The sequence below is a fragment of the Thermococcus thermotolerans genome (assembly GCF_024707485.1).
Classification (GTDB): domain Archaea; phylum Methanobacteriota_B; class Thermococci; order Thermococcales; family Thermococcaceae; genus Thermococcus; species Thermococcus thermotolerans.
The window spans coordinates 1264896-1319030 of record NZ_CP102602.1 but is presented as its reverse complement, the minus strand read 5'-3'; the positions used below and the strand labels follow the sequence as shown (position 1 = coordinate 1319030).

Genomic DNA, 54135 nt, shown 5'->3' with positions numbered 1-54135 from the left:
TAAATTCAAAGAAGTGTGTGAGCCATGTGCTGGCAGAATATATTCATTGTACAAAAACTTCAAGAATCCAGATTTGTTGTACTGTATGTTGCTTGGGAAAGAAAAAGTATTCCACGACGTACACATTAGTAGGTTAGTGTGGGGCCGTATGGAATGATATAGATCCCTTTACTACGAGGTGATTTAGTTGCTAGGGCAGATAAAGAAGAAAACAATCAAAGGGCTGGTTTTAGATATTGATGGACTAGAAGTTGAAGTGAATACAAAATGCAACGGAGGTGGGTGTGACGAGGACATCGACGAATGGATATAAATCTTTATCTTTTTCCTCTTTGTCTCTGGGCAGGATATCAAGAAATGGGGGGAGAACCAGTGAAAAAGATTTCACCAGAAAAGGGATACATACTCGTATCCTCCTTAGGGGCGTGGATGACTCACTTAATGGGCCCGTACCTCACAATCTGGCTTAGGAGTTTGGGAATCTCATTTGCTCAAATCGGCTTTTTTCAGTCGGTTTCATCTCTCCTTACATTCATAACGGACTTCCCGACGGGAGGTCTGGCTGACAGGTACGGGCGAAGGCTTAACTACGCGGTTGGTATCTTGCTATTTGGAGTCTCTCTTATCATAATCGCCTGTTCGAGCAGCTTTTTTATAATAGCCCTGGCATTTGCTCTGGCTGGTATTGGAAGTGCCTTTATGAGCGGAACGCTCACTCCCTGGCTCTATGATGCCATTAAAGGCGATAAAAAGAGGGCTCACATGGTCTTCAGCCGCATGAGGATTATAAACGGTATTTTAGGGACAGTAGCTGGCTTTGTTGCTGGAACCATCTCACGCTATGCCCTTAACCTTCCCATACTCTTGGCCGGCATCTGTGGGATAAGCGCTTCCCTGTTGGCACTCCTCTTCCTTGAGGAAAACTATGGCCACGGAAAGGCAAAACCTTACGGAGAAATCCTTAAGGATGGATTGAAACATATAGCCCGGGAAAGGACCCTCCACTATCTTCTCGTTGCGAGTTTCTTCCTGTCGTTCGCAGGTCGCTCGTTCTTCATGTTCTGGATGGTTCTTGCAAAGGAAGCCGGACTCAGGGAAAGCAGTATAGGTTACGTTTATCCCCTGCTGATACTTTCAACGTCTTTCGGGGGATTCGTATCTCTCAGGCTCTCTAGGTTCATGGACCACAGGAAAATTTTAGCAATCACAACGCCGTTGATGGGTCTTCTGATAATCGCAATGGGCATTGTTAAGGGCCTCTTATCCCTCCTCGCACTCATAACTCTCTTTGAGATAATAATAGCCATTAGAGCACCCGCCATGATAACGTTCAGAAATGAGCTTATACCCTCTCCAATCCGCTCTACCGTTACATCCGCACTTAGCACGATAGGAGGTATGTTCTCAATGCTTGCCAACATTGCAGTTGGGCTCATTGCTGATATCTTTGGCCTTGGAGGCGCTTATGTTGTATCTGGAATCCTTGCGCTCTTTGCGAGCTTATTCTTAATGATGGCGATCAAACATTCCTAAAAAATAAGTACTCCTTCTCATCTTTGCTTTTTTGTTCAGATGTATCAAGCTTTCTCTTCTTTATCTTCTATGAGACCGAGAGGAAGTTGGGTCTTCATGAAGACGCTTCATACAGATGTCGTTCTCCTCATGGGGGACAAGGGGGTAATGAGAGTCGTCTCGGAGGATTCCGTAAGGCTCGCGCTGGAGCTGACGTATTCTTGACAAATTTATGTTAAAATAAACCTTAAAAACTCCAAATTTTTACATATTTTTGATAAGGTGATGCCCATGAGGTGGAAGGTTACCATCATCGTTCGCTTAAAAGAGGGACTCAACGACCCCGAAGGAAGGGTCATAGGAAACGCCCTCAGGAACCTCGGCTACGCGGTGGAGAGCTTGCACGTTCCCAAGTACTTCGAGTTCGAGCTGGAGAGCGAAAAGCCAGAGCGGGAAGTGGAGGAGATGTGCAAAAGGCTCCTTGCCAACCCGCTCATCCACGACTACGAGTACAGCATCGAGCCGGTGAGCTGAGATGGTTCGCTTCGCCGTGGTCGTATTCCCCGGAACGAATTGCGACTTCGAGACGGAGAGGGCGATAAGAAAGGCCGGCGCCGAGGTCGAGCGCGTCTGGTACAAAACGAGCCTCAAGGACTTCGACGGCGTGGTTTTGCCCGGTGGCTTCAGCTACGCCGATTACCTCCGCGCCGGGGCGATAGCGGCAAGGCAGGAGATAATGGAAGAAGTGAAGGAGTTCGCCCGCGAGGGGAGACCCGTCCTCGGGATATGCAACGGCTTTCAGGTTCTGACGGAGGCGGGGCTCCTTCCGGGGGCACTGAGGCCGAACAAGAAGCCAAGATTCCTCTGCAGGTGGGTGCACCTTCACGTTAACGACGTTGAAACGCCGTTCACTTCCCTCTACGAGCCGGGAGAGGTCATAAGGATGCCTATAGCCCATGCAGAGGGGAACTACTACGTGGACGACCCATCGAAGGTTAGAATCGTCTTCCAGTACAGCGACGAGAGAGGAAACATGAGCGAGGAAGCTAACCCCAACGGCTCGATTCTGAACATAGCGGCGATAGCCAACGAGAGAGGCAACGTCCTTGGAACCATGCCCCATCCGGAGCGCGCGAGCGACCGCTTTTTGGGCAGTGAAGACGGTCTGAGGCTCTTTAGAAGCATGGTGGAGTGGGTGAGGAGGTGATTCCGTGTTTCCGCACGAGGAGAAGCTCATCCGTGAACGCTTGAAGAGAGAGCCGAGCGAACTTGAGTGGGCGATGCTCGAAGTCATGTGGAGCGAGCACGCCTCGTATAAGTCGAGCAGGCTCTGGCTGAAGCTCCTGCCGACCGAGAACGAGCACGTCATTTTGGGCCCCGGTGAGGACGCGGGAATAGTGAGGTTCGACGAGAACACTTGGATAGTCGTTGGCATAGAGAGCCACAACCACCCGAGCGCGGTCGAGCCCTACGGGGGAGCGGCCACGGGAGTCGGCGGAATAGTGAGGGACATACTATGCATGGGTGCAAGGCCGATTGCTTTGCTTGACCCGATCCGTTTCGGCCCGCTGGAGAGGGAGAGAAACCGCTATCTCTTCGAGTACGTTGTTAAGGGCATAGCCGACTACGGCAACAGGATAGGCGTTCCTACCGTTGGGGGCGAGACGGAGTTCGATGAGAGCCTCGACAACTACACGCTGGTGAACGTGGCCTGTATCGGGATAATGAAGCCCGAGCACCTCGTTCACAGCTACGTAACTGAGCCGGGTCTCAAGCTTATACTCGTCGGCAACAGGACCGGCAGGGACGGCATCCACGGAGTCACCTTCGCGAGCGAGGAACTCGGAGAGAACGCGGAGGAGGAAGACCGCTCCGCCGTCCAGATCCCCGATCCCTTCACGGAAAAGCTGCTGATTGAAGCCACGCTTGAGGCCGTTTACACCGGAAAGGTCAGGGCGCTCAAGGACCTTGGAGGGGGCGGTCTAACCTGCGCCGCTTCCGAGATGGCCGGCAAGAAGGACTTCGGGGCTGTAATCTACGCCGACAGGGTTCCGCTCCGCGAGCCGGGAATGAGCCCGACAGAGGTCATGATTTCAGAGAGCCAGGAGAGGATGCTCTTCGCGGTTAGCGAAGCCGACGTTGACGTCCTCGGAAAGATTTTCGAGAAGTACGGCCTCGAATGGACGGTTGTGGGGGAGGTCATCGAGGAGCCGCGCTTTGTGATACACTGGAATGGGGAGAAAGTTGCAGACCTTCCGGTTGAACTCTTAGCGGACGTTCCCACGATGGAGTGGGAGCAGAGGCCCTACAGCGCAGAGAGATCGGTTGAAACTCCCGACGTTTCATTCGGCGAGGCCTTCGACCTCGTCTGGGGCAGTCCGAACATCGTAAGCAAGCGCTGGATATGGGAGCAGTATGACCACGAGGTCCAGGGGAGGACGGTCCTCAAGCCCGGAAGGGATTCGGCGGTGCTCAAGCTCAACGACGAGTATGGCTTGGCATTCACCGCCGACGGGAACCCAAGCCACAGCCACCTCAACCCCTACCACGGTGCGATGGGGGCGGTTGCCGAGGTTGTCAGAAACCTCGTGAGCGTTGGGGCCGAGCCATTAGCGTTGGTGGACAACCTCAACTTCGCCTCGCCCGAGAGGCCCGAGGTCTACTGGAGCTTCACCGAGACCGTCAGGGGATTGGCCGATGCGGCCAAAGCCTTTGGTTTGGCGTACGTCAGCGGGAACGTCAGCTTCTACAACGAGGTTGCAGGAAAACCGATAAAGCCGACACCGGTCGTTGCCGGCCTCGGAAAGGTAAAGCTTGAGGAAATCCCGGAGATGGGGCTGGACAATGGACTGCTCATAGGCGTCGTTGGGGTAACGAAGGCCGAACTCGGCGGCTCGGAGCTGTTCTCAAGGCTCGGCGTTGAAGGCGGTCTTGCCCCGCGCGTGAACCTCGACGAGGAGAAGGTCAACTCCGAGGGAATTCTGAAGGCTATACGGAAAGGCCTCGTCAGAGCGGTTCACGACGTTAGCAGGGGTGGACTCGCCGTTGCCCTCGTGGAGATGGCCATCCCAGGAAAGGTAGGCTTCACGGTTGACCTCTCAAGGGTTCCAGCCGAAACATTGAACCCGGTGGAGGTAGCTTTCAGCGAGAGTCACGGGCGCTACATAGTTGCCTTCCCCGAGGAGAACCTTGACGAGCTTAAAGCACTCTTCAAACACTTTGCAGTCATCGGAGAGGCGAAGGGAAGTGACGTGATCTTCAACTGGAGCGGAAAGGAACTCCTGAGAAGGCTGGTTTCCGAGCTGAGGGCAGTCCACGAGTCCCTGCCAAAGCTTCTGGGTGAGGGGGAATGAGGGTCTCGACGTATGCATCCCACTCTGCCCTTCAGATTTTGAAGGGGGCAAAGGGGGAGGGCTTTGAGACGGTTGCCTTTGGGAACCTCCGCGTTAGGCCCCTCTACACGCGCTACTTTCCGGTGGCGGACTACTTCATTGAGGGGAGCTATCCAGAGGAAGAGCTGCTCAGCTTGGATGCCGTCGTCATTCCAACCGGCTCCTTCGTGGCCCATCTCGGAATCGAGCTGGTCGAGAAGATGCGCGTTCCATACTACGGCAACAAAGAAGTCTTGAAGTGGGAGAGCGACCGCTCACTGGAAAGGAAGTGGCTTGAGAAGGCTAAACTCCGCCTTCCGAGGGTTTACGACGACCCAGACGACATAGACGGGCCGGTCATAGTCAAGCCCCACGGTGCCAAGGGCGGGAAGGGCTACTTTTTGGCCAAGAGCTCTGAGGACTTCTGGAAGAAAGCTGAAAGGCTCGGGGTTCAGAACAAGGAAGAGCTGAGCGGAATCCAGATTCAGGAGTACGTTCTCGGCGTTCCGGTTTATCCGCACTACTTCTACTCGAAGCTCAACCGAGAGCTGGAGCTGATGAGCATAGACAGGCGTTACGAGTCCAACGTCGATGCGATAGGCAGGATTCCGGCCAGAGAGCAGCTCGACCTTGAACTGAACACCAACTATACGGTGATAGGCAACATTCCGCTAGTTCTCCGCGAAAGCCTGCTGATGGACGTCATCGAGGCCGGGGAGAGGGTCGTTGAGGCTGCCGAGGAGCTGATGGGTGGCCTCTGGGGCCCCTTCTGTCTGGAGGGGGTCTTCACAGAGGAGCTTGAGTTCGTCGTCTTCGAGATTTCCGCCAGGATAGTCGCTGGGACGAACCCCTTCATTTATGGTTCCCCATACAGCTGGCTCCGCTATGACTATCCGGTCAGCACCGGAAGAAGGATAGCGATGGAGCTGAGGCAGGCCGAGAACGAGGGAAGGCTCGACGAAATTTTGACGTGAACCTGTTTAATTCCCGCTCGGATAGGTTTATAAATTGACGTCCGAATGGTTGGGAAAAGGTGGTGCTCATGTGGGGGAGGTTCATCGAGGAGAAGGTTGAGGAGATAAGGAAGACGGTCGGCGATGGTAGGGCCATAATAGCGCTCTCCGGCGGCGTTGACAGCTCGGTCGCTGCGGTGCTTGCTCACAAGGCCATAGGCGATAAGCTCCACGCGGTCTTCGTCAACACCGGCTTCATGAGGAAGGGCGAACCTGAATTCGTCGTCAGGACCTTCAGGGACGAGTTTGGTCTCAACCTGCACTACGTCGATGCCGGCGAAAGGTTCTTCAGCGAGCTCAAGGGCGTCACCGACCCCGAGGAAAAGAGAAAGATAATCGGCAGGGTCTTCATCGAGGCCTTTGAAGAGGTCGCGAGGGAGATCGACGCCGGGTTCCTAATCCAGGGAACGATAGCCCCGGACTGGATCGAGAGCAAGGGGAAAATCAAGAGCCACCACAACGTTGGTGGACTCCCGGAGAGGCTCAACCTCAAGCTGATAGAGCCGCTCCGCGACCTCTACAAGGACGAGGTCAGGGAGCTGGGCAAAGAACTCGGCCTCCCGGAGAAGATATACAACCGCATGCCCTTCCCGGGGCCGGGGTTGGCGGTTAGGGTTCTCGGTGAGGTTACCCCGGAGAAGGTCGCCATTGTAAGGGAGGCAAACGCCATAGTGGAGGAGGAGATCGAGAAGGCCGGTCTAAAGCCCTGGCAGGCATTCGCTGTTCTGCTGGGGGTGAAGACCGTCGGTGTTCAGGGCGACATAAGGGCCTACAAGGAAACGATAGCGGTTCGTGTGGTTGAGAGCCTCGACGGCATGACAGCAAATGCCATGAACGTTCCCTTCGAGGTCCTGCAGAGGATAGCCTTCAGGATAACCAGCGAGATTCCCGAGGTTGGAAGGGTGCTTTACGACATCACCAACAAGCCCCCGGCAACGATTGAGTTTGAGTGACTCGATACCCTTATTTACATCTTGAGCGTAAAAGGATACGGTGGGAGAATGGGGGAGATCATTGAGGTCATCTATGAGAACGGCGTGCTGAAGCCGCTGAAGCCCCTTAAGCTCAAGGAAGGGCAGAGGCTTAGGGTTAGGGTTTACAGCGATGACTTCCTTGAGCTGACGAGGGAGATGAGGAAGAAAGTAACACCTGCGAAGTTCAAGGAGGATCCCACTGACTACCTCCTTCGCCTAAGGGAGGAGGAAACATGAGGGTCGTTGTGGACACATCGGTGATTTTTCATCTGTTTTCAAGTTTCTATCCTGAACGAACAGAGATTTCCGAAGAGGTCATTGAGAACGCCCAGCTCGGCAGAATTGAGCTCTATGCCCCGCGACTCGGCGAGGTTGAGTTTATAGCCGTTCTGTCGAGGTACTTTGAGAGGGAATCCGTGGAGAGAGCGCTGGACCACTACTCAGAAATCGTCATATGGGTTCCGGAGGAACTGATAATGGAGGATTTGAGGGAAGTGGCCTTTCAGACGCACCACAAGGCATCTGACATATACTTCATTGCGACTGCCCGTTACCTTGACGCTGTTTTGATAACCAACGACAAAAGAATGGCCGAGCTGGCCAAATCACTCGATTTGAGGGCTTTTTACCTCGCTGAAGAATCCAATGCCTTCTTCAACCTCCTGGAGGTGAGAGAATGATAGTCATAATGGACAACGGCGGGCAGTACGTCCACAGGATATGGAGGACTTTAAGATACCTCGGCGTTGAGGCCAAGATAATCCCCAACACGACGCCGCTTGAGGAGATAAAGGCAATGAAGCCGAAAGGCATCATTTTCTCTGGTGGCCCGGACATAGAGAAAACCGGCAACTGCTCCGCCATCTTGGAGCACTACGACGAGTTCAACGTCCCAATCCTTGGCATCTGCCTCGGCCACCAGCTGATAGCGAAGCACTTCGGCGGGAAGGTCGGAAGGGGCGAAAAGGCTGAATACAGCCTCGTTGAGGTGGAGATACTGGAGGAGAACGACATCTTCCGCGGGCTTCCAAAGAGGCTCAAGGTGTGGGAGAGCCACATGGACGAGGTAAAGGAGTTGCCTGGAGGCTTCAAGCTCTTGGCCAGGAGTGAGACCTGCCCTGTTGAGGCCATGAAGCACGAGAGCCTTCCCATCTACGGCGTCCAGTTCCATCCCGAGGTTGCCCACACGGAGAGGGGGGCGGATATTTACCGTAACTTCGCACAACTCTGCGGGGAGCTCAGCTAGTCGGTCCTCTCCCCATCTTTTATCGGTAACGGGTTCTCTCATCATCGCTCCCCCATCATTTTGAGACCCCACCTGAAAAGCCTTGCTGGTTACGACTATAGATTGCAAATTAGAAAACTTTTTAAAGTTTAACTCTTACTATTTTTGGTGATAGCTTGGGGCACACGGTCTACTATCTCACTAAAATTGATAGATGGCAGGAGTTCAGGGTTTTCCTTGAGAGGGTCTGTGGGGGACTCGGCTTCCGTCTTGTAGAGGGAGAAGACACCGTTATAATCTTTCCAGAATGCCGCGGAGTCGAGCCCCTGGAGATAAAGAAGAGAGGTAGGGGATTCGTCAAGACGAACCTTGTTGAGCCCTGTCACTCGATATATCTCCTCATTCTTCATTCGGTTTCTTCCTTCGGCTCTGTCGAGCTCTGGGAGGACTGATCCGTGAGATAGACCTCTATTATCCTTACCGGAACCGCCCCCTTGAGCTTCCTGTCCTCCACGATGAGCTTCACCACCCTGCCAACTTCCAGGTCTTCCACGGCATCGACCCAGTAGTGGCCGGGCTTGACGTTCGCCGCTATGTCGTCGTGAACAAAGACCCTGACGGCATCGCCCTTGATCTCCTCAACGATGCCGTAGGTATAGTCCCTTCCGTATCTCTGCTTGAAGTACCATCTGAATGCCATCACGATGGCAAAGGCCACCAGCAGGTATGCGTAGTAATAGTAGATGCTCGTGGCTATCTTCCGTATCACGAGGTATCCCAGGAAAACAGCGAGGGAAATAAGAGATATTGCGTAGTAAAAGAACCTGTAGGGTTCATACTCCACAAAGAACTCCCGGTTCCTAACCAATGTGTAGCGGAGATAGAGGAAGTAAACCACCGCCACGCCCACGAGCCACAGTGGGCTGGCCTTGATGAAGAGCAGGATTAGATTGAGAATAAGATAGCTGAGAAAGGCCAGCTGGAGCTTGAGGCTGAGGTATTCATGGGCAGTGAACCTCTTCTTCACGAGTCTGCTGAGATATCTAAAGCTTGGCGGCTCCTCTGAGGGGGAGGGATTTATGAAATCCATGAGTTCTCTGATCCCTGAATCCACGGACTCACCGATTCTGTAGAGGATGTCTTCCACCGACATGATTTCACCTCTTCAGCAGGTCTTCTGCTCCGGTTGGTCCAAGTATGGCCGCTGCCGTTTGATTGTCGAGGAAGAATGGCACAACGCTCAAATCCCCTGTGAGAGCGCTCGTACCGTAGGATATGCCCCAGACACGATAGGCTGGCGTCTTGTCCATCCTTCCGAAGTAATAGTTGAGGAAGTAGTAATCCACGCTACTTTGTCCGTCTTCTACTGTTATTCCAAAGTTGTTGAATATATCAAAGAGCTTACGGTCGTAGTCAGCATTGGGCACCATAAAGCTGACGAGCCCGATGGGATAGTATTCGCCTCCATATTTCATTCCCAGCTCGTCCTGCATCTCCTTTGCCAGCTGGAAGTATTTAGCATGGTTGGTCACACTGTTTTCAAGGCGCTCAAAGAACGATATTCCATTATACGTCCCAAAGTACTTCTGATCTACTATACATGATATCAGCGGTTGCAGGTCGTAGGCACGGGCATTGTATGCACTGCTTGTCTGGGGTGCCGATTCAACGGTGGTGGAGCTTATGGAGTCGGTTGTATAGTAGGGCATCCTGCCTATAACTATCCAATCGAAGTATGCGGTATTAATGAGGGTGCCCTGGGGCTGGCTGTCTATCACGATGCCCACTTTTGTAGGTGATACGGGCTCTTTGTTTATTCTCACGGTGGTGCTTCTTAGCGGGTTGTCAACGTCCGTGAACTCAAGATCTACTCCTCCGGAAACAGGCGTAAATACAATCTGGTACCTGCGGTAGTCAGACAGTGTCGTGGGGTTGTCTGACACCAAGCTGTTTTCCCAGTTTTCGAGTATGGCCAGCGTGTCCCCATTGTGGTCGCTGAATCCTGGATTGTCGTCGATGAACTGTACTCTCTCCGTCTCTGTCGTTGTTTGGGTGCCTCCGGCTTGCGTTATGGTGTAGCTCAGGTACTCGTCCTCCAGGTACTTGCGGACGAATATCCAGTCGTATTCGCTGGGGCCTCCATTCCACTGCTCCAAACCTATGGCACGGTTGCTACTAGCCCCAGCGTTGTACGAGCTCCTTAGAACCTTGTTGGTCCAGTCTGAGAACTGGTATATGTCGGTCCAGAATGGTGTTACTCTCAGTTCTATGTTCTGGAATGAGTTTAGTGTGTACTCCGTCGTACTAGAGTCATACCATCCAATCCAGTTGCTCGTCAGGACGTTGAACCACCACAGATACCCCCTTCCATCGCCGTAGTAGTTGATGTCCTCAATGCGACCCCATCCCGTGCTCCTGCGGATGTTCCACATTATTCCGGGGTTGTCGACAAGCTTTCCTCTAATGTCCATTATGTATGTGCTCGGGAAAGTTGCCTTTGACCATATCCAGCTCCTGCTCGGAAGCAGGAGATAGCCGTTGTTTACGGCTGGATTTCCATGGGTGTCCCACTTCCCTGTATCCAAAGTTGTACCTGTGAAGTCATCGAAGAACTCGAAGACCTGGTTCCCGTCTCCCCTGGTGAGTGTGCCCGTGTTGTATTTAATGTAAACTGTGGCGTTATAATGGTACACCCATCCGTTGCTCCAGGTTCTTCCGATGTACGTGAGGTTAGTCTTTACCCATATCTGAGCGCCGTTCGTGTCCCAGTATTCTATCCAGAAGGGTATCCTGTTCTGGAGGAGCGGGTCGGAGTATGTAAGTATCTCCGCTCTGTTCGTTGCGGGGTCGGAGTTTATGCCGCTTATATTTGCGGCGCTGAGACGTATTGGCACCTGGACGTTTGTCGGGTCTATGAGCTCCGGTCCATCGTAGCTTATGATGACCTTGAGATAATTTCCTAAAGCCTGGGTTTCCGTATAGTTAAACTCCGTCTCAACGCCTCCATCAAAGTCCAGAGCGGTGCTGTCCGGCTTCATCCTGAACCTCACAAAAAATGGACCGTCTATTGCATTGACCGTCTGGAGGGCGAGTTTTTCAGTTCCGCCTGGAACGACGAGATGGCCGCTCCCGTCAAGATACGCGTCGGCTAGGTTGTTCCACAGGACGGGATTTATTGATGTGCCGTCGAACGTGTCGATGAGCCAGAATAGGTATTCCTTGTTATATCCATCGGTGGCATAGGACGGGTTGTCTGTAAAGTAAATCGAGTAGTCAGTACCGCTGGCCCTTATCCATATCCAGACGTAGGAGGTTCCCCAGTACTCTATCCAGAAGGGCACCGGAGTGCACGCGATGCTGGACTTTTCATAGATCATCATTGAGGCAGTTCCATCGGTGTGATATATGCCGGGGAATATTGAGGCCGGTATTTTTAGGAGCACAAGGCTTCCGTCGGCGTAGCTGGGTATCGTAATGTTGACCCTCCACTTGTAGTTGGATCCGCACCAGTGGTTAGTCGCACTAACATTGCCGAACACGAGGACTCCCACGTCATCGTCGCTGAAGATCTCAAGCGGGGAGATGGGGACGCCGTTTATTGTGGTATTGACGATTATCGGGGCGGTAACGCCGGCTATGTCCCCGCTGCGGAGCACGTATCCATCAGCACCATCTCCTGGGTAGGAGTTGCCGTAGAATATGTGTCCGGTGTCCCAGGCTGTGGAGGAATACTTGCCGAGTACATGGTCACTGGTGCTGGTGCCGTTCCCGTAGAGTGTTCTAACGGGCCTATCCATGAGTTCGGGGAAAGTGTACTCACAGGGTTCAATTGAGCGGTAGTACCTGCCGTAGGTGAGTGCCGAGAATATGGGGTCCTCAAGGTTTTCGATTGAGATTATTGAGTAAACGTAGTTCTCCCTCGGTATTGGGCCGGTATAGACAACCTTGCCCGAGACGTCTGAAATCGTCACGTCCTTTATTCTGGCGCGTATAACGATCCTGAACGCGTCAAGGGGGGCAACGGTTAGTTCTATGTTGCTTCTGAGAAAACTGCTCCTCTGGGATACGCTCATAGCCTCGATTTCGGCAATGGTTCTGTTCGCTATCTTCAGCTCATAGCCCTGTCTTCTAAGTTCGGTGGACATGTTTCCGAGCCAGCCTAAGACGGTTTGATCTCTCATCAGCCTTTCGGAATAGTTACTCGCGACTTGGGGTGACTGGCCGAACAAAACCAGGTCGCGTATAGTGGCGTTCGCCATACCGTCCGGGTCGTTTGGATCCAGAAAGTCCCGAGTGTTTGCAATGTAGTCTACAACGGTAACTATCGCCCTCTTTCCGGATATCTCAAGGGTTCTCTGGAAGTCCATCTCAACGTACGATACCACCCTGTACGTTCTCTCAACCTGGGTTCTCTCGCTCTGACTCATTATTATCTGGGATGAAACGTCCTCATACGTGGCTAGGAGAAGCATGAGGGGTATCAGCAGGAGTATGGCCGTTGAGTTCATTAGAAATGCCCGCCGTTTCTTCATCCGTTCTCCCTCCAGACTCTGAGTGTTATTGTAATGGGCTGGAACAGGCCGGGGATGTTGCCCATGGATACGAAGACTATGTTTACCGTTGGCGGTAGCTGTACTAATATTGGGTTTGCCTGCGTCCCATCTCCGCCGAGGTTGCGGAAGAGCCTTATTATTGCATCATCAACGGCGTATCTGTCCATTCCATCGAGGAGATCCTGAGCGGTGACGTCACAGTACGGGGCATCTCCCGCGGTCACGTAGTGCGGTGAGGTATCCCCGCTCCAGTAGTATGTTATGTTGTAGCCTGAACAACCGGACCTCAGAAGTTCCGGAAAAACGTCCCCATAGCCGGCAAATCCCTGAATAACGTATGTGAGCTCGCCGTCCCCGTTGCTCGGCTGGAGGTAGTAACCCTGGCCGAGGTTGATGTTTATCGTATTGGTTCCGGGAGCTATCGCGTTGGGGAGGGGGTTGTACTGGTAATCGAAGGTGTTTCTGGTATAGCCAACCCTGGCGAGTGCGTAAATGAAGGGGTTTGGTGGGTGCTGGTATATGTAGGTGGGGTCTATCTCGGGGTTGTCAACGCGGATTGACTGCGAGGGTTCACCGTAGTTAACGTAATACAGCCACGGGAACTGGAACTTGACCCACAGCGGGGTCACACCCTGGGGAACGTTGAAGTTTATGGTCACCGAGCGCGTCCAATCCTGATTTGGAAGGGTGATGGGTTCGGTCACGTCTATTGTGTACGAGGTAATGAGGACGCCCGGAGTGTAATCGGCATAGACGAACGATTCGTTCCCTATTAAGTGAATGTTCGGGCTGTACCTGGTGTTCCCGTTTCCTGCCCTCACGATTAGTGTCGTGTATCTGCTGGATATGTGAGTGTAGTTGTATCCCGCACTGGCCAGTGCGTTTGCTATCGTCTCATTGTCCCAGTAGCACACTTTCACTCTGGTAGTGGAGTTGTACTGACAGGGGGCGCTGAGCGGTACGGAAACCTCGTTGTTGAACATGAACGAAAGGGTGATTGGTGTGGTTGGGGATACGTTCCCAACGGCTATCTGGACGCTGAGAGAGTCTATCTCTCCTGGAACGAAGAGGTACTTCCACGCAGTTATTCCATATCTGGCTGTGACGTCCTCGAAGTAGAACCTATCAGTAAACCTGAGCGTGGATGGTATTGCCGTGCGGTATCTTATCCGTATATACTGAGCGCCGTCTTCACCGCCGTCGTATCCGGGCTTGTAGACCCTAACTTCGAACACGTTGGCTTCTCCGGGGTGGAAGTTCTCTATAAGGGCGTACCCACCGCTGGGGTTTGTATCCTGGATCAGTTGGTTGTTGTTAACGTACCCAGACCAGATAAGCTGGCCGTTGAGGTATATCTCGTAGTTGGATCCCACCCATGCGGGCTCTAGGAACCACGTTATCTCCTCCACCTGGGCATCTCGCGGAATGGCGTCCGCAGGGACTATGTACCTGATTATGACCTCATCGTTTTGATTGTCAGTCCGGGAGTATATGTACCCGCCCCTTATGGTGTACGTGTTCTCCTTGCTTCCCAGCTTGTTGAGAAACGCCCTCGCCATGTAGCCCCTCGGCGTCTGGTTGTAGGCGTATCCGCTCAGTATTAGGGTTGCCGGCGTTACGTCTCTGGCCGCGGAGTAGTTGGAGCCAACCTTCCGGAGGTACGGGCTGGTGTAGTTGTTTATCATCAGTTCGTAGTTGTAGTCCCTGAGGGTGTTGTTAAGTACGTACCCCAAAATTATCTCGGCCTTGTGCTTTAGGTCGGCGGAGGGGAAAAGCGGCGCCGTCGCCCAGTAAGTGGCGACTATATCTATTGGGGACATGTCGGGGGTCACAAGCGTTGTGTTGATGACGGGGTCTGGGCCAGTCATCCACTCCTCCAGCTTCTCTGGGGGAACCAGTTCCCTCAGGGGGAGGGTTCTGAACATGGTTAATGCATCGTCAGCGACGTATTTTGACTGGGAGCGCATGTACGTGGAATAAACCTGGGCGCTGGGGTTAATCTGGGTTATACTGACCACGAACATGGTGACTAGGAGGAGAGCAAGTATGGCGTCCAGGGTGAATATGAAGCCTCGCCTCTTCATGAGTCATCCCACACCCACAGTTTTAGCACCGCCAGACTCGCCTGGGGCTTCATGATGGTATCAATCCCGTTAAGGTCTGTTATCTCGGCCGTCGCTATGTCCTTCATCTCGTAGACCCAGACGTAGATATCGAGGCTCTCTCCCGGGTTTATCTGAGTAAGGAACTCCTTCCAGGGGATTATCACGTAGTACGGGTTCTCCGAGGAGTAGGATTTGACATATGAGTTCCCGTTGACCGTCTGGTTTATGATTGCCCTGACGTTTGAATCGGCGGAGGTCTTGTACACCGCCATGACAGAGTATCCAGATATGTTGGTGCCCCTCATCCACGCCACGGCAACAACGTGACCGGTGCCGTTGAATGCAACTTTGAGCGCCATGTAGTCGGGGATTGGAGTGTATATTGTCCCAACGTAGAGTTCAGCTGGGAGAGAATCGGTGGTGATGGTGTAGCTCCGATTGTAGACCATCTTTGTCAGTGGGATTCTCCTCTCGGTGTAGGTTACCCACGGTGAACGCTCCCTGGAGGCCGTTATCGTTGCCGGGTCACTCACGAAAGTGCCGTTTATCATAGTTATGTTGTAGTCTGCGTTCACAACCCTGGTTGCGTAGACGTACCTGATCGTCAGGTTTGTTGAGGAGACGGTTCCCCCCTGTCCCCACCATACTGTTCCCGTCCAGGTGGTCCATATCTGCTGTCCCAGACGGTGCAGGGGAATCCAGAGCTCGTAGGTGCCGTCTGCGAGCCTGTTCCATCCTATAAGAAGGTACCCGGTCTCAACGTCTATGTGGACGATTGAACCCGCTGGTATGTTGTAGTTCACAGGGCCACCTTGATTTCCTGGACCGACGAGATCAAGCCTGACACTCCCGTCCTCCGCGAGCTTGAAGACGAAGCTTTCTCCAGCAGTTACATTTGTAACGTTTGCTATGTTCCCCACACCGGGAGCGTCGCTCCTCTCGGGGCTTATCCACTCAGCGATGAGCCCCAGCCCGTATGCGTATCCAGTGCGGGGAGTAACAGAGAGATGACCCCCGGATGGAATGTCCACAGAGCCTTCGGTTTGGGGGGGTATGACTGTTACGTTCCCCTCGATCTCGACCCTTGTGAGGTAGAACCCTAGGGTGAAGTCCTTTCCCATGCTAATGTTTGCCAACAACGCCCGTACTGTGGGGTTGTCGTTGGCAACGGCCTCACTTAGGGCTTCTATCTTTGAATAGTCTATGGTTGTGGGATACTGGCTGTTCTCCAGCCCGATGAAAGCCAGATTGCTGGGGTCGGTCTGCCAGTTGTTTGGAGTTCCTGGGTTTTTGACGAGTATGTCCAGCATATTATCTCCAACATTAGCTCTTTCGTACCAGCCAAGTACGGTTGTTATCTCTCCCTTCAGGGCGCTTGAGGTGGTGGTGATAGTGCCAAGTAGCAGGATTATTATGACCATCGACAGCATCGCATCGAGCGAGAGAAGCTGGCCTCTCCTCATACTCTCACCACATCCACGTTTATCTCAATCTCTCTCCCACCGAGGTAGAGCTTTCCATCCTGTTTGACCACATTGGTCTTGGATGTCAGGTCATCCTCGATGTACTGTTTTATGTTTGCCTCAACGGTGCTTTCAGGAAGCCCGGCTCCAGTATAGGTTATCGTGACGTTGACCTGTATCGTGCCGTTAATCTCTGCCGTGCGCACCCCTGCGAGCTGAAACGCCCTGTACGTGTAGTTACTGGCGTTTATTATTGCGTTAAGGGGAGTGTAGATGCTCTCGTTAATAATGACTCCAGTATTCAGGTAGGCGCATGCATCTGAGGCGGAACCTCTAACGTAGGATATTATCGAAGAAGCTGTGTTCTCGTCCAGATACGTGGGAACAACCAGAAGGATCCCTGCGAGAATTATTGCTGTTATGAATAGAACCTCTATGGCCGTCTGTGCCTTACGGCGAGAGGGTGACATCCAGCCTCCCCTCCGTTTCGTTGTACGTTGCCACTATTCCAAAGTCCTTATCCGTCGCTGTAAGGGTCACAGAGGTGTTCTCGTATATCGGTACTGGGCTCTTCTGGATCACCCGGTATCCCCTCCCCCCTATTGTGGCGTTAACAACGACGCTATCCGGGGCAACAAGACTGACGGTTACCCTGTCCCCTGCATCCAGGTTTATCGGGAGTTCCTTCCTCACGGTAAATCCCTCTCCGGCGGTGTAGACCTTGACAACAGAGTCCCTGATATCGATGGAGAATGCCTTCAGCTTTGCGATGGTGTCAAAGGTTTCGGAATGGGCTCTCTCGCTGTCGGCAATATAGACTAGGTTGAGCATTGTGATGGTTATCAGGGTCACTGCAAAGAGGAAGTCAAGGCTAATCTGTCCCCGCTTCATCTTCAGCCACCGGGGTTTATGTTTATGTGGAGCTCACCGGCCACTGAATCAAATGTCCATGAGTTGGGATTGTCGGGATTCCACTCCACGACTATCTCAAGGGTTCCGGGAAGGTCGGTTGGATCGATCTCAAGGCCGTAAACTGTGGTTGCGTTGAACGTGGTACTTCCTGAAGGAGACCACACGGAAGGACTGGTGTAAAGGACGGCCTGGTACATGGCACGGCTCCAGAATACGTTTTTATCTCCGCCACTGAGGACAGCATCAACATTGGTCCCCACGACGGTAACGTACGTACCGTTTCCTTCGGTGCTGTAGTTTCCGTATGTTATGAAGACCTTGGGGCTGTTCACACCCAGGCCTTTCAGGAGCATATCCGGGTCTCGCAGATACGTGATCCTCACGTAGGTGGTCGACTTTGCTCCAGGACCCTGGGCGTAAACCTGGGAGATGGTATTTGATATCGCGTTGGCGAGGTTCTTCTCTTCGAGGCTTATCTGGATGCGCAGGGTCTCGGTTGATGTGGAGCCCTCCCTGAAGGTTATGTTGTTTACCGAGTACAGCAGGAGGATGAGCATCATTCCGAAGATCAGCATGAACTCAAGTGAGACCTGACCGCGCTTTTTTATCACCATATTTCTCCCCTCAGTATGGTATATCTCCGAACATCTATTTAATCGTTACTCTCGGGCTTTTCGGCGTTTACGACGGCGAAAAGACCCGTTCCGACCTTTATAGTCCTGACACCGAAGTAATCACCGCTGAATATTTTGAACTTATACCTCTCCGGCGGAAGGGAGTGCTTTTCAATGAGCCCTTTCAGTTCATCAATAAAGAACTGCGTTAGCTCGTAGTAAATTAAATCAAGCTTTTCCCGGGTGGAATCCCTTATCAGAAGAACCGTGGGGAGCACTGCAAGTCCCAGTACGATATAGGGCTGGCCTAAGAATACCGTAGCAGCCACGGTGGCAGCAATAAGCGCACCTATTGCGGCGTAGCTCATCTTTTCCCTCTTCTTTGCCTCCTTGATCTCCTTGACCTTCTGCTCCCAGATGTCCAGCAGGGCAGGGTTGTAAAAATCAAATGCGGTATGGCGCTTTCCCTTCGCTATCCGCTCCCTGATGAGGTCGTCCCAGTCGTCCTTGTAGTAGATTACCTCCCCGTGGAGCTTTGCCCTCTCCGCATCGAGGGAGGATATAATCCTGATGATGTCCTCGGCACTCTCGTGGGCTATGTGGGAATAGACCTCCTTCTCGTCCAGTTCCAGGGCGACCTCTACCGAGTCCCTGATGGGTTCAGTCATCCTTCTCCCTCCTGAGTTTCCTGCTTATCCCCTCTATGTCCGGATACTCCCCGTCCTGGGATATCTCCTTGAGCTCACTTCCCCCCTTGGCGTACACGTCGTCGAAGTCGGGCAGGCCGCTTAGGAGCTCCTTCTTTTTGGTTTCCGCTTCCTCCTTCGCTTCCATGAATGACTGGGCGTACCTCTTTGCGGTGATGATTATGTCCTTTATGCTCCTGCTCTCATAGATGCCGCTGAGGAGCGTAACGACTTCTACTTCCCTCTCGCGCGGGTCTGGATAGAAGCCGCGGAATATCTGCTTGCCTCTTATCTTGTTTGTGAGGTAATCCAGGGCCTCAAAGATCTCCGCCGCCTTCAGAACCTCCGGCGGCCCGTGAATGGCAACCAATCCATAGAGTGCTGACTCAATGTTCGCCTCAAGGTACAGGCCCTCGCTCTCGAAGGACTTTATTATTAACCTGGAGAGGCTTTTGACTTTGTTCGCCTCGGCTTTGGCATAGCCAACGGTTGCAAAGCTTCCGAAGGCCTTCAGAACAAATTTCAAGTCGCTTGCATCGAGGGTCTGTTCGCCGGGGACGTCAACCAGGGCTAAGAGCGATGCTATCCTTTCAACGATGGTGTAGTTTATCCTCTCGTAGGCGCGCGTTATGTCATCGCCACCCTCCTTGAGCTTGTTGTTGTCTATGGCTATTATGGAATCGGCGATCTTGGAGAGCTTATCGATGGTTATTGCGGCGTTTATGGTTGGTCTTATGCCCTCCTCCTTGAGGGGAAGCGCTCCTATCGCCACCACAAGGGAATCTGGGTACTCCTCTTTAAGCGCCTCGGCCAGGACGGGCGTTCCTCCGGCGCCCGTTCCGCCTCCGAAACCGAAGGTCAGAAAGAATATATCGACGTCCTCGTAGCCTATTATTGAACCTATCTTGCGCATGACCAGTGGTAGGTCGCGCTTCATGGCCTCCCTGCCGAGTACCGGGTTCGCGTTGACCCCCTTGCCGCCGGTCAGGCTCTCGCCTATCAGTATCCTCCGCTCATGGGGGACGTGCTTGAGGTAATCCAAGTCTCCCTTCGATGTGTTTATGGCCAGAGCCTCGAAATCAACCAGAGCGAAGAGGTCGGCTATCTTCGTCCCGCACTGGCCGACCCCGATGATTAGAGCCCTCACCTCTTAATCACCCCACCACTATTACCCTCACCCTTCCGTTCTCGATGAGGAGGACCATCGCGTCCCCTCTTATGTATCTGATGAAACCGGTGGTGAATATTTCTTTAGCAATTTCGGCGTTCTCCGGTTCGTAGAGCACAAAGAGGACGACTCCCTTGGGTGTCTTGCCCGGAATAAGGACGACAGCTTTGTTGGTGGGTACGGTGATGTTTCCGACGGTTACGGTTCCTTCCTCCACGTAGAACTTCAGGTATGGGTTGTACGGTCTGAGCTGGTAGTCCCCGAAGTTCGCCATAACTATGTAGCTGTCCTCGCCAATCGAGGTCGTGTTGAGCTGGATAAAGCCGCCGCTGAAGAGGTCGTTGAGGGTATTTATTATCTCCCCGATGCTCTCGTTGTCCATGCCGGGCGCTATTATTCCAAACACATCGCTGTCAAGGGCGTCCTTTATGTCGTAGAGGCTCACGGGGGGAACGTACTGGAAGCGTGAGAGGTAGTTTATTGCACTGGCGACTTCTATCGTCTTTTTGTCTATGGCACTGGAGTCTCTAGCGTTCATGACGAAGTCCAGGGTCTCGTTGGTGTAGTTGTAACCGTAGCCGATGAGGAGGTCTGTCGCCCTTACCGTTAGTTCCACTGTCGGGGTTCCGGGAAATTCCCTGTTCTTTTCCCAGACGTAGTAAGTCTTCCAGTACGGCCAGCCACCATCGAGTCTCTGATCGATAAGCCACTCGATGTGGGGCTTAAGCTCTTCGGGGGTGGCTATTCCCTCCAGGGCCTCCAGGACGGTTATGGTCGTCAGTACGTCCGGTTTGAGCATGTAGGAGTAGTACTCGGTGGTTACGTATGTCCCCCACCCACCGTTGCTTATGCTCAGGAGCCAGTCCTTTGCCTTCTGGATAATGGCATCGTTTGCAGGAACCCCGAGCTCACGGAGGGCCTTGATTGCCAGGGAGGTCTCATAGGGTTGCGGCCCAAGTACAGTGTTGCCCCAGAGGCCGTAGTCGAGCTGGACACTCCGTATCAGTTCCTCCGCCTGGGCTTTCTCCTCGGCGGTTATGTTGCTGTACATGATAAGCGTTTTAAGGGCATAGTAGTATCCGACGGACATCCTGCGGTTCTTCTCCATCCAGGCCGCGTCGTTCTTAAATGCCTCCCTTGTCCACGCGAGGGCCTTCTCTATGCTCTCCTTCTCAGGATAGCACGCCTGAATCGCAGTCAGTGCATAATAGGTGGCCTTTTCGTCAGAGGGCTTGTTGAGTCCGAGGCCCCATCCGCCGTCGGGGTTCTGCATGTTTTTGAGCTCCTGACACGGCATCTCGTAGGGGTTCTTGACCTCCTTTGCAGGGGGCAGTTCGAAGGTGGTTGAAAGGGCCATGAGGGCGTAGGAGGTGGTGGCTATGAGCTCCGTTGATGAGAACAGGTCAGGGGTGTTCATCCAGTACACGAGGTCGTTTGTGCTTTTGCCGTATGATTCGAGTTTGATTAGTATTCTCGCGGTGTCAAAATCCACGGGAGTGTACAGGACAAGGGCGTACGTGAGCATGGCACGCTCCTTCATCTTCAGGCTGTCCTCGTTGAGGAGGAGCTCCTTTACGGTCTCCAACGTCTCGTTGGATACCTGGTAGCCTATGCTGTGGTAGGCTATGAGCCTGAGGGCGAGTGCCTCGTACTCCGGGATCTCGCAGGTGGCGTTTTCCACGTACTCAACCGCGTTTCTGACTACCCTGCTGTTGTAGCTGTATCCGTTTTCTCCTAAGGCCCAGATAGCCAACAACGTCGGATAGCAGGAGCTCGGTGTTCCGGGCACGTATCCCCAACCCGCCTTGTTTTCGGCAGAGAGGAGGTATGAAAGGCCGCGGTTGAGGGCTGATTTTATCTCCAGTCTCTCCATGGTCTTGAGGTGCGGATAAGCCCTCTTGAGGGCTATGACGGCATAGGCCGTGTCGAGCACGTTGCTGGTCTCCCCGGGATAGAGACCCCATCCGCCGTCCGGGTTCTGATAGCTGAGCATGCTGTTGACAAGGGTAACGAGGTCGGGGGTTATGTCCCAGTTCAGGTCACTGGCCCCCACCGAGAGGGCCATTATGGCCAGACTTATCTCCCTCGTCTGTTGGGTGGATTTGGCGGCATCTTTGAGAAACCTTGCGGAGCCGTCTATTGCTCCGGCGCTAACGGCTGGAATCAGCATGAGAACAATCATTACTAGAGCCAGAACCTTCTTCATCACCTTACACCCCTAAACTCATTCTAAGCGGCCAGAATAAATAAACTTTTTCCATAATGGGGAGAAGAGGGGACTCAGTGTCCTATGAACCTGCCTTCCCTGCCGGAGCCGTGGGAATCAACGTCGTCCCTCATGATGAGCACGACCCTGCTCGGTTCGTACTCGTCCTCGATGTGGTATCCTGGGAGGTGCCTGACGAGCTCCTCAGCGAAGGCCCGTATCTCCTCGTGGCGGGGCATGTTGTTGATGGTCAGCCTGTTCCTCGAAAAGCCGACGAACATGTAAGCCTTGGCCTCGATGAACATCGGGTTGGCCAGCTTTATCAGCTTCGCGTAGCCCTCCGGGTTGTGCATGTTCTCGCCCTTGACGAGGGTGAGTCTGACCACCGTCCTCGTATCAGCGCCGCCCATAAGTCTGAGGAACTCCTTTATCTTGTCCCATCCATCGGGCACCATGGGAACGTTGACGCCCTTGTAGGTCTCGATGTCCGGGGCGGTCAGAGAGACGTAGAGCTGGGTCGGGAGCTTGTCCTCCCGTATCATCTCCTCCAGCCTCTCCGGAACGGTGCCGTTGGTGACTATGAAAGTGGTGAATCCACGCTTGTGGAACTCCTCCACCAGGTCGCCCATGTAGGGGTAGAGCATCGGCTCGCCGGAGAGGCTTATGGCGGCGTGCTTCGGGTTCCACGCCTCCTCAAACTTCTTCATGTTTATGCCCGGCATGCCCTTGTAGCCTACTAGGAGCTTCCTCTGGGCCTTTATGCTCTCCTCGACGATGAAGGCTGGATCGTCCCAAGGCTGAGGCAACTCGGTTCCAAGGAAGCCCTCCATCGGGCGCCAGCAGAATATGCAGTTGTGGCTGCACCAAGCTGTAACGGGTGTCATCTGCAGGCACCGGTGCGAGTGGATGCCATAGAACTTCTGCTTGTAGCAGAACCTGCCTTTTTTTATGCTCTCCTTTAGCCAGTGGCATAGCTTGACCGAGCTGTGCCTTCCCACCAGGGCGTAGTGCTGCTTCTTAAACAGTCTCGCAATCTCATCGGGCATGTTTGGGTCAGACTTGAACGTTATCGCCATTAGCCTCACCTAAATCTCTCTCTGGGTTCAACTCATGGAATCCTTTTAAAAAGGTGATGGGTCGGGTGTGTGGAATTTTCATGGGACGATATTTTATCGTCGAAAAATAGTTCGGCAATCTGCGAAAACTTTAAAAGCTGGCCGTCGCTTTTTCCTTCATGTTTGAAAGGATAAAGCCAGAACCCGCGCTGGATGCAAGGGAGATTAAAATTGACTTCTTTGAGGACGAGGTTGAGCCGGTTGAGAGGCCCAGGATTAAATTCCTCTTCGAGGTCAAACGCAATCACTCAGCGTAGCGTTTATCAGGACGATGTCCTCGAAAAATACATGCCTCCTAGCTACTATTTTTCCCCTTAGCCCGGCTTTTTCCAGCTGTTTAAGGGTCTCATCCACCCCTGTTATCGAGCTCTGGACTATCTGGACGATTCCACAGGGTTTAAGGTACTCTGGGACTTCCTGGATAAACCTGTCGAGGACTTCTCTTCCAGTTTTGCCCCCAACCAGTGCCAGGTCTATTGGCTCCTCCGGTTCGCCGGGGAGGTAAGGGGCGTTGAACGTTATCACGTCGAACTTTCCGGAAACGTTCTCAAAGAGGTCGCTCAGGCGGAACTCAACGTTTTGGATGCCGTTCAGCTCTGCGTTTTCCCTCGCCAGTTCAACTGCGAGGGGGTTAATATCCACTCCCAGAACGAAGCGGGCTTTTCTGGCCATCAGGAGTGCTATAAGCCCCGTTCCTGTGCCGACGTCGAGGGCGGTATCTCCTTCCCTGATCGCGAGGTTTTCAGCTAAGAGGAAGGTATCCTCAGCGGGCTCGTAGACCTGCGGATGGAGCCTGAGCTTGATGCCGTAGTATGTGGGCATGACGTGGGGTATGATGTTCAGTTTTTGAACTTAACGGAGAGTGTTAACCGAAGCCGCCGATACTTTGTAAATCTGACACGTTCTTTTTTTCAAGTTGAATCCGGGACAACATCTCATCCTCAGAACTTTCAATTTTTCCACTGGTCGCAACCCAAGGCTTAAATTATTTGTCATCGATGTTCTTGACTGCTTGGGGGTGTATGTAAATGAGCAGGAAGGATATGACAATTGCTTTAGTGGCCCTGATTGTGCTTTCTCTTTTGGGGGTTCCAGCGACGGCAGAGAAGCCTGAACTTATTAGAGTGATAGTGCACGTGGACAGGGGACACTTCAACACGGCAGACGTTGCCACAATAGGCGGCCACGTTGTTTATCAGTTTAAGCTGATAGACGCGGTAGTAGTGGAGGTGCCTTCAACAGCCGTTGGAAGGCTCAAGAAGCTTCCGGGAGTCAAAATGATAGAGTTTGACCACAAGGCAAGGATACTCGTCGGGCCACCCTCCTGGCTCGGAGGTGGACAGCCCTCCCAGCAGATTCCGTGGGGAATCAGCAGAGTCAGGGCCCCCGATGTATGGGGCATAACCGATGGCTCTGGAGGTGTTATTGAGGTCGCCGTTCTTGATACTGGGGTTGACTACGACCATCCGGACCTGGCTGGTAATATAGCATGGTGTGTTAGCACTCTCCGGGGCAGGGTTACAACAAATCCAGCCCAGTGTAAAGACCAGAATGGTCATGGGACACATGTTATAGGGACAATAGCCGCGCTCAACAATGACATCGGCGTTGTTGGCGTTGCTCCCGGGGTTGAAATATACTCCATCAGGGTTCTGGATGCAAGCGGGAGCGGTTCCTACAGCGATATAGCCATCGGAATCGAGCAGGCTCTCCTTGGCCCCGATGGAATTCTCGACAAGGACGGCGATGGGATAATCGTCGGCGACCCCGATGACGACGCCGCAGAAGTTATAAGCATGTCCCTTGGAGGCCCAACGGACGACCAGTATCTCCACGATATGATAATCCAGGCATACAACTACGGTGTGGTTATAGTGGCAGCGAGCGGCAACGAAGGGGCTTCCAGTCCCAGCTATCCCGCCGCATATCCTGAGGTCATCGCCGTTGGTGCGAGTGATGTAAACGATCAGATCGCTTCCTGGAGCAACAGACAGCCGGAAGTTAGTGCTCCAGGCGTTGACATTCTAAGCACCTATCCGGACGATACCTACGAAACCCTTAGTGGAACGAGCATGGCAACGCCACACGTCAGCGGTGTTGTTGCCCTCATACAGGCTGCATACTACAACAAGTACGGCAGGGTTCTCCCGGTCGGAACCTTCGACGATATTGGAACCAGCACTGTCAGGGGTATTCTCCACTCCACCGCAGATGACCTTGGGGACCCTGGATGGGACATATACTATGGCTACGGAATAGTCAGGGCTGATCTGGCCGTTCAGGTGGCCATCGGCTGATTTTCGTTCTCTATTTTTCCGCTGGCTCCCCTTAAAAGCTTGCAACATACCAGAGGTCCTGGGCTGTTTCATAGATAGTTAAAAGCGTAAAGTTTAAGTGTTTTCATTTCATAATTCATTTTGGTAGAGTGGAGTATGAGGCTTTATCGGACGGGGGAGGCCTCACAACTCTTAGGCATCAGCAAACCAACATTGATTAGGAAGATTAAATCCGGCGAGATTAAAGCTTACCGTATCGGGAGAGAATACCGAGTCCCTGAAAGCGAAATCAAGAGAATTCTTGAGGGTAAAATCCCTGATAAAGTCGTCATTTACGCCAGAGTCTCAAGCCGAGACCAGAAAGAAGACTTAGAAAGACAAATCGAATACCTCAAGAACTACTGCTCCTCCAGAGGCTACCAAGTGGCCAAAATCCTCACCGACATTTCTTCCAGCCTGAACGAGAACAGGAGAGGGTTAAAACAGCTCTTCAAACTCGTCGAAAGCGGAGAAGTTGGAAAAGTTGTCATAACTTACAGGGACAGGCTCACCCGCTTCGGCTTCAAATACCTCGAACAATACTTCAACTCACACGGTGTTGAGATTGAAGTAATCTTCGACGATGAGGAAGCCATAGAAAAAGAACTTGTTGAAGATTTGTTAGCCATCGTAACCTCCTTCGCCGGAAAGCTTTATGGTATGCGTTCTCACAGGAAAAAACGCCTTGTCGAGGCGGTAAAGAATGCCCTCAGAGACGATTAAGCTCACCGCCAAATTCAAACTCAAGGAAACTCCAGAGGGATTAGAAGAGCTTTTCCAAACTTATCGGGAAATCGTGAACTACCTCATCACTCACGCTTTTGAGAACAACATAACCAGCTTTTACAGGCTCAAAAAGGAAACCTACAAGAGCCTTCGTAATGAGTATTCAGAGCTTCCGAGTCATTACCTTTACACGGCTTGCCAGATGGCTACATCAATCTTCAAAAGCTTTAGGAAGCGGAAGAAGAAGGGGAAGGCAAAAGGCAGGCCAGTTTTCAAGAGGGACGTCATAATGCTCGACGACCACCTGTTCAAACTCGACTTGGAGAATAGAACTGTAAAACTCTCCACTCCGGACGGGAGGGTTCAATTAGAGTTTTATCCTGCAAAATACCATGAGAAATTCAGGGACTGGAAGGTTGGGCAGGCGTGGTTGGTTAGAACGCCGAAAGGAACTTTTCTCAACGTTGTTTTCTCGAAAGAGGTTGAAGTTAGCGAGCCGAAAGCTTTTGTTGGAGTTGATTTGAATGAGAACAACGTAACGCTCAGTCTTCCAAACGGGGAATTCGTTCAAATAATCACTCACGAGCGGGAGATTAGGACGGGCTACTTTGTGAAGAGGCGGAGAATACAGGGGAAAATCAGGGCTGGAAGGAAGAGGGAGGAACTCCTTGAAAAATACGGGCGGAGGGAGAGGAACAGGCTTAACGACCTTTATCACAAGCTTGCTAACAAAATAGTGGAATTGGCGGAAAAATACGGTGGAATTGCCCTTGAAGATTTGACTGAAATCAGGGATTCAATCAGGTATTCGGCTGAAATGAATGGTCGTCTTCACCGTTGGAGTTTTAGGAAGCTTCAATCAATTATTGAATACAAGGCTAAGCTGAAGGGTGTTAGGATTGTTTTCGTGAATCCTGCTCATACTTCCTCCCTGTGCCCGGTATGTGGGGAGAAACTAAGCCCGAATGGGGGCAGGGTCTTGAAGTGCTCAAACTGTGGTTTTGAAGCCGACCGTGATGTGGTTGGGAGTTGGAATATTCGTTTGAGAGCCCTGAAGATGTGGGGAGTTTCCGTTCCCCCTGAAAGCTCCACAATGAAGATGGGAGTGGGGAAGGTTAGCCGTAACGACGTTTACAAACTTCATGCAAGTTACGGCTAACCAGAACGGTTTAGGGGCGATTCTCAAGAAACGTTCTGGGTCGATTTTGGAGAAGAGAAAAAGAAATCACTTCCTCTTCCACTCGGTGTAGCCGCACCTTCCGCAGCTCCAGCGGTCCTTGTGCTCGGCCATGAAGACACCCGGACCGCAGCGTGGGCAGAACTTGTTCTTCCTCCTGACCTTACCGCCCTGGACCTCGTACATCTTCCACTTCTGCCCCATTTCACTCCTCCTCCTTTGTGATTATTCCGTCCCTGATGAGGATGTACTCGGGCTCAATGTAGAGCATCCTTTCCTTGCTCTCATAAGCTTTCGCGTAGCCCTTACTAACGCGGCTACCGAAGTAGCTCCTTATGTACTGGAGCACGACCGTCTCCGGGTTGAGGTCGAGCATGGCGACGAGCTTGCCCTTGACGTCGGCCCTGCTCGGTGTCGGTTCACCCTCGTGGATGACATCGAAGTATATCTCCTTTCTCCCAAGGAGCTTGTTCTCCCTTATCTCGGTAACCTTAATCTCCATCGCGAACCACCTCCATCTTCGACATGAGCTTCCCACACTTGAGCTTGCATTCGGGTGTTACCCTTATAAGCACTACTCCCTCATCCGGCTGGCCGTAGAGCACGATGCTCCCGTAGGGGGCGTAGAGCACGGCCGGAATGGCCGCCAGGTCTTCCTCTCCACACACCTTTATGTAAACCCTCCGGCCCCTTTCGGCCAGTCCAAAGCCCTTTCTGATTGCGTTTAATAAAGCTTTCGTTATCGTCCCGGCCGGGTTCTGAACCGTCATCACCACAGCGCCGGTCTCGATGTCTGGGTTGTACTCCCGGCGTTTCGTTTTGTGGTCGTATATCGCCACGCTCGGCTTTATCCCGAGCCGGAGGACGTTTTCTGTGACCACGTCTCCGACCGTAACAACGTGTCGCGCTTTTTCAAGCTCCCCCCTAATCCGGAGGTACGGCTCGGGAATCTCGCCCTCTACGAGCTCACCGAGGGGAGCCTTCAGCTCCCTCCTGAGTTCTGGCGTTAATACGAACAGCATCATCTGACCCTTATGGCGTACTTTCCTGGAACCTTAACGCCCAGCTTCTGGGCTATCCTCGACTTCTCTGGCTCGGTGATTATGACGAGGTCAAACCACTCGTCGCTGAGGTCCCTGCTGCCGCAGACGGGACAGCGGTCTTCGGTCGTTATGTAGTGGCAGTGCCTGCAGGCTCTCTCCTTCGTCATGCCTCAGCCTCCTTGCGCTTCTCCTTCTCTATCCAGTCCCTCTTTCCGAGACCGGGCTGGCGCATGGTGAGGCCTATCTTGTTCTCTCTGATTACCCTGCTCTTGATGCTTATGGCGATGACCCTTGCCCTGACTTCGTCCCCGAGCTTGAGGACCCTCTTGGTCTCCTTGCCGAGGAACTGCTTGTTCTTCTCGTCGAAGACGACGTAGTCATCCATGAGCTGGCTGATGTGGACGAGACCGTCCATCGGGCCGATTCTGATGAAGGCACCGTACGGAGCTACATCGATCACCTCGCCCTCAACGACCTCGTGCATCTCGGGCTTCCATACGAGGACGTCAAAGACAACCTCGTGGTAGGTTGCACCGTCTCCGGGCACGATGACTCCCTGGCCTATCTCCTCAACGTCCATTACCGCCAGGATAACGCCCTCGTCACGGTCGTATATTCCCTCGTAGGTCTCACGGAGGACGAGTTTGGCGGCTTCCTTTGGGTCCATCGTGAACATCCTGGGCGGGATTCTCACAACGTCCTTAATCTTCAGGAGCTTGTACATGCCTTTACCTCCCCTTGGAATAGGAATAGAAAGAGAAAATCACTCCTTCTTGCCGAACTTCTCCTTGTACATCTCGATGGCCCTGAGTATCTCCCTCTTGGCCTCCTCGGCGTTGCCCCAGCCCTCTATCTTCGTGACCTTGCCCTGGAGCTCCTTGTAGCGCTGGAAGAAGTGGGCAATCTCGTCGAGGAAGGCCTTGGGAACGTCGTCGATGTCCTTCCAGTCCTCGAAGTAGGGGTCCTCGACGGGAACGGCCAGGACCTTCCAGTCCTTGTCTCCGCTGTCCTCCATCTTCATGATGCCTATAGGCCTCGCCTCGATGATGGTGAGCGGATAGACCGGCTCGCGCATGATGACCATTATGTCGAAGGGGTCGCCGTCGTCGTACCAGGTCTGCGGGATTATTCCGTAGTCCACCGGGTAGAAGAACGGGCTGTAAAGGACGCGGTCGAGCTTAAGGAGTCCGGTCTTCTTGTCAAGCTCGTACTTGTTCCTGCTCCCCTTCGGTATCTCTATGAGAGCGTAAACGACCTCTGGAACCTCCGGTCCGGGCTCAAGCTCGTGGAACGGGTTCATCTCTAACCACCTCTTACCTCTTGTAGAACTTCTAGGTTAGCCTTTCGGATAGTGCTTTTAAAGTTGTTGGTTACGAAAATCAGAAAAGCGTGGGGGAAGGGGAGGGCCCTCAGCTGGCCTCATCCCCTCCCTGGGGCAATGGCTTCCGGTACTCGTACGATATTCCGTCGTCTATTATGGCGAAGACCTCGTCCTCACCGTCTATGTAGTGTAGTATCGGCTTGTCCACAAGCTCGAAGGTCGTCTCCAAATCCTTGGGGGTCTTCAGGACGACCCTTTTCTGGACGGGCCCGGGTGCGCCCTTGACTATGTACGGCCTTATCTTGGCCAGCTCATCCTTGGGCGGTCTTGATGTGTAAACGTAGCCCACCAGGGGTATCAGCATCAGAAGTGCCAGCACTGTGGTCACTACCTTCGCCGTATCGAGGTTGCTGGTTACTCCCAGAACGCTTGCACTGACTTCTTCCTTGGTTGTCGTTGTCAGGGTTTTCTTTGCAGTCTTGCTGGTGTCAGTGAAGTAGTAAAGCCCGGCTCCGCTGTCCCTGATGAGTTCAACCTCATGGTCAAAGCTCCTGGTTATCTCCTTTCCACCGACTTTGCCGGTTCCCGAGACCTTTGTCGTTATGATTACCCTTCTGTTTAGCCTTTTCATTCCAAGCTCATTGGACACCTCTGCAGTCATCCTGTCCAGCTCTCCCATGTCGAGCGTGTACTCCACTGTGAATCCGCCGTTCTGGAGCTTGCCCTTCTCATCAAAGAGCGTGCCTTCCCACATGGTGACCTCTTCGCTCCCCTTGGTGACGTAGTATACAACCTTTCCGGTGACTTCATAGGTGCCGGTGCTGAGCGGCGGGTTTGAGCTGTATGTGTACGTCAGCAGGAACCTGTCAACGAGGGATATAGGATATTCGTCCCTGAAGACCATGTACCCGTAGATTTCGTTGGGCTTGAGATAAGCGGCGTGCTTCAGCTGTCCCTCTTCCTTAAACGTTCCCAGGGTCTGGGTGTTCACCACGTACGGGCTTGCGCTCATGAGCTTCACTGAGTAAAATGCAAAGACCAGGAAGAGAATCAGGAATACTCCCAGGACTTCCTTCCTTCTAATAAACCTAACCAACTTTTCCTTCTTCATCCTTCACATTCTCCTGTGCCGTTTTCATGATTAGAACTGTGGTCGTGATTGCATCCGCATTCATCCTGCTCCTGGCAGCACCCATCGTGGTCATCGCAGCAATCCACGGTCACGACGAGAGCATTGCTCGTTATGCCGTACTGAACTATGGTGGCCCCTTCGTTCAGGCTGTACTCGCCGCACGAGGTAAACTCCTGCTGTCCTCCGGGGTTCACTCTGGTGAATATTGTTATGTTTATGTGGACGCTCCCTCCCGCTGGAACAGTTACGTTCCATTCCATCTTTGTGGCCGGCCGGGCGTTGTGTCCCCCGTGTCCTCCTCCACAGTGCCCTCCGCACTGGTTGCCATCGTTTGCTGCCCAGAACCTGTACGTACCGGCACTTGCGCTGGTTCCGCTCAGACTCACGTTGAACTCCGCGGGTATCGTGTCGGTTATGGTCAGGGTGAGGTCATCCCCGGTTGGATTTGTTACCAGTATCTGGAAGATCCATTCTTGGTACGTCTTCAGGGGTATCCCGCTGGTGTTGCCGTAGAGGAGTATCTTTTCTATGGTCGGGTCACCAGTGACGACGAGTTTTATTGGGCAGGTTTCTACAACGGCATCTCCGCCATTCCAGCGGGCGCGCATTGTAATCGGGATTACGTACTCCCCCGGCGCGACATCACTTACGTTCACATGGCCGGCAAAGGTGTACTCATCCTCTGGGGCTATCATCCGCTCGGCGCCGTCTTCGGTTTCTATGAACATGTCCACGTTGCCCGGAAGGTCGGAGTAGTCCGGGTCGAGCGAGATCCATACATCCTTCATTTCGTTCAGATAGTTCCTTACCGTCAGCGCATCAAAGTCAGTCTCGCTGTATGGGCTGACTTCCACAACTGCGGCATAGCCGCCTTCACAGTCAAAGCCGAGGTACTCCTTATCATGGGGAACGACGGCAACTTTGACTTCTCTCGATGCTTCAAAGTTTACAAAGGTTCCACTGGAGCCTACGAGAATCAGCGATGCCAGTGCGAACGTTATAATAATTGAGAACAGAGCTTTCATATCCTAAACACCTCCGATATCCCTCTAAGGAAGGAAGTCCTCCTTCTCCTGATTCTAAGGACATCCTCGTTTCCGATGCCTGAGATTACGTAGAACGCCCCAAGGAACAGGGAAATCTCCATCAGAATGGCAAGGAGGGGCACCATCGGATGAATTCTGTAGAGTTCATCCAGAACTGAGACTGGAAGGATTGGCATGTATGCGTTGACTTGTAATCTGGGTGAATACATTGCAGTTTTTTGAGGAGCCTTCAGGGTAACAGTGATGGATCTCTCTTCCCCCTCGTTCAGCATGAACCCGTCCTCTGATACGGCGGTAATGGTTGGCCCCATTGAGACAAAATACGTCATAGGATATAGGTTTCTGTTCTTTATTGTAATTTCCTGCTGGAATTCCTCCCCTGGAAGATACCAGCCCTCCCTTAGTCCCCCCGCTGAGGTAACGGAATAAGTTATGGGTACTGTTTCCCACGAAACAAATGTGGATACGGCCACCATAATTAGGAGGAACACTGATGTTAGTGCATAGAGCGTCCTGAACTTTACTGTAATTTTTTTCTTTCTTTTTCTGGAGTGTGAAGTCTCGTCTCCTGCGAATGCTAAAATTCCGACTAGTATTAGGGCACCTGCAAGGAGCACCTTTCCGCGGTCTGAGAGACCCGTTCCAAGATAGTTTCCAAGCTGGGGTATCCTTAGGGGAGTGCCTTTAACTGTAATCACCGTGCCCGCTATTCTCTCTTTGGGTATCGGGGGGATATCGTGGCTTTGCTGGTCGGTTGCTATGTTGTTGTCCCCTTTTGTTATGTACCCACCTTCAGTAACGGCGTAAACCCTGTGAACTGTCCATACATCTCCAGTTTGAAAAACGATAATGTCACCCACTCCGGGATTTCTTGAAAGGGGATTGATGAAAAATACATCTCCCTTGTTTATGGTGGGTTCCATGCTCCCGGAGTATGCGTACGACATAAAAACCGGCCTGTCTAGGAGCATACCCACGAGGGAACCTGTAACGAGGATGCCTACGATCGTTAGTGCTAGGTACTCCACTATCCTTCTCATCCGCAGCCTCCTCCCCAGGCTTCTATTGTAATTCCTTCACTGTAGTCTCCCAGGTGGAGGCCGTAGGTGTCAATCCTCACTCCAACACCTACGCTATCGTTGGCATTCAGCTGGACTTCAACTGTACCGCTCCAGTTCCCATCAAACTTCCCGACAAAAAATCCCACCTTCTGGTTCTCTGAGCCTATCCTCACACATATCTCGCTATATCCTGTCTGGCTCTGGTTATTTTTAATGATAAAAGCGTTATTAAATACGTATGTGGAATTTGCACCCAGTCCCTCTCCGTATCCAGGATACAATGGGCTATCCGGTGAGATATCGATAACAAGAACACCACTATCAGAGTAAGCATACGGGGGGACGGGATAATCAACCGACAATGTTCCGTTTTCTGGAGTGGCGTAGACAACCGTTAGGGGATCTGCGGAGTATATCTCCCATACTCCTATGAGTAGAACTATGATGATTCCAATACTCGTGCCAACCTTTGTTCTCCTTTCCACTTCTCTCTCCCCCTGCATATATGATAAAAAGGAGCAAATGCTCCGGAACTAAACTGTTCACTCTCCCTCGCAAGGTCCAGGAACCGCGTAGAACTGAACCTGACCGTTTATTGCGTCTCCATCAACCAAGCCAGTGCTGTCCAGAATAAGTCCAATAGGCACGACTTCGCCGGGCATCACGGTTACATCGAGGGTGGTCTCACCGGGCTGACCCGTATAGTTCCCAACAAAGAACTTGACACCACCGTCTCCGCTGTACGTGATGTGCATACAGATTGGGGTTCCTTCCCAAAGGTCGTTGCTGACACCGAAGACTTCCTTGAAAACATACGTGCTGTTGGGACTAACGCCTTCACCGAATCCTTCCTGCCAGTTCCCGTTGTACTTGCTCAGGTCTATGACCAGCATACCGTTGTCGTTAATGTACGCGTAGGGTTGCATGGGCCGTAGGTCTATAAGCTCACTGTCATCCGGGACAACCTGGATGTGGACGCCTCTGTCGGCTTCAAAGTATGCAAAGTGAGCGCTACTTGCTGCTACTGCAACTAAGAGTCCTATCATAAGTGCAAAGAGTCCTATGATCTTTCTCATCTCAGCCACCTCCACACTCAATAGGTGCTTCGCTGGCAGGCCATGCCTGGATGTTTATGTTTATGTCGTAGCTTCCCAAGGTGTTGGCTGCTGCGAGTTCCATCCCAACGCCAAGTGCCTCTCCGGGTTCAAGATAGAAGCAGACATCTCCGACGGCTGTATCCGAATTGTAAGGCTGACCGCCCCCGTTTGTGTTGTACATCATGCCGTTGGGCTCGTAGAATGAGACCATTCCGGGATCCGATGAGGTAATCCTGACTACGATGGTTTCCTGCTCCCAGAGGTGGTTGCTCACGTTAAATACCTCGTCAAAGTTGTACCTGCTCTGTGGGCTGAGTCCCAGTCCTCTTGCAGGAACTGGCATATTCTGCTCCTCGTCCCACTTCCACCAGCTCTCATCATCCCATCCTGGCCAGTTGGGATTGTCCGCTGAGAAGTCAATAACAAGTTGCCCTCCATCGTTAAGGTACGCGTAGGGCTGGACAGGCGTTAGATCAATAAGCTCGCTGTCGTCTGGAACAACGGCGATATGAACGCTCCTTTGGGCCCTGTAGTCCCTGAAGGTTGCGCTCGTGCCTAGTGCAAAGGCCGCCGCGATCATCAGCCCCAGCATACCGAGGGCCAAAACTTTCTTCATGGTACATTCCTCCATGTTTTCCAAATACCGACACCCTAGGCGGAGGCCATCATGGGGATGCCTCATTGACTATGGCGGGGTCAACCTATATAGTAAATTCCGGCTTACTGAGTGGTAATCCCTCATTACCAGGAGTGAAACAACTCAATTTGATTAAAACAGGCGAGTTATAGCAGTGATCTGCTAGAACAGCCTCTTAATTTTCCTGTGGTGGATTATACTTATGACCAGGTACACCATGGCAGCCAGCAATAGGGACATGCTGCCGAGATACCAACCAGCGATTATGAATATTACCGACGTCCCCATGTAGAAGGTGCTCCAGCTGATGTCGTGCTTGTTGACAACTTCCATGTAGACGGTTACATCTTCAGGGATCTTCAGAAGGGTAACGATGCCGTGGTTGAACGTTACGACACCTTCCCGCTCCAGCTTGGGGATATGTGTCTGGATCAGGCTGACATAGACGCTTTTCCTGTGCTTCCGGTTGGTGTCTCCCTCCCTTTCAGCTATGTATTCCACAAGTTCTCTGAGTTCGGCATGACCCTCTCTCTGTTGGAGGAACTCAATCATCATCATTCTCCTCGTATTTCCGAGGATCACGGTTGAGCTGTCAATGCTCCCAGCCATCGTATCACCGCAACCTGTAATGCTTTCTTTTATTCCCGTTGGTGTAGAATGCCTCTACTTTCTTTTGCTCCACGAGTTTCCTGAGGGTTCTCTCGACCTTCTGCCTTGTACAGAAGATGCCCCTTTCGTTGAGAAACCGAGTCAGAAAAGCAACACTGAGCGATCCGTGCCTTCTGAGGAGGTCTGTAATCTCAACCTCCAGGTTAACTACTTTGCTCACATCCTCACCTCCCTCCGTGTTAAGCAATGTGTATGTAACATTATCATAAGTTGGTGGCCGACTATTTAAAAGTTCCTGAAAAGTTCGATTTCCGCGTTTTTTAGCGTTTTGTGCCCTCTTACGGAGAATGGGAGGATTATCGTTTAGAACTGCTGGTGAGGAGCATTTATTGAATAGAGGTTTTTTGGAGCGCGTTCAGGACTTTGGAAAAAATACAAACTCATGCAGAATCTTGAGATATCTCCAGTAAAAATTCGGGCAGAATGGGGGATTCGGATTATTTCCCGTGGGGGTTTCTGAAAAGCCTTTTTCTACATGAAACTCTGTGGAGTTGAATATGCGGGTTGAAAACCGAACTTGAAGCCGAGAGAAAATGGTGGGGTTCGAGGGTCTGGAGCCCAGTTGAATGGTAGCCCCGCGGGGATTCGAACCCCGGTCGCGGGATCCAGAGTCCCGCATGCTTGGCCGCTACACCACGGGGCTGTGCCCGTTGATAGGTTCAGGGTGGGATTTATAAATTTTATCCCTCGAAACTTTGCCGGGCAAAGTTGCCCGATAGGGTTTATCAAAGTTAGTGATTCCCCTTTATGTGGCTTATTTTGGAGTGGTTTTCTCTGAATATTTGTTCTTTTGGTAAGATTGGGTTCTTTTTCCAAAGCTTGTTTAAAAAGGTTCGGTTTTTTAGCGCTCCTTTGGAGCGCGGATTGAAGTCGAACCCGTTAAAGTGTTCTCCTGAACTACTGAATCCAGCGTACAATCCGACCACTAAACAAAAACCCACTAAGAACCTGACCACTCAAAAAGAATCACAGTCTTTTGATCAAACTTTTCGCCAGAAAAGTTTGTTTTCTGGTGGGGCCGCCGAGATTTGAACTCGGGTCCCCGGCTCCCGAAGCCGGAAGGATAGGCCAAGCTACCCCACGGCCCCATGCCCGCTGTTAAGGGCAGTCGCAGGACTTATAAAGTTTACGGAACAGTCTGATGAAGGTGGAGGGATGACAGTGAAAATCAGCGTTATAGTTCCCACCTACAACGAACGTGAAAACCTTGAGGAGCTCTTTGAGCGAATCGGGGGGGCTTTGAAAGACTACGACTATGAAATCATCGTTGTCGATGACGATTCTCCGGACAGGACATGGGAGTTTGCCCAGGAGCTTTCGGAAAGGTACCCCGTCAGGGTCATACGGAGAACCGAGGAAAAAGGCCTCTCCTCCGCCGTCATCAGGGGTTTCAAAGAGGCCCATGGCGATATATTTGTCGTCATGGACGCCGACCTTCAGCATCCGCCGGAGGTTATACCCCAACTCCTGAACGCCATTGAAAACGGCGCCGATGTGGCAATCGCAAGCAGGTATGTTCCTGGCGGCGGTGTGAAGAACTGGTACTGGTACCGGAAGCTTATCTCCAGAGGCGCGATTATGGTGGGCCGCCTCGCACTCCCCAGGATAAGGGACGTCAAAGACCCTGTGAGCGGCTTCTTTGCCCTCAGAAGGGAGGTCGTTGAAGGGGTGGAGCTCAATCCAGTCGGGTTTAAGATTCTGATGGAGGTTCTGATTAAAGGCAGGTACAAGAAGGTTACCGAGGTTCCTTTTACCTTTGGCCTCAGGCGGGCGGGAGAGAGCAAGCTTGGAACGAAGACCATGCTGAACTATCTCAGGCACGTCTACCGGCTCATGCGCTGGGAGGGCGAGCTGGACAGGCTGATTAAGTTCACCCTCGTTGGCCTCTCAGGGGTTGTGGTTAACCAGGGGTTTCTGTGGCTCTTTGTTTCGGGCTTCGGCTGGGATAAAATACTGGCCAACATCCCCGCGACCGAACTGGCCATACTGAACAACTTCACCTGGAACGACCTCTGGACGTTCAGAGACCTCAAGAGAAAGCCGCTGTGGAGGAGGCTCGCCAACTTCCACATCGCGGCCTTAACCGGCGCGGTTGTCCAGTGGATTATCTACGCTGGGCTTGTGCTCCTCGGGATGAACTACCTCGTGGCGAACATGTTCGGCATCGTGGTTTCATTCGTCGTGCGCTTCCTCGTTAACAGGCACGTGACGTGGGGCTAGCGCCCCTATGACAACCCCTATCAGCGTCATGAAGTACAAGAAGAACACGGCGAGGACGAAGTCCTCCCCAATTCCGGTGGGGAGCCTTTTGGAGATCGCTATTGTTATAGTGATGAAAAATGCCAGCGTTCCTGGAAGTCCCAGGGCGGCCGTGGAGGCAAAGAGTAAGAGTCCATCGACGTTTCTCCACTTCCTGTAAAGCCATGTGACCAGGGCCACGACGACAATTGGGAGCACAAGGAAAAGCAGCTCAAAGAAATTGTGGCACCGGAGGCTCCATTCGAGATCGGCAATCCCGAGACAGAGGCGCTTCCTGAAGAACCAGGAGGGGTTGAAGTAATCCTCCAGCAAAAAGAGGCCGGCAGTGAGCCATGATGCGAGGAACCCAAAGGTTCCCTTGAAAGCTCCGGTTCTCATGGTTGATAATAACACAGGCCGGCATATAAATCTTCGGGACGTTATCTGCCCGTTTGCTCCATGATGTTATGATATCCTCTTTTCGTCGGGCTATGGCTCTTTGAAAGGTAACGTTGAGATATCCAGTGTGTCACTCGGTTACGTCACGTTTCAACCCGCTTTTCACATCGTAGGTTCATGTGGACATCAATGGACACTTCAACCTTAAATACCCTTGGAGCGTTTATGTAGTACGGAGGGAGTGGTCATGTACGTGGGAGAACTCCTCAAGAGCCTCGACCGGGTTTCAACTGGCGTTCCGGGACTTGACAATCTCATCGGTGGGGGATTCATCCCGGGCAGGGTTTACCTTATAATCGGCCCCCCTGGGAGCGGGAAGACGACCTTTGGAATTCAGTTTCTTATTGAGGGCGCTAAAAAAGACGAGAAGGGGCTTTTTATATCCCTTCTGGAGCATCCGAAGATAATAACACAGGACATGCTCCGCTACAACTTTGGTCTCCTGACCCACCTCCAGTCGAAGAGGATACTCTTCTATGACATGGGAGAGAGCATCTTTGGCGCTGGAAGAAGGTTCACATGGAGCGAGATATTTGAGAGAATCCTTCGCATTATTGAGACGGAGGACGTTAAAAGGGTCGTCATAGACTCGTTCACCTCGCTGGAGTATTCGGTCCTTGACCCCGAGCACAAGAGGATGGCCCTGGGCAGGTTCATAAGGAAGCTCCACGGGATGGGGATTACGTGCCTTATACTGGCGGAGATGATGAGTTCTGAGACCTACACCGAGGACTACTACCTCACCGATGGTGTCATAGTCCTCCACCACTTCATGAGGAACTACCAGATGGTGCGGGCCCTTCAGGTTCTGAAGATGCATGGCGTTGCCCACGACAGCAACCTCAAGAAACTTCGCTTCACCGAAGAGGGGCTCAGGGTCTATCCAGAGGCACCGTTCTGAGGTGGAACTATGGAAGAAGTGAAAAAGCTCATGCAGGAGGCCTACGAGTTCGGCTACTTCGTAGGCTACAAAGGACACAGCGAATGGGCTGAGTGGGTTCGCGAGCGCAGGGAGAGGCTCTACGCGAGAGCACAGGAGCTCGGCGTCTACGAGCTCGTAAAGAATGCCTACAACCGTGGAAAACTGGAGGGGGCGAAGAAGAGGGAGGAGGAGATAAGAAAGGGGCTTGGAAAGGAGGGCGCAGGTGAGGAGCGCCCGGGACCGAAGACGGCTCTTCCTGAAGGCGAAGAGGAAGGGGGAGTGGAGGCGGAGTTTGCACGCTTCCTTGAAACCACCCGGCTTTTTCTCCCTCCCGACCTTCTGGATACCATGAAGCACCTGAAGCCTCCAAGGATGCTCCGTATAGGGCACTGAGCTCTTCTCTTCTATGCGAGCACCTTAAATATTCTGTGGAAGATTATCCTTGGGGATAACCATGAAGCGCTTTTTAAAAGAAGCAGAGGTTTTTGATTCCTCAAATGTTCTCCACTACATAGCCGAGATAAGCCAGTTCCACAGGATACAGGGCTCAAAAGAGCTCCCCGAGGCTGTTCGCTTCATCAGGGAGGAGCTCAGGGTATGGGGGATCAACGCGGAGCTTTACGAGGAGTTCTACGACGGCAAAAGCTGGTTCCTGACCCTCAAGTCGCCCATAGCCTGGGATCTGGTGCACGGAAAGGTCGAGGTTCTGGATAAAACCCTGACGACCTCTCAAAGTCCCCTCGTCGTCATGGCACACTCACCAAGCGGAAAGGCCGAGGGCGAAGTGGTTCACATAGTCCGCGAGGAGGACTGGAAGAACGCCGGAGGAAAGATAGTCCTGGTTGGGAAGGAGTGGCGCGACGCCTACAGGAAGGCCAACGAGGCCGGAGCTGTGGGCTTCATCGCTTACCGCGAAGGAACCGGGGGGGCTATACCCTACATCGGCCTGTTTCTGAGCGCGGACGACCTTGAGTGGGCGAAAATTCCCGCCGTTGCCATTCCCGAAAGTCTGGCCAGAGGCATAATAGGAAAGCTCAACGCCGGGGAGAGGGTTGAGGCCAGGATCGAGGTTGAAGCCCAGATAAACGAGCGCCAGGTTCTGCCGATCCTCTATGCCGAGATCGGGAAGGAGCCGTTCATCCTCTTCACCGCCCACATCTGCCATCCGAAGCCCGGCGCCAACGACAACGCTAGCGGAAGCGCGATGCTCATAGAGCTGGCGAGGGTTCTCAGCCGGCTCTACGACGACTCCTTCCGCTTCGGCTTTGCCTTCCTCTGGATCCCGGAGTACTACGGCACGCAGGCCTTCGTGGAGAAATACGCCGAGCTTGAGAAGTACTACGCCGTCATAAACCTCGATATGGTGGCAGGGAGTGAGGATCGGGCCGGCTCAACGATAATGCTCGTGAGGACTCCGATTTCTCGCTTCTCCATTGTTTCTGGGGTTCTTGAGTACTTCCTGGAGCTGGCTAACGGGGCTGGGAAGAGCTTCTCGGGAAGCCCTCTCCCCCAGATAAAGCTCAAGAGCTATCCCTACGAGATGGGCAGCGACCACGATGTCTTCAACTTCTTTGGAATTCCGTCGGTGATGCCGATAACGTGGCCCGACCGCTTCTACCACTCCAGCGAGGACACCGTTGAAAAGGTGAGCAAGACCAGCATAGAGATCATCGGTAAAGCAGTTCTGGCCACCGCCCTGGCCCTTGCCAAGGCAACTGGGGATGAACTCGGGCGCTTTGCACGCGGCTACGCCATGAAGTACCTCGGCGAACTTTCCATGGAGAGGGACACGGAAAACGCAGAAAAGCTGGTGATGATGGGCCTGGCCAGAGATTCCAGGTTCCTTGGCATCGAGAGCGGTCACCCCTTTGAGAGAAAGCCGTGGATGCGGTGGGTGCGGAAGGGCAGGGTCTCGGGTGAGCTCATAAAGGACGTTAATGAGAATGCCTACGAGGAGTTTAAGGAGCTTACCCGGGACAGGAAGATGCTCGTGCACCTCCACGAGCTCCTGATGCTCGGCGAGCTCCTTCCGAAGGAAGAAGCAATGCACGCTCTAAGGGAAGAGTTCGGGGAGGTTGAAGAAGAAAAGCTCGAAAGACTCCTGGCCCTGCTGGAGGAGATAGGGGTTATAGAGAGGCTCTAGTTTCTCTGCCTGGATGTGCTTTTGAGCTCCTTTTCGATTTCGTTTATCCTCTTTATCAGGCTTTCCTTGATGTGTTCAAGAACCTCGCTCGGTGAGACGGCTGTGTAAACGTAGCCCAGCCAGCCCTGTTCAATGAGCTTTCTCCTGAGTATCCCCTTGCGGTAGAGGCTGAGCACGTGCTCCCTAACCGAGCGCTCGCTGATGCCTAGTTCCCTCTGTATCTCGGTTATCCTCATGGGTTCACTCTTTTCGAGCAGGAGACGGTATATCCTCAGCTCCGTCTTCTTAACACCGAGTGAGCGAAGCAGTGCCTCAAGCCTCTCGTAGACGTCGCTCATCTTCGGGTCACCTGATATACTTTTATCCCACCTATGAAGTATTATCTTCATAACCTTAATAAACTTTGCCCGTCCGTGAATGTTATAAAGACTCTCTATTGCCCTAGAGTGAAATACGCCCCAAGTAAATTCCCTCCGGCAGGAAAGCTTCTCCCTCCCTAAAATCCTTCAGGAAGGGCACCATCTTTATACCCTGCCTCACGTCGAAGCCCTCGATGAAGGGGTTGATCGTGGGGAGGATGAGAAACCTGCCCACGCGGAAGAAGACTTTCATTTTCCTGGATGTCCCACCCCTCTTGAACGTATACGCGGGGTGTATGTGCCCCAGGTAGCCTTCAGAAAACTCGATCTCTGGCAGGTTCCTATGCCCGTGGAGGAAGAGGAACCCGTCTATAAGCGCGTGCTCAGCGACATCAACGTTGGGAAACTTTTCGGTTACCTCCTCTATCCTGCCATCGTGGTTTCCCTTGGTGATTATGGTGGGTGTTCCCCGAAGGTCTGAGAAGAAGCCCATAAGGAGGCGCTTCATCATGAAGCTCAGCCCTATCGGCTCCTTGATGTCACCGAGGAGTATCAGCAGGTCTGGGTCTTTTTCGGCTATGAACTCCGCGAGCCTCTCCTCGAAGTGAGTCCGTACCCTCAATCCTCTGGAGAGCTCAAAGCCGATGTGGGGGTCCGCTATTAGAAGAGTCCTTCCCCGGGAAGTTTCAATCTCCATTGAGAGCCGCTCGAAGGTTTCAAAAGAGTACATGGAACCACCGGGCAAAAGGATAAGAAGAGGAGCATCAGATCAGCCCGCGCTCCTTCCTGCGCTGCCTCTTCAAGCGCCTAATCCTCTTCTTGATCCACTTCCACCTCATTCTTCCCTTCTTCTTCCACTTCCTTGGGCGCCTCTTCATGATCATCACCCCTGACTTTTCTCTCCAGCCTTAGCTCCAGCGGTTCCTTTTTAAGCTTTTCCGTGAGAGAGTGTCGGTTACCTTTGAACCGTCGAAACGGTGTATCAACGCCCCAGTGGGGCACAAACCTCTGAAGACAGCGGCTTCTCACCCTCAAAAATTTCCAAAATTTTAACGGCTTTTTATCCGTATCTTGTGTTGTAAATCGGATTTTTGTATGAATGCGTTACTGTTGATATTGCAATTCAATGTTGGATACAGGATTCTGGGTAAATCCTTCATAAAGACCCAGATAAATGCGAGACACACTTCCGCTAATCTTATCTATTCTGGAGGCAACTTTGAACGGTGGTAGCATGAAAGTGGCATACGTCCAGATGGAGCCGGCCCTCCTTGAGCCCGATGTGAACTACTCCAAGGCCGAGGAGATGGTTCGTGAGGCTGTAGATAAGGGAGCCAAACTCGTGGTTTTACCGGAGCTCTTTGATACCGGCTACAACTTCGAGAGCAGGAGCGAGGTTGAAGAAGTTGCAGGCCAGATTCCGGACGGCCCGACGACCCGTTTCCTCATGGAGCTTTCGAACGAGCTGGGGGTCTTCATCGTGGCCGGAACTGCTGAAAAGGATGAGAAGGGCAGGCTCTATAACTCCGCCGTGATGACGGGCCCGATAGGCAGCGGCTACATAGGGAAGTACCGCAAGGTTCACCTGTTCTACCGCGAGAAGCTCTTCTTCGAGCCGGGCAACCTCGGCTTCCACGTCTTCAACATCGGCATAGCCAAAGTTGGGGTGATGATATGCTTTGACTGGTTCTTCCCGGAATCCGCTAGAACCCTCGCCCTCAAAGGGGCCGACATCATAGCCCACCCCAGCAACCTCGTCATGCTCTACGCCCCGAGGGCGATGCCGATTCGGGCTTTAGAGAACAGTGTTTACACCATCACCGCCAATAGAATCGGTGAGGAAAGGGGCTTGCGCTTCATAGGCAGGAGCACCATAGCATCTCCAAAGGCAGAGGTTCTCGCGATGGGCAGCGAGGATAAAGAAGAGGTCGCCGTTGTCGAGGTCGACCTCTCGCTCGCAAGGGACAAGCGGCTCAATGACATAAACGATGTCTTCAGGGACAGACGACCTGAGTTCTACTCGCTGTGATAATATCCATCCTATCCATTTCTTTGTATTTTAGAGTGTTTGTATATTTTTTGCTCCAATCCTGGGCCATTACCAACCGTGTTGTAATGTCACCAATATTTGAAGGACAGTATCCAATAACATCCAATGGAATGCACTGCCCGTTGGAAAATCTACATAAAACTCCCCCCAAAGGGCTCTGTTCCCGGTTCTGTGTTCTCTTCCGAAAGTATTTTAAGAACTAGGGCAGTAGACGCTAGATGATGGCGAGAAAAAGGAAGTACATCCTTTTGGTTGTGCCCGTTGCGGTTGCCCTAGTGATTGGACTAGTGGTCAATGCCGAGATGTTCCCGGCAGACTATTCGTACCAGAAGGGCATCTTCGGGCCCCACAACGTCCAGGCCGAGCTTCTTCCGGCGAATTCACATATACGCGGCCAGATAATAGCCCAGAACCCGTTTTCAGCCTATGTGGTTGTCTCAAAGTCTGGCTACTTTGAGGACGTTGACGGAGATAACGTCGTTCTCAGCTGGGAAAACGTCACTGAGGTGAACCTTGATTTCAACCTCTCCGACGGAAACTACTACCTCGTTATCAAAAACGGCAACGTTAGCCAGGAAATAGAGATGAGGTTTAGAGCGGACGGCTGAAATCTCTAAGCACAAGTTCTGCGACGTCCTTTCTTGGCTTTTTGAAGTACAGCAGACCCCAGACGTTTTTAACGCCCCTGCTTTCTCCGGGTATGAGCCGGGCCTCTCTGAAGAAGACCCTTCCGATTGCGAGCTGGGTTGAGATGTCCCAGTAGTGGAAGTCAACGTCGCTTATCTTCTTGAATCCCGGAAGGATGTAGTAGCCCCTTTTGAACGTCCCCCTAACGAAGTTGTAACCCTCGTGCATTGAGGCTATGGTATGGCCCTCTTTTCTGCCCTCCACCAGGAACTTTTTGTACCCTGCACGGTACATTACCCAGTAAACCCTGTCCATGTCCTCTATCAGGAAAACGCCATCATCACTGAGCGATAGGGCAACCCCCGCGAACAGCTTGACTGCATCGAAGGGGTCAAAGTGCGGCATGGTGAATCCCCACAGCACGGCAACGTCGTGCTCGTCCACCAGCTTTGCAACCCCCCGGGCATCTCCTTGAACCATCCTCAGTTCGGGACTTATTCCGGCCAGCCTAACCCATTCTCTCGCCAGCTCAAGGTCGTCCTTCCTCGCATCGAGGAGCGTTAGGAGTCTGGCCCCGGTCACCTTTGCGATGGCAACGCCCGCTATACCCGTCCCGGCGCATATGTCCAGAACTCGACCCTTTGACGGCAGTTCATCCGAAATGCTCCTGAAGAGCTCCTCTATCTTCCTGAATCTCTCCCTTGCCCTTTCATCCCCTGGATCCATCCTCCAGTTGATGTAGCGGTAGAGCTCCTCTAGGGACATGTCATCACCACGAGGGAGAATGTGTGAAATTATTTAAATCCATCGAAAGGTTTAAATATTTTGTCAACTTACATGAGTTGACAAGGTGAGAACATGAGAACAGGAAATGCGAGAGAATATAATATACTCCTATTTCTCGAGCTGGTGGTTTTTACCGCGGGAGTTGCCCTTGAAAATACCCTGTTAATCATGGCTTTCTTCATTCTTCTCATGGTAACGCCAGTTTTCTTCCATGGGCGCGCCGTTAGGGTCAAAGGGAGAAAAATAACCCTGGAATGGGGATTATTACTCAAGCGTCATGTTGATATATCATTCAGTGAGATCTTAGATGTTATCGATGCTTCATCTAGCAGATATCTCATCCTCGCTAGATACACGCCCGAGATCCTTCTTGTCCCCCTCGGCATGTTTATCGGTGGGGTGGGAATATTCTTCACAGCCCAGTACAGGTGGGTGGGTCTTGGGTGGATGTTTTTTGGGAGCGTTGAACTCGTAACTTATACCATCTCCGAAAGAAAAAGGGCGGCTTTGATTATTGTTCTTATAACAATCGTTTTCTCGCTCCTTGCCTCTATTATAAAAACATCTTTTGTAGTTCCTATCTTGGTAGCTGGAGTTATAATGGCAGTTTTCGTCCGGGAAGGAGGTCCAATGATTATGAACACTCTCTTCATCGTTACCGAGCGCGGAGTTTATCAACTCAGGTATGACTCGAAGGAGGAAGTGAAAAATTTGTTATCCGTTATAGGTGATGAGGGTGAGGATTAGAGAAGCATGGCTAGTCTCAACTCCCGGGACGCTGATGCTCCTCAGAATCGGGGCAGTTGGTCTGCTCTCCCCGAATAGGGGTAAGGAGGTTCTAAAACTCATCGGGGAGGCCATGGGAGATGCTTAGACTTCCGGAGGGCATGGGGCGGGTCTGGCTGATGAGGGCCAGGGGAATGCGCGAGGTCGAGATAGCGGAGGCCCTCGGAATTTCCCGCCAGGCGGTAAACAAGGCCCTGAAGGATGCCCGGGTGAAGCTCTTCGAGGCCTTCTTTGGCCTCACGGAGGTCTTCTCCTGGGATATTGTGAGGGTCAACGCCGAGAAGGGGTTCATGGTCGCTAGGGGGAAGTGCCTAGATAAAAACGTCCGCGTTTACGCCTTCTACTTCCCGGGAAAGGGGATAAGAGCATTCTTCGAGGAGAACCTGCCCGACTATGTGCTTGAGCACGCCGTTGAGTTGGGAATAACAAGAAAGCCCGATAGGGAGGAGCTGATAAAGGCATTAGAGAGCTGATTTAACACCCCTTACGGCCACTATGAGCCTGAGCGTCTCTATAACTATAAGCCCCACCCCTCCGAGGACTATCGCGTCTAAGAATGCCGGCGAGCTGAAGGAGTACGCGTTGTAGAGAATTGAATAGACGGAGGCACTCCATATTATGAACTGAATCGCCGTGAGGAGCTCAAGGATTATCCTGGCGACTTTCTCATTCCCCTTGGGTATTCTCAGGGCAAGGGGGTCCCTTCCGAGGTACGTCAGTCCGAGGATGAAGAAGGAAACCCCCACCGGTGTCAGGAACGCTCCAATCGATTTGGGCTCGAAGCGGTCGGCCATTCCCCGGGCATCGAAGTGGACCGCTATGATTTCCGGCATTCTTCCCCAGCTAACGGCGAGGAGAATGAGGTATGACGCGAGCAGAACACCCTGAACGGCGAGGTAGGGCCTGACGTCCACTTTGGATATGGGCTTTGGCTCGCCGACGGCCGGCGTTGAGATATCCTCCAGCTCAACGGTCTCCCTGGCTATCGTGAAGCTTCTTTTGATTATAAGGGCAGTCCCGACGAGCATCGCAACCGTCAGGAGGGCAACGTTGCCGGTGAAACTCAGGATTCCAAGAAGAACGCCGAGCACCATAAACGCCTTCCCCGCGAACTCGTTCGTTCTCCTCCAGGCTTCCCTCGATTGAAACGTGTAGCCTATCCTCACTCCTATCGCGTGGTTCGGCCTGTCCCTGTAGAGGTAGGTCAGCAATCCTGCGAAGAACATTGTGGCAGAGATGAAAAGCCCGAAAATTGTATCGGGACTTGGCATCAGCCCCCCTCCATCCTTTCAAGCGTCTCCATTATCGCGCCTATCTCCATCCTCAGCTCGTTCAGCACTTCCCTGCCCAGCTTTGTCAGGGAATAGTACTTCCTCGGCCTTCCCCCGACCTCCGCCCAGGTGTCTCCCACCAAGCCGGTCTTCTTCAGGCTCTTGAGGATGTCGTACAAAGCGCCCTCACTGGGCACGATCCTGCCGTCGCTGAGCTCCTCCAGTCTTTTCCGTATTGCGTAGCCGTGGAGCTCTTCTTCCCTCTCCAGGAGCAGGAGCACTAGGTACGAGTAGAGCCCGGAGCGGAGGTCTTTTCTCAGCTTCTTAAGGGCTTTCTCCTTCCTGTCCACCAGCACGTCGCTCACCACAGGGCTTCCTCTTCCTTCGGGAGCTCGACCTTTGCCTTTGGAATGGTGTAGTACAGCAGTCCCAGTGCGGCGAGGGCGGTTATAAACTCTACCGCGTACATGACCGGCTCGCTTTTCGTGAGCTGGTAGTACGCCGCCAGGGAATCGATAACCGTGTGGATTCCTATCATCGCCAGAAGGCCCGTCTTCCCGTAGCCTTCCCTGTAGGCGTACGCGAGGTATATTCCGGTTCCGACGTGGAACAGGACGACGAAGTAGCGCTCCACCATCGAGAGGAGCGCCGTGCTCAGCGGCACGTCGAGCGGCTTTCCAGTTGCCATAGCTCCGGCGAGGGCCGCTCCGGCTATAACGAAGACCTCCGTTATTCCGAAACCCAGTCCCATGAACAGGCCGGTGTTCAGGCTCTTCCCCTTCACGAGGAGGTACTTCGCCCCCTCCTGGGCTATGCCGGCGATGAGCCCGAGCCATATCGAAACACCTATGATAAAGGTGGTTCCCCTGGCTATGACGTCTGCGTTGGACTTTATCCCCATTCCGAGGAGCGGGAGCTGCTGGACGGGGTTTTGAATGATCATTGCAATGAAAAACGCGGCCAAGCCGAGAACGAACTCTCCCCATCTCTGCTTTTCGAAGCCGAGGAAGTAGAGCGTTGCCCACGCCAGCAGCCCGCCGAGTATGGGGAACGGAAGGAGGTACATGCTCACTCCTCCTTGACCCTCTCAACGACCACCGCCGTGCCGTAGGCGTATATCTCGGCCATCCCCGAGGCAACCGCGGATGTCATGAAGCGGACCCCTATGACGGCATTGGCCCCCATGTCCTCCGCGTGGAGCCTCATCCTCCTCAGCGCCTCTTCTCTAGCTTCTGCCAGCATCTGAGTATATTCCTGCACCTCTCCGCCCTTCAGGTTCTTGAAGAAGGCCATTATGTCCCTTCCGACGTGGGTTGCCCTGACGATACCGCCCCTGGCGAGGCCCTTGACCTCGACCACGCGGTAGCCGGGGATTTTCTCTGTGGTCGTTATGATGAACTCACCCATACTCATCACCCCGATGCATCGAACTTCGAGGTATTATTTGCTTTAGAATATTTAAGGCTTTTCCCTGTCTAGGGACCTCGGCGGAAGTTAATGAAAAATATGACCGTGGCCGTGCTCAGGGTCAGTGAGATGGGTGCGGAGAGGAGCAGACCGACCACCAGACCGGCTATCCCCATGTTGGTCACTATGAGCGTCAGTGGAATTGAGATCAGCGTCCCCACGGCAAGATAGTTGATGGCGTAGCTGAGGTATTCACCGCCGTTTTTGGCCATGTTGAGGCTCTCCGCTAGGGCATCCATGAAGCTGAGGTTATAGATTGAAATTAAGAAAGGTGTCCCATAAATGGCGTAAAGGAATATAAGAAGCCCCAGAAAAGCCGAGAGGGCCATAAACGGTGAGACCATTACGGTGAGGATTAGAAACATCATGACCGCGTAGAGCATGGCGTTAAACTTGAGGAACTCGGGAAAGTCCCTTCCGGCGTTCTTGAGAAAGTCGCTCTCGCGCATCAGAACCTCATCCCTTATGCTTCCAATGTAACCCGCTTCGAGGTAGCTTCCAAGGAGAATAAAGAGCGCCGTGAAGGTTATGCCCTCTAGGGAAAAGACAGCACCTGAGGCCTTCGCCGGAAGGGAGACGAGGCTCCAGAGGGTGGGTGTCGGCTCGGGCAGGGGGAACTGAATCCCGAAATGGAAGCCCTCGACGTTTAGAGCTTCCAGGACCTTCTCGTAGTTAAGCAGGCTCATCACTACCGGCACTGGAAGGAGCCATTTGGTCTCCTCAAACTTTCCCCATGCCTCACCGAGGAGTCTGAAAAACTCCACCACGTTGTTCACCAATCTCTATCATTAATTTCCAGTTTTTAACCTTTTCCAATAGTATCGATGCCGATGGGCATTTAAAGGCTTTTCCGCTATGGACTCCGGTGGGTTCAATGCATGAAGTTTCGAGTCGCGAGATATTGGAAACCCTTCGAGAGCTCAACGCCAAGCGCGTGCTCATCCAGACGCCTGAGGGACTGAAGAAGGAAGCCCAATCTCTGGCCGATTTCCTTGAGGAGAACGGAATCGAGGCGATAATAAGCGGGGATATAAACTACGGTGCCTGTGACCCTGCCGATAGAGAGGCAAAGCTCCTCGGCTGCGATGCGCTGATACACCTCGGTCACAGCTACATGCGCCTCCACCTGGAGGTTCCAACGATATTCGTCCCGGCCTTTGCAGGGGTGGACGTTGTTCCGGCCTTGGAGAAGAACCTGGGGGAAATCCGAAAGCTAGGAAAAAGGATAGCCCTCGTCACGACGGCCCAGCATATTCACCAGCTCGGAAAGGCAAAGGAGTTCCTGGAACAGAAAGGCTTTGACGTCCTCGTTGGAAAAGGCGACTCCCGTGTCAGCTGGCCCGGCCAGGTTCTCGGGTGTAACTTTTCGGCGGCCAAATTGGATGCCGACGGCGTCCTCTTCATCGGCGCCGGCTATTTCCACCCCCTCGGCGTTGCGGTCGCGACGGGTAAACCGACCTTGGCGGTCAACCCCTACTCAGGTGATGCTATATGGATGGACCGGGAGGCTGAGAGGCTCATAAGGAAGCGCTGGGCGCAGATAGCGAAGGCCATGGATGCTCAAAAATTCGGCGTCATAACCAGCACCAAGAAGGGTCAGCTTCGCTTGGCTGAGGCGAAGCGCGTCGTCGAACTCCTCCGGGAGCACGGGAAATACGCGAGGCTCATAGCCATGAACCACATTAACTACCCGGCTTTGGAAGGCTTCGACTTCGATGCCTACGTCGTCGTTGCCTGTCCCCGCGTGCCTATAGACGACTACGAGAACTGGAGAAAGCCCGTGCTGACGCCGGCCGAGGTGGAGATACTGCTCGGTCTCCGCGAGGACTACGCTTTCGATGAGATACTTGGGGCTGAACGAAAATTCGATGAGCCTCTTGGGGTGAGTGTCAGGTAGCTCTACCGCCCCTTTCAAGGCTCCTCAGAACGTTTAAGGCGTCCTCCCGCGTTCTTACCCGCACTCTAATGCCATTTTCATTTGCCAAATCCTGTATTAACTTTTTAGTTGGGAACTCGCCGAGAAACATTGTCAGTGTCTTATATACACTTTCAGGATCTTCCTGCCCCTCAAGCTCTTTCATGGCGTATTCAACACATTCGATCATTGCACTCAAAAAGCTGTGCTTTCTTCGGAGAGTTTTGAGCACCTCTTCGGCCATACCTATTCACCGAGATACTCCTCCAAGGCCGTTATCATATCCTCGATATCGGTTGATTTAATTGGAATGTTTAGTTCTTTTATGAGGTCGTAGATGAATACCCTTGCCGCGAACTCTCCAAAAAGCTCCTTGAGAGCGGTGTAAAAAGTGCGGGGGTTGTCTTCTATGATTTCTATGCCTTTTCCGTATTTAGAAAGAAGGTACGTGTTAATCGTGGCTTCAAAAGGTTTCCCCAACTTCTGGAGGATTTCATGGGTTGTAACGGCCACAAATGCGGGGGTTATCTCGATGCTACTCAATTATAACACCCCCTTCACCTATGTAGAACTCTTTGAGCAATGGTTTGTGTTCAGAATGCCTGGACTTGAGCACAAGTATGCGGCGTTTCATGGATTCCCCGGGGTGTTGAGGTAGCTGATAATCGAGCACTATTATTGTATCCATTAATGTGCTGAACCCCGTAGAAATAAACCCCTCGGCGCTCCTCGACGTGTGCGTCAGGATAAACGTAATTCCCCTTTCCTTGGTCAACAGCTGGAGGTATCTCAGGGCTTTTATAAAATCCCTCTCATCCATGTGGCTTTTCATGGCAGACAGGGAATCTATGACTAGGACATCTGACGATGTTTCATCCAATAACCTTCTTATTGTCGCGTAATACTGAACAGGGGTCTTCGCTTCCGGAACCATGGCAACAATTTTAATATTGCCCGTGAGCCCCAGCTTGGTCATGGCTTCCTGTATTGCGCCAATTGACTCCTCGAAGGTTATGTAGAGCACGTTTTTACCTTTTTTAGCCATGTTGGATGCTATCGTGAGGGCTAGTATCGTTTTGCCACTGCCGGTGGGGCCTGTTATCATCGTAATACTGCCTTTGTATAGCCCTCCACCAATCAGGTCATCGAGTACGGGTATGCCAGTCTCAAACCGCTCACTGGTGTCTATTCTCCTTTCGGTAAATTCTAGCTCCGGAACTGAAAGGACGTCAATGCCCTCATTGGTGATTATGTACTCATAGGCACTTTTCACTATCCGTCTGCCACGCATTTTTGGTATTGTCAGGTACCTCTTTATGACCTCGCCTTTCCGTTCCATTTCAAGGACTATGACTCCATCTACGACGAACTCCTCAACGCCAAAACCCACCCTTTTTTTCCCCATAGGGTATTTCACCTATTAGTATGGCAAGGGCATCCAGGGCATTAACGATTCTGCCTATAATCGAATGGAGGAACGATCTCAGCATGACCTCTCCAAAGATCTGGCCCACAACAGTTACTGAGTCAAAAACTACTATCTCCGGTTGCCATTCTATCAGATCCCGGATAAGGAAGTCAATGAATTCTTTCATCTCCTCCCTTGGCATTGTTAACATGTCGTAAAACCTAAAGAGCCCCTGTTTTTCCATTTCCCAAAAATCCACACCGCTCTCCAGGGCATTTTTGTAAAATTGTTTTTTGCTTTCAGCAAAAGAGACGTACGCACCCTTTAGACCCTTCTGCAAATTGTTGTAGAGAATATGAATTGCCAGGTGGGTTTTTCCTGTCCCGGGGTTTCCCGCTATCAAAATGCTGGTTCCCTTGGAGAAACCTCCAGCAAGGGCCTTGTCAAGACTAGGTATGCCGGTGGCTATTAGCCCCATTTTTTCTCCCGTGGAGATATTATTGCAGTAAAAATATAAATACATTTCGTTAGAATTTTGGAAGGGGGATAATGTGAAGAAAAAGCACCTTGCCATTGCCCTTTCAAGGCTGGACGGCTTCAGAAACCCAAAGCCCGAGCTTGAGCAGTACAGGACGCCTGGGAACGTTGCGGCGGAGCTACTCTGGCTGGCGTACTCGCAGGGGGACATAGAGGGCAAAATTGTGGCCGACCTCGGTGCAGGGACAGGGGTTCTCTCGGCCGGGGCCTGTCTCCTTGGGGCGGAGAAGGTTTACGCGGTTGAGGTTGACGATGATGCTGTGGAGGTTCTTCTCGGGAACTTGGAATCCCTCGACCTGCTGGACTGCGTTGATGTCGTTCACGGGGATGTGTCAGATTTTTCGGAAAAAGTCGACACGGTCGTCATGAACCCGCCCTTTGGTAGCCAAAACCCCCATGCGGACAGGCCGTTCTTGATGAAGGCCTTTGAGGTAAGCGACGTTGTTTACTCCGTCCATCTCGCCAAGCCCGAGGTCAGACGTTTCATCGAAGCATTTGTCAAAGACTTCAATTTTTCAATAACGCACAGAGTAACTCTTTCTTTTGAGATTCCGGCTCAGTTCTTCTTTCACCGGAAGAGGCTGGAAAGGATATCCGTCGACGTGTACAGGTTCCAACGTGTGTAAAGCGAAAACAATATATTGGATGAAGTTCAATATCTCGTGGGTATAATGAGGGGTGAGGCCCATGGATCAAATTAGGGAGCTAGTGATGTCCTGGCGGGCGATGGATATAATAAATATCGCAAATGGAGATGAATACGTGGTTGAATCTCTCCTCAGGCTTCTGGGAGACGAAGACACAACCACCCGTCTGCGGGCGCTCACAGCCATCGGGAAACTCCTCGGGGATCCTGACGGCAAGATAAAGTCCGTAGTGTTGAAAAAAGGTTTTAGCCGCTTAGTGACTCTTCTCGGCGATGAAGACGGCAGGATTGTCTCAAGAACTCTGGAGGTTCTTCTCAGGCTTCTTGAGGGGGTGCAGATAGACGAGAACAGACTTCTAACGCTGATAGAGGCCTCGGTTCCTGTGGCGGAAAGGGAGGACACTTTCATATACCTCTCGCTCTTGGAGCTGTTCCGTAAACTCCAAATGCCTCCTTTAAGCTGGAAGGTGGGGGCTAAGATAGATGGGCTCCTTAATGCGGACAACATATACCTGCGGACACTTGGTATGCGCCTCCTCCTCAATTCGGGAAGCCTTGATGGGAAGAGCAAAGTGGTGCTGGAGTGCATCACTGACCTTCTGACCAGTAGTAACGTCCTGCTCATTGAAGCAGGGCTGGATTTTCTGGAGGAAGTCCTTGCGTTCCATCTCTCTCCTGATATGATGAAGCATCTCGTAAGATTCTTGCACGTTCTTAAGAACCTTGAAAACGGGGCCGAGAGTGTTCTTGTCCGTTCCAGGGCTTCTAGTGTGAGAACTGAAGTCGAGAGGGTGCTGTTTTCATACTACCGCTCTAGAACTGAGGAGGCATTGGAGGTAATAAAAGAACTTCTCCTTGGCAGGCACGTTGAAGAGGCACTGAACTTGGCATTGATGCTCGGAGGAACTTCGCTCCTTTTGAGCCTGTGGGCAGGTGAGGGCGATGGTCCTGATCCAAAACTACTAATGGAGCTGCTTATGCCTTCCAGGATGCCCTAACCCCCGATAACAAAGAAGCGAAAGTGATATATGCAAAGCTGGTTATACTACACATTGTGCCGTCCGGAGGGGCCGTCCTATCTAAAGATGAACTGCGCGAACTGGTGCTCTCGTGGCAGATAAAGGAGGCCGTCAGGCTGGCTATGGAAGACAGCGACGTCCTCCTGATGCTTTTGGACTTGGTTAGGGAGGATGATGTGAATACAAAGGTCAGGGCACTACTTGCCCTCTACGAGGTTTTGAAGGGGGAGGACGGAGAAACAAGGCTTCTTGTAATCAACGAAGGTTTTGATGCCATAATTTCTGCACTGAAGTCAAAAGAATCCCGCCTCGTAACGAAATCCCTGAAGGTTCTCTCTGCACTGGTGGAGGGCTTTCCCCT

Annotated in this window: 67 protein-coding genes and 2 tRNA genes (2 of these 69 running past the window's edge); 28 read left to right on the top strand and 41 right to left on the bottom strand. The window is 52.4% G+C overall.

From position 1 onward, the window contains the following. The 11 genes from NUS69_RS07610 to NUS69_RS07560 form a co-directional block, all read left to right on the top strand. Window positions 1–157, top strand: the final stretch of a protein-coding gene (locus NUS69_RS07610) for a radical SAM/SPASM domain-containing protein (RefSeq protein ID WP_258083227.1). It extends 875 nt beyond the left edge of the window; 157 of the gene's 1032 nt are visible here — the last part of the coding sequence; its start codon lies beyond the left edge, outside the window; the stop codon is at window positions 155–157. A 215-nt stretch (window positions 158–372) separates the two neighbouring features. Next, entirely contained in the window at window positions 373–1533 is a 1161-nt protein-coding gene (locus tag NUS69_RS07605) for an MFS transporter (RefSeq protein WP_258083226.1), read from the top strand. 270 nt (window positions 1534–1803) lie between these two features. Beyond that, on the top strand, window positions 1804–2046 hold the full coding sequence (gene purS / locus NUS69_RS07600; protein WP_258083225.1) for a phosphoribosylformylglycinamidine synthase subunit PurS: 243 nt from the start codon (window positions 1804–1806) through the stop codon (window positions 2044–2046). Between the two features lies 1 nt (window position 2047). Then, on the top strand, window positions 2048–2719 hold the full coding sequence (purQ, locus tag NUS69_RS07595) for a phosphoribosylformylglycinamidine synthase I (protein ID WP_258083224.1): 672 nt from the start codon (window positions 2048–2050) through the stop codon (window positions 2717–2719). Window positions 2720–2723: 4 nt separating this feature from the next. Further along, entirely contained in the window at window positions 2724–4865 is a 2142-nt protein-coding gene (gene purL / locus NUS69_RS07590) for a phosphoribosylformylglycinamidine synthase subunit PurL (RefSeq protein WP_258083223.1), read from the top strand. Next, entirely contained in the window at window positions 4862–5857 is a 996-nt protein-coding gene (locus tag NUS69_RS07585; protein WP_258083222.1) for a formate--phosphoribosylaminoimidazolecarboxamide ligase, read from the top strand. The genes purL and NUS69_RS07585 overlap by 4 nt, the downstream gene beginning before the upstream one ends. A gap of 68 nt (window positions 5858–5925) precedes the next feature. After that, window positions 5926–6849, top strand: coding sequence for a glutamine-hydrolyzing GMP synthase (guaA, locus tag NUS69_RS07580; RefSeq protein ID WP_258085041.1), 924 nt, complete (start codon window positions 5926–5928; stop codon window positions 6847–6849). 48 nt (window positions 6850–6897) lie between these two features. Next, window positions 6898–7107, top strand: coding sequence for an antitoxin AF2212-like protein (locus NUS69_RS07575; RefSeq protein ID WP_258083221.1), 210 nt, complete (start codon window positions 6898–6900; stop codon window positions 7105–7107). Beyond that, complete coding sequence (locus NUS69_RS07570; protein WP_258083220.1) at window positions 7104–7550, top strand: type II toxin-antitoxin system VapC family toxin; 447 nt, start codon at window positions 7104–7106, stop codon at window positions 7548–7550. Before NUS69_RS07575 ends, NUS69_RS07570 begins: the two co-directional genes overlap by 4 nt. Continuing rightward, entirely contained in the window at window positions 7547–8116 is a 570-nt protein-coding gene (locus NUS69_RS07565; RefSeq protein WP_258083219.1) for a GMP synthase subunit A, read from the top strand. The genes NUS69_RS07570 and NUS69_RS07565 overlap by 4 nt, the downstream gene beginning before the upstream one ends. A 155-nt stretch (window positions 8117–8271) precedes the next feature. Next, the gene (locus tag NUS69_RS07560; protein ID WP_258083218.1) at window positions 8272–8547 is read left to right on the top strand and encodes a TonB-dependent receptor; all 276 of its coding nucleotides are present in this window, start codon (window positions 8272–8274) and stop codon (window positions 8545–8547) included. Here the strand turns inward: NUS69_RS07560 and NUS69_RS07555 are convergent. From NUS69_RS07555 to twy1, 11 genes are all read right to left on the bottom strand, one after another. Further along, entirely contained in the window at window positions 8502–9248 is a 747-nt protein-coding gene (locus NUS69_RS07555; protein ID WP_258083217.1) for a DUF2101 family protein, read from the bottom strand. The genes NUS69_RS07560 and NUS69_RS07555 overlap by 46 nt on opposite strands. Window positions 9249–9252: 4 nt before the next feature. After that, window positions 9253–12627 (bottom strand): DUF2341 domain-containing protein, encoded by a 3375-nt coding sequence (locus NUS69_RS07550; RefSeq protein ID WP_258083216.1) that lies wholly within the window; start codon window positions 12625–12627, stop codon window positions 9253–9255. Continuing rightward, window positions 12624–14732: a hydrolase gene (locus NUS69_RS07545; RefSeq protein ID WP_258083215.1), complete on the bottom strand. Its 2109-nt coding sequence runs from the start codon at window positions 14730–14732 to the stop codon at window positions 12624–12626. Before NUS69_RS07545 ends, NUS69_RS07550 begins: the two co-directional genes overlap by 4 nt. Continuing rightward, window positions 14729–16216, bottom strand: coding sequence for a hypothetical protein (locus tag NUS69_RS07540; protein ID WP_258083214.1), 1488 nt, complete (start codon window positions 16214–16216; stop codon window positions 14729–14731). The genes NUS69_RS07545 and NUS69_RS07540 overlap by 4 nt, the downstream gene beginning before the upstream one ends. Beyond that, complete coding sequence (locus NUS69_RS07535) at window positions 16213–16686, bottom strand: hypothetical protein (RefSeq protein WP_258083213.1); 474 nt, start codon at window positions 16684–16686, stop codon at window positions 16213–16215. The genes NUS69_RS07540 and NUS69_RS07535 overlap by 4 nt, the downstream gene beginning before the upstream one ends. Next, on the bottom strand, window positions 16667–17107 hold the full coding sequence (locus tag NUS69_RS07530) for a hypothetical protein (protein WP_258083212.1): 441 nt from the start codon (window positions 17105–17107) through the stop codon (window positions 16667–16669). The genes NUS69_RS07535 and NUS69_RS07530 overlap by 20 nt, the downstream gene beginning before the upstream one ends. Before the next feature lie 2 nt (window positions 17108–17109). Then, window positions 17110–17742, bottom strand: a complete 633-nt coding sequence (locus NUS69_RS07525) for a class III signal peptide-containing protein (protein ID WP_258083211.1) — start codon at window positions 17740–17742, stop codon at window positions 17110–17112. 38 nt (window positions 17743–17780) lie between these two features. Then, the gene (locus NUS69_RS07520) at window positions 17781–18410 is read right to left on the bottom strand and encodes a hypothetical protein (RefSeq protein WP_258083210.1); all 630 of its coding nucleotides are present in this window, start codon (window positions 18408–18410) and stop codon (window positions 17781–17783) included. Further along, on the bottom strand, window positions 18403–19575 hold the full coding sequence (locus NUS69_RS07515) for an FtsZ/tubulin family protein (RefSeq protein ID WP_258083209.1): 1173 nt from the start codon (window positions 19573–19575) through the stop codon (window positions 18403–18405). The genes NUS69_RS07520 and NUS69_RS07515 overlap by 8 nt, the downstream gene beginning before the upstream one ends. A gap of 7 nt (window positions 19576–19582) precedes the next feature. Then, window positions 19583–21802 carry a prenyltransferase/squalene oxidase repeat-containing protein gene (locus tag NUS69_RS07510; protein ID WP_258083208.1) on the bottom strand — a complete coding sequence of 740 codons (2220 nt, stop codon included), beginning with the start codon at window positions 21800–21802 and terminating at the stop codon, window positions 19583–19585. Window positions 21803–21876: 74 nt separating this feature from the next. Continuing rightward, window positions 21877–22878 (bottom strand): 4-demethylwyosine synthase TYW1, encoded by a 1002-nt coding sequence (gene twy1 / locus NUS69_RS07505; protein WP_258083207.1) that lies wholly within the window; start codon window positions 22876–22878, stop codon window positions 21877–21879. Window positions 22879–23036: 158 nt separating this feature from the next. Here twy1 and NUS69_RS07500 point away from each other — a divergent pair, with 158 nt between their 5' ends. Continuing rightward, complete coding sequence (locus tag NUS69_RS07500; protein WP_258083206.1) at window positions 23037–23174, top strand: hypothetical protein; 138 nt, start codon at window positions 23037–23039, stop codon at window positions 23172–23174. On the opposite strand, the gene NUS69_RS07495 is transcribed toward NUS69_RS07500, so the two are convergent. Continuing rightward, entirely contained in the window at window positions 23152–23739 is a 588-nt protein-coding gene (locus NUS69_RS07495) for a HemK2/MTQ2 family protein methyltransferase (protein ID WP_258083205.1), read from the bottom strand. The genes NUS69_RS07500 and NUS69_RS07495 overlap by 23 nt on opposite strands. A gap of 206 nt (window positions 23740–23945) precedes the next feature. Here NUS69_RS07495 and NUS69_RS07490 point away from each other — a divergent pair, with 206 nt between their 5' ends. From NUS69_RS07490 to NUS69_RS07480, 3 genes are all read left to right on the top strand, one after another. Next, on the top strand, window positions 23946–25214 hold the full coding sequence (locus NUS69_RS07490; protein ID WP_258083204.1) for a S8 family peptidase: 1269 nt from the start codon (window positions 23946–23948) through the stop codon (window positions 25212–25214). 135 nt (window positions 25215–25349) lie between these two features. After that, complete coding sequence (locus tag NUS69_RS07485; RefSeq protein ID WP_258085040.1) at window positions 25350–25955, top strand: IS607 family transposase; 606 nt, start codon at window positions 25350–25352, stop codon at window positions 25953–25955. Then, window positions 25936–27117, top strand: a complete 1182-nt coding sequence (locus NUS69_RS07480) for an RNA-guided endonuclease InsQ/TnpB family protein (protein ID WP_258083203.1) — start codon at window positions 25936–25938, stop codon at window positions 27115–27117. The genes NUS69_RS07485 and NUS69_RS07480 overlap by 20 nt, the downstream gene beginning before the upstream one ends. 66 nt (window positions 27118–27183) lie before the next feature. On the opposite strand, the gene NUS69_RS07475 is transcribed toward NUS69_RS07480, so the two are convergent. The 16 genes from NUS69_RS07475 to NUS69_RS07400 form a co-directional block, all read right to left on the bottom strand. Next, window positions 27184–27339 carry a 30S ribosomal protein S27ae gene (locus NUS69_RS07475; protein ID WP_055429196.1) on the bottom strand — a complete coding sequence of 52 codons (156 nt, stop codon included), beginning with the start codon at window positions 27337–27339 and terminating at the stop codon, window positions 27184–27186. A gap of 1 nt (window position 27340) precedes the next feature. Continuing rightward, window positions 27341–27637: a 30S ribosomal protein S24e gene (locus NUS69_RS07470; RefSeq protein WP_258083202.1), complete on the bottom strand. Its 297-nt coding sequence runs from the start codon at window positions 27635–27637 to the stop codon at window positions 27341–27343. Beyond that, complete coding sequence (locus NUS69_RS07465; protein ID WP_258083201.1) at window positions 27627–28160, bottom strand: GTP-dependent dephospho-CoA kinase; 534 nt, start codon at window positions 28158–28160, stop codon at window positions 27627–27629. The genes NUS69_RS07470 and NUS69_RS07465 overlap by 11 nt, the downstream gene beginning before the upstream one ends. Beyond that, the gene (spt4, locus tag NUS69_RS07460; RefSeq protein ID WP_258083200.1) at window positions 28157–28345 is read right to left on the bottom strand and encodes a transcription elongation factor subunit Spt4; all 189 of its coding nucleotides are present in this window, start codon (window positions 28343–28345) and stop codon (window positions 28157–28159) included. Before spt4 ends, NUS69_RS07465 begins: the two co-directional genes overlap by 4 nt. After that, window positions 28342–28902, bottom strand: a complete 561-nt coding sequence (locus NUS69_RS07455) for a DNA-directed RNA polymerase (protein WP_258083199.1) — start codon at window positions 28900–28902, stop codon at window positions 28342–28344. Before NUS69_RS07455 ends, spt4 begins: the two co-directional genes overlap by 4 nt. A 39-nt stretch (window positions 28903–28941) precedes the next feature. Continuing rightward, window positions 28942–29478, bottom strand: a complete 537-nt coding sequence (locus NUS69_RS07450; RefSeq protein WP_258083198.1) for an inorganic diphosphatase — start codon at window positions 29476–29478, stop codon at window positions 28942–28944. Between the two features lie 109 nt (window positions 29479–29587). Continuing rightward, window positions 29588–30610 (bottom strand): DUF5305 domain-containing protein, encoded by a 1023-nt coding sequence (locus NUS69_RS07445; RefSeq protein WP_258083197.1) that lies wholly within the window; start codon window positions 30608–30610, stop codon window positions 29588–29590. After that, window positions 30607–31656, bottom strand: coding sequence for a hypothetical protein (locus tag NUS69_RS07440; RefSeq protein WP_258083196.1), 1050 nt, complete (start codon window positions 31654–31656; stop codon window positions 30607–30609). The genes NUS69_RS07445 and NUS69_RS07440 overlap by 4 nt, the downstream gene beginning before the upstream one ends. Further along, on the bottom strand, window positions 31653–32717 hold the full coding sequence (locus NUS69_RS07435; protein ID WP_258083195.1) for a signal peptidase I: 1065 nt from the start codon (window positions 32715–32717) through the stop codon (window positions 31653–31655). The genes NUS69_RS07440 and NUS69_RS07435 overlap by 4 nt, the downstream gene beginning before the upstream one ends. After that, window positions 32714–33223, bottom strand: a complete 510-nt coding sequence (locus NUS69_RS07430; RefSeq protein WP_258083194.1) for a DUF1102 domain-containing protein — start codon at window positions 33221–33223, stop codon at window positions 32714–32716. The genes NUS69_RS07435 and NUS69_RS07430 overlap by 4 nt, the downstream gene beginning before the upstream one ends. A gap of 57 nt (window positions 33224–33280) precedes the next feature. Continuing rightward, window positions 33281–33784, bottom strand: a complete 504-nt coding sequence (locus NUS69_RS07425; protein WP_258083193.1) for a DUF1102 domain-containing protein — start codon at window positions 33782–33784, stop codon at window positions 33281–33283. A 31-nt stretch (window positions 33785–33815) separates the two neighbouring features. Continuing rightward, complete coding sequence (locus NUS69_RS07420) at window positions 33816–34466, bottom strand: DUF1102 domain-containing protein (RefSeq protein WP_258085039.1); 651 nt, start codon at window positions 34464–34466, stop codon at window positions 33816–33818. 168 nt (window positions 34467–34634) lie between these two features. After that, window positions 34635–35081 carry a DUF7344 domain-containing protein gene (locus tag NUS69_RS07415; protein WP_055429186.1) on the bottom strand — a complete coding sequence of 149 codons (447 nt, stop codon included), beginning with the start codon at window positions 35079–35081 and terminating at the stop codon, window positions 34635–34637. A gap of 4 nt (window positions 35082–35085) precedes the next feature. After that, a complete protein-coding gene (locus tag NUS69_RS07410) occupies window positions 35086–35301 on the bottom strand; it encodes a hypothetical protein (RefSeq protein ID WP_258083192.1) in 216 nt (71 codons plus the stop codon). A gap of 407 nt (window positions 35302–35708) precedes the next feature. Continuing rightward, window positions 35709–35784, bottom strand: a tRNA-Gln gene (locus NUS69_RS07405). A 367-nt stretch (window positions 35785–36151) separates the two neighbouring features. Further along, window positions 36152–36229 (bottom strand) — tRNA-Pro (locus NUS69_RS07400). A gap of 73 nt (window positions 36230–36302) precedes the next feature. On the opposite strand from NUS69_RS07400, the gene NUS69_RS07395 reads away from it, so the two are divergent. After that, window positions 36303–37361: a glycosyltransferase gene (locus NUS69_RS07395; protein ID WP_258085038.1), complete on the top strand. Its 1059-nt coding sequence runs from the start codon at window positions 36303–36305 to the stop codon at window positions 37359–37361. Here the strand turns inward: NUS69_RS07395 and NUS69_RS07390 are convergent. Next, entirely contained in the window at window positions 37314–37778 is a 465-nt protein-coding gene (locus NUS69_RS07390) for a hypothetical protein (RefSeq protein WP_258083191.1), read from the bottom strand. The two genes, NUS69_RS07395 and NUS69_RS07390, sit on opposite strands and share 48 nt — an antisense overlap. Before the next feature lie 247 nt (window positions 37779–38025). Here NUS69_RS07390 and NUS69_RS07385 point away from each other — a divergent pair, with 247 nt between their 5' ends. The 3 genes from NUS69_RS07385 (at window position 38026) to NUS69_RS07375 (ending at window position 40903) form a co-directional block, all read left to right on the top strand. Next, on the top strand, window positions 38026–38739 hold the full coding sequence (locus NUS69_RS07385; protein ID WP_258085037.1) for an RAD55 family ATPase: 714 nt from the start codon (window positions 38026–38028) through the stop codon (window positions 38737–38739). 9 nt (window positions 38740–38748) lie between these two features. Continuing rightward, the gene (locus tag NUS69_RS07380; protein WP_258083190.1) at window positions 38749–39153 is read left to right on the top strand and encodes a hypothetical protein; all 405 of its coding nucleotides are present in this window, start codon (window positions 38749–38751) and stop codon (window positions 39151–39153) included. 61 nt (window positions 39154–39214) lie between these two features. Continuing rightward, window positions 39215–40903 carry a DUF4910 domain-containing protein gene (locus NUS69_RS07375; protein ID WP_258083189.1) on the top strand — a complete coding sequence of 563 codons (1689 nt, stop codon included), beginning with the start codon at window positions 39215–39217 and terminating at the stop codon, window positions 40901–40903. Here NUS69_RS07375 and NUS69_RS07370 read toward each other — a convergent pair. Beyond that, window positions 40900–41241: a transcriptional regulator gene (locus tag NUS69_RS07370; RefSeq protein ID WP_258083188.1), complete on the bottom strand. Its 342-nt coding sequence runs from the start codon at window positions 41239–41241 to the stop codon at window positions 40900–40902. The genes NUS69_RS07375 and NUS69_RS07370 overlap by 4 nt on opposite strands. 103 nt (window positions 41242–41344) lie before the next feature. After that, window positions 41345–41992 carry a metallophosphoesterase gene (locus NUS69_RS07365; protein ID WP_258083187.1) on the bottom strand — a complete coding sequence of 216 codons (648 nt, stop codon included), beginning with the start codon at window positions 41990–41992 and terminating at the stop codon, window positions 41345–41347. A 504-nt stretch (window positions 41993–42496) separates the two neighbouring features. Between NUS69_RS07365 and NUS69_RS07360 the strand changes: the two genes are divergently transcribed. Both NUS69_RS07360 and NUS69_RS07355 read left to right on the top strand, forming a co-directional pair. Next, the gene (locus tag NUS69_RS07360; RefSeq protein WP_258083186.1) at window positions 42497–43291 is read left to right on the top strand and encodes a nitrilase; all 795 of its coding nucleotides are present in this window, start codon (window positions 42497–42499) and stop codon (window positions 43289–43291) included. A 239-nt stretch (window positions 43292–43530) separates the two neighbouring features. Further along, complete coding sequence (locus NUS69_RS07355; RefSeq protein WP_258083185.1) at window positions 43531–43920, top strand: multidrug transporter; 390 nt, start codon at window positions 43531–43533, stop codon at window positions 43918–43920. On the opposite strand, the gene NUS69_RS07350 is transcribed toward NUS69_RS07355, so the two are convergent. Continuing rightward, window positions 43904–44704 (bottom strand): class I SAM-dependent methyltransferase, encoded by an 801-nt coding sequence (locus NUS69_RS07350; RefSeq protein ID WP_258083184.1) that lies wholly within the window; start codon window positions 44702–44704, stop codon window positions 43904–43906. The genes NUS69_RS07355 and NUS69_RS07350 overlap by 17 nt on opposite strands. A 93-nt stretch (window positions 44705–44797) precedes the next feature. Between NUS69_RS07350 and NUS69_RS07345 the strand changes: the two genes are divergently transcribed. Genes NUS69_RS07345 through NUS69_RS07335 form a run of 3 tightly spaced genes read left to right on the top strand, consistent with a single transcriptional unit; the run spans window position 44798 to window position 45984 of the window. Next, window positions 44798–45472 (top strand): hypothetical protein, encoded by a 675-nt coding sequence (locus NUS69_RS07345; protein ID WP_258083183.1) that lies wholly within the window; start codon window positions 44798–44800, stop codon window positions 45470–45472. Next, complete coding sequence (locus NUS69_RS07340) at window positions 45456–45599, top strand: hypothetical protein (protein ID WP_258083182.1); 144 nt, start codon at window positions 45456–45458, stop codon at window positions 45597–45599. The genes NUS69_RS07345 and NUS69_RS07340 overlap by 17 nt, the downstream gene beginning before the upstream one ends. Continuing rightward, window positions 45592–45984: a hypothetical protein gene (locus NUS69_RS07335; RefSeq protein WP_258083181.1), complete on the top strand. Its 393-nt coding sequence runs from the start codon at window positions 45592–45594 to the stop codon at window positions 45982–45984. Before NUS69_RS07340 ends, NUS69_RS07335 begins: the two co-directional genes overlap by 8 nt. Here the strand turns inward: NUS69_RS07335 and NUS69_RS07330 are convergent. From NUS69_RS07330 to NUS69_RS07310, 5 genes are all read right to left on the bottom strand, one after another. Beyond that, complete coding sequence (locus NUS69_RS07330) at window positions 45973–46782, bottom strand: SdpI family protein (protein ID WP_258083180.1); 810 nt, start codon at window positions 46780–46782, stop codon at window positions 45973–45975. The genes NUS69_RS07335 and NUS69_RS07330 overlap by 12 nt on opposite strands. After that, entirely contained in the window at window positions 46782–47138 is a 357-nt protein-coding gene (locus tag NUS69_RS07325) for a PadR family transcriptional regulator (RefSeq protein ID WP_258085036.1), read from the bottom strand. The genes NUS69_RS07330 and NUS69_RS07325 overlap by 1 nt, the downstream gene beginning before the upstream one ends. Before the next feature lie 5 nt (window positions 47139–47143). Further along, window positions 47144–47848, bottom strand: coding sequence for a YhfC family intramembrane metalloprotease (locus NUS69_RS07320; protein ID WP_258083179.1), 705 nt, complete (start codon window positions 47846–47848; stop codon window positions 47144–47146). 2 nt (window positions 47849–47850) lie between these two features. Further along, complete coding sequence (locus NUS69_RS07315; protein ID WP_258085035.1) at window positions 47851–48189, bottom strand: heavy metal-binding domain-containing protein; 339 nt, start codon at window positions 48187–48189, stop codon at window positions 47851–47853. A gap of 68 nt (window positions 48190–48257) precedes the next feature. After that, window positions 48258–49025 (bottom strand): hypothetical protein, encoded by a 768-nt coding sequence (locus NUS69_RS07310; protein ID WP_258083178.1) that lies wholly within the window; start codon window positions 49023–49025, stop codon window positions 48258–48260. Between the two features lie 98 nt (window positions 49026–49123). Between NUS69_RS07310 and dph2 the strand changes: the two genes are divergently transcribed. Next, window positions 49124–50146, top strand: a complete 1023-nt coding sequence (dph2, locus tag NUS69_RS07305; RefSeq protein ID WP_258083177.1) for a diphthamide biosynthesis enzyme Dph2 — start codon at window positions 49124–49126, stop codon at window positions 50144–50146. Here dph2 and NUS69_RS07300 read toward each other — a convergent pair. The 4 genes from NUS69_RS07300 to NUS69_RS07285 are packed head-to-tail and all read right to left on the bottom strand — an operon-like array spanning window position 50139 to window position 52050. Then, window positions 50139–50408 carry a hypothetical protein gene (locus NUS69_RS07300; protein ID WP_258083176.1) on the bottom strand — a complete coding sequence of 90 codons (270 nt, stop codon included), beginning with the start codon at window positions 50406–50408 and terminating at the stop codon, window positions 50139–50141. The genes dph2 and NUS69_RS07300 overlap by 8 nt on opposite strands. A gap of 2 nt (window positions 50409–50410) precedes the next feature. Next, on the bottom strand, window positions 50411–50707 hold the full coding sequence (locus tag NUS69_RS07295; protein ID WP_258083175.1) for a DUF3227 domain-containing protein: 297 nt from the start codon (window positions 50705–50707) through the stop codon (window positions 50411–50413). Then, window positions 50700–51569: an ATPase domain-containing protein gene (locus NUS69_RS07290; RefSeq protein WP_258083174.1), complete on the bottom strand. Its 870-nt coding sequence runs from the start codon at window positions 51567–51569 to the stop codon at window positions 50700–50702. The genes NUS69_RS07295 and NUS69_RS07290 overlap by 8 nt, the downstream gene beginning before the upstream one ends. Continuing rightward, the gene (locus NUS69_RS07285) at window positions 51538–52050 is read right to left on the bottom strand and encodes an RAD55 family ATPase (RefSeq protein WP_258083173.1); all 513 of its coding nucleotides are present in this window, start codon (window positions 52048–52050) and stop codon (window positions 51538–51540) included. Before NUS69_RS07285 ends, NUS69_RS07290 begins: the two co-directional genes overlap by 32 nt. A 73-nt stretch (window positions 52051–52123) precedes the next feature. Between NUS69_RS07285 and NUS69_RS07280 the strand changes: the two genes are divergently transcribed. The 3 genes from NUS69_RS07280 to NUS69_RS07270 form a co-directional block, all read left to right on the top strand. Continuing rightward, a complete protein-coding gene (locus NUS69_RS07280) occupies window positions 52124–52735 on the top strand; it encodes an METTL5 family protein (RefSeq protein ID WP_258083172.1) in 612 nt (203 codons plus the stop codon). Between the two features lie 61 nt (window positions 52736–52796). Then, window positions 52797–53753: a HEAT repeat domain-containing protein gene (locus NUS69_RS07275; RefSeq protein ID WP_258083171.1), complete on the top strand. Its 957-nt coding sequence runs from the start codon at window positions 52797–52799 to the stop codon at window positions 53751–53753. Window positions 53754–53809: 56 nt separating this feature from the next. Next, window positions 53810–54135: the 5' end (the start) of a hypothetical protein gene (locus NUS69_RS07270; protein WP_258083170.1), read on the top strand. It continues 1384 nt past the right edge of the window; 326 of the gene's 1710 nt are visible here — the first part of the coding sequence; the start codon lies at window positions 53810–53812; its stop codon lies off the right edge, out of view.

Excerpts from the sequence above, each read along its gene's own strand:
- purS (WP_258083225.1), top strand. The coding sequence starts at position 1,804 with ATGAGGTGGAAGGTTACCATCATCGTTCGCTTAAAAGAGGGACTCAAC.
- NUS69_RS07435 (WP_258083195.1), bottom strand. The coding sequence starts at position 32,717 with ATGAGAAGGATAGTGGAGTACCTAGCACTAACGATCGTAGGCATCCTC.
- NUS69_RS07340 (WP_258083182.1), top strand. The coding sequence starts at position 45,456 with ATGAGGGTGAGGATTAGAGAAGCATGGCTAGTCTCAACTCCCGGGACG.
- NUS69_RS07450 (WP_258083198.1), bottom strand. The coding sequence starts at position 29,478 with ATGAACCCGTTCCACGAGCTTGAGCCCGGACCGGAGGTTCCAGAGGTC.
- NUS69_RS07335 (WP_258083181.1), top strand. The coding sequence starts at position 45,592 with ATGCTTAGACTTCCGGAGGGCATGGGGCGGGTCTGGCTGATGAGGGCC.
- NUS69_RS07525 (WP_258083211.1), bottom strand. The coding sequence starts at position 17,742 with ATGGTGATAAAAAAGCGCGGTCAGGTCTCACTTGAGTTCATGCTGATC.
- NUS69_RS07470 (WP_258083202.1), bottom strand. The coding sequence starts at position 27,637 with ATGGAGATTAAGGTTACCGAGATAAGGGAGAACAAGCTCCTTGGGAGA.
- NUS69_RS07500 (WP_258083206.1), top strand. The coding sequence starts at position 23,037 with ATGTTTGAAAGGATAAAGCCAGAACCCGCGCTGGATGCAAGGGAGATT.
- NUS69_RS07390 (WP_258083191.1), bottom strand. The coding sequence starts at position 37,778 with ATGAGAACCGGAGCTTTCAAGGGAACCTTTGGGTTCCTCGCATCATGG.
- NUS69_RS07475 (WP_055429196.1), bottom strand. The coding sequence starts at position 27,339 with ATGGGGCAGAAGTGGAAGATGTACGAGGTCCAGGGCGGTAAGGTCAGG.
- NUS69_RS07425 (WP_258083193.1), bottom strand. The coding sequence starts at position 33,784 with ATGATAGGACTCTTAGTTGCAGTAGCAGCAAGTAGCGCTCACTTTGCA.
- NUS69_RS07420 (WP_258085039.1), bottom strand. The coding sequence starts at position 34,466 with ATGGAGGAATGTACCATGAAGAAAGTTTTGGCCCTCGGTATGCTGGGG.
- NUS69_RS07530 (WP_258083212.1), bottom strand. The coding sequence starts at position 17,107 with ATGAAGCGGGGACAGATTAGCCTTGACTTCCTCTTTGCAGTGACCCTG.
- NUS69_RS07485 (WP_258085040.1), top strand. The coding sequence starts at position 25,350 with ATGAGGCTTTATCGGACGGGGGAGGCCTCACAACTCTTAGGCATCAGC.
- NUS69_RS07385 (WP_258085037.1), top strand. The coding sequence starts at position 38,026 with ATGTACGTGGGAGAACTCCTCAAGAGCCTCGACCGGGTTTCAACTGGC.
- NUS69_RS07480 (WP_258083203.1), top strand. The coding sequence starts at position 25,936 with ATGCCCTCAGAGACGATTAAGCTCACCGCCAAATTCAAACTCAAGGAA.
- NUS69_RS07550 (WP_258083216.1), bottom strand. The coding sequence starts at position 12,627 with ATGAAGAAACGGCGGGCATTTCTAATGAACTCAACGGCCATACTCCTG.
- NUS69_RS07380 (WP_258083190.1), top strand. The coding sequence starts at position 38,749 with ATGGAAGAAGTGAAAAAGCTCATGCAGGAGGCCTACGAGTTCGGCTAC.
- NUS69_RS07415 (WP_055429186.1), bottom strand. The coding sequence starts at position 35,081 with ATGGCTGGGAGCATTGACAGCTCAACCGTGATCCTCGGAAATACGAGG.
- dph2 (WP_258083177.1), top strand. The coding sequence starts at position 49,124 with ATGCATGAAGTTTCGAGTCGCGAGATATTGGAAACCCTTCGAGAGCTC.
- NUS69_RS07440 (WP_258083196.1), bottom strand. The coding sequence starts at position 31,656 with ATGAAAGCTCTGTTCTCAATTATTATAACGTTCGCACTGGCATCGCTG.
- NUS69_RS07370 (WP_258083188.1), bottom strand. The coding sequence starts at position 41,241 with ATGAGCGACGTCTACGAGAGGCTTGAGGCACTGCTTCGCTCACTCGGT.
- NUS69_RS07575 (WP_258083221.1), top strand. The coding sequence starts at position 6,898 with ATGGGGGAGATCATTGAGGTCATCTATGAGAACGGCGTGCTGAAGCCG.
- NUS69_RS07315 (WP_258085035.1), bottom strand. The coding sequence starts at position 48,189 with ATGGGTGAGTTCATCATAACGACCACAGAGAAAATCCCCGGCTACCGC.
- NUS69_RS07275 (WP_258083171.1), top strand. The coding sequence starts at position 52,797 with ATGGATCAAATTAGGGAGCTAGTGATGTCCTGGCGGGCGATGGATATA.
- NUS69_RS07360 (WP_258083186.1), top strand. The coding sequence starts at position 42,497 with ATGAAAGTGGCATACGTCCAGATGGAGCCGGCCCTCCTTGAGCCCGAT.
- NUS69_RS07540 (WP_258083214.1), bottom strand. The coding sequence starts at position 16,216 with ATGAGGAGAGGCCAGCTTCTCTCGCTCGATGCGATGCTGTCGATGGTC.
- NUS69_RS07290 (WP_258083174.1), bottom strand. The coding sequence starts at position 51,569 with ATGGGGAAAAAAAGGGTGGGTTTTGGCGTTGAGGAGTTCGTCGTAGAT.
- NUS69_RS07535 (WP_258083213.1), bottom strand. The coding sequence starts at position 16,686 with ATGTCACCCTCTCGCCGTAAGGCACAGACGGCCATAGAGGTTCTATTC.
- purQ (WP_258083224.1), top strand. The coding sequence starts at position 2,048 with ATGGTTCGCTTCGCCGTGGTCGTATTCCCCGGAACGAATTGCGACTTC.
- NUS69_RS07495 (WP_258083205.1), bottom strand. The coding sequence starts at position 23,739 with ATGCCCACATACTACGGCATCAAGCTCAGGCTCCATCCGCAGGTCTAC.
- NUS69_RS07345 (WP_258083183.1), top strand. The coding sequence starts at position 44,798 with ATGAGAACAGGAAATGCGAGAGAATATAATATACTCCTATTTCTCGAG.
- NUS69_RS07465 (WP_258083201.1), bottom strand. The coding sequence starts at position 28,160 with ATGATGCTGTTCGTATTAACGCCAGAACTCAGGAGGGAGCTGAAGGCT.
- NUS69_RS07320 (WP_258083179.1), bottom strand. The coding sequence starts at position 47,848 with ATGTACCTCCTTCCGTTCCCCATACTCGGCGGGCTGCTGGCGTGGGCA.
- guaA (WP_258085041.1), top strand. The coding sequence starts at position 5,926 with ATGTGGGGGAGGTTCATCGAGGAGAAGGTTGAGGAGATAAGGAAGACG.
- NUS69_RS07510 (WP_258083208.1), bottom strand. The coding sequence starts at position 21,802 with ATGAAGAAGGTTCTGGCTCTAGTAATGATTGTTCTCATGCTGATTCCA.
- NUS69_RS07375 (WP_258083189.1), top strand. The coding sequence starts at position 39,215 with ATGAAGCGCTTTTTAAAAGAAGCAGAGGTTTTTGATTCCTCAAATGTT.
- NUS69_RS07520 (WP_258083210.1), bottom strand. The coding sequence starts at position 18,410 with ATGACTGAACCCATCAGGGACTCGGTAGAGGTCGCCCTGGAACTGGAC.
- NUS69_RS07490 (WP_258083204.1), top strand. The coding sequence starts at position 23,946 with ATGAGCAGGAAGGATATGACAATTGCTTTAGTGGCCCTGATTGTGCTT.
- spt4 (WP_258083200.1), bottom strand. The coding sequence starts at position 28,345 with ATGACGAAGGAGAGAGCCTGCAGGCACTGCCACTACATAACGACCGAA.
- NUS69_RS07330 (WP_258083180.1), bottom strand. The coding sequence starts at position 46,782 with ATGCCAAGTCCCGATACAATTTTCGGGCTTTTCATCTCTGCCACAATG.
- twy1 (WP_258083207.1), bottom strand. The coding sequence starts at position 22,878 with ATGGCGATAACGTTCAAGTCTGACCCAAACATGCCCGATGAGATTGCG.
- NUS69_RS07365 (WP_258083187.1), bottom strand. The coding sequence starts at position 41,992 with ATGTACTCTTTTGAAACCTTCGAGCGGCTCTCAATGGAGATTGAAACT.
- NUS69_RS07570 (WP_258083220.1), top strand. The coding sequence starts at position 7,104 with ATGAGGGTCGTTGTGGACACATCGGTGATTTTTCATCTGTTTTCAAGT.
- NUS69_RS07555 (WP_258083217.1), bottom strand. The coding sequence starts at position 9,248 with ATGTCGGTGGAAGACATCCTCTACAGAATCGGTGAGTCCGTGGATTCA.
- NUS69_RS07565 (WP_258083219.1), top strand. The coding sequence starts at position 7,547 with ATGATAGTCATAATGGACAACGGCGGGCAGTACGTCCACAGGATATGG.
- NUS69_RS07455 (WP_258083199.1), bottom strand. The coding sequence starts at position 28,902 with ATGTACAAGCTCCTGAAGATTAAGGACGTTGTGAGAATCCCGCCCAGG.
- NUS69_RS07445 (WP_258083197.1), bottom strand. The coding sequence starts at position 30,610 with ATGAAGAAGGAAAAGTTGGTTAGGTTTATTAGAAGGAAGGAAGTCCTG.
- NUS69_RS07285 (WP_258083173.1), bottom strand. The coding sequence starts at position 52,050 with ATGGGGCTAATAGCCACCGGCATACCTAGTCTTGACAAGGCCCTTGCT.
- NUS69_RS07545 (WP_258083215.1), bottom strand. The coding sequence starts at position 14,732 with ATGAAGAGGCGAGGCTTCATATTCACCCTGGACGCCATACTTGCTCTC.
- NUS69_RS07355 (WP_258083185.1), top strand. The coding sequence starts at position 43,531 with ATGATGGCGAGAAAAAGGAAGTACATCCTTTTGGTTGTGCCCGTTGCG.
- NUS69_RS07585 (WP_258083222.1), top strand. The coding sequence starts at position 4,862 with ATGAGGGTCTCGACGTATGCATCCCACTCTGCCCTTCAGATTTTGAAG.
- NUS69_RS07300 (WP_258083176.1), bottom strand. The coding sequence starts at position 50,408 with ATGGCCGAAGAGGTGCTCAAAACTCTCCGAAGAAAGCACAGCTTTTTG.
- NUS69_RS07350 (WP_258083184.1), bottom strand. The coding sequence starts at position 44,704 with ATGTCCCTAGAGGAGCTCTACCGCTACATCAACTGGAGGATGGATCCA.